53 protein-coding genes and 1 tRNA gene are annotated in these 57,671 nt (G+C 54.6%); 18 read left to right on the top strand and 36 right to left on the bottom strand.

Going from position 1 to position 57,671, the window contains the following annotated elements; translation table 11 throughout:
- Positions 1–138 precede the first annotated feature (138 nt).
- A complete protein-coding gene (locus JX360_RS09975; RefSeq protein ID WP_244350515.1) occupies positions 139–360 on the top strand; it encodes a hypothetical protein in 222 nt (73 codons plus the stop codon).
- 72 nt (positions 361–432) lie between these two features.
- Here JX360_RS09975 and JX360_RS09970 read toward each other — a convergent pair whose 3' ends face one another.
- From JX360_RS09970 to JX360_RS09925, 10 genes are all read right to left on the bottom strand, one after another.
- Positions 433–1,488 carry a hypothetical protein gene (locus tag JX360_RS09970; protein ID WP_244350514.1) on the bottom strand — a complete coding sequence of 352 codons (1,056 nt, stop codon included), beginning with the start codon at positions 1,486–1,488 and terminating at the stop codon, positions 433–435.
- A gap of 289 nt (positions 1,489–1,777) precedes the next feature.
- The gene (locus tag JX360_RS09965) at positions 1,778–2,227 is read right to left on the bottom strand and encodes a hypothetical protein (protein WP_244350513.1); all 450 of its coding nucleotides are present in this window, start codon (positions 2,225–2,227) and stop codon (positions 1,778–1,780) included.
- Positions 2,228–2,844: 617 nt separating this feature from the next.
- Complete coding sequence (locus JX360_RS09960) at positions 2,845–3,129, bottom strand: hypothetical protein (RefSeq protein ID WP_244350512.1); 285 nt, start codon at positions 3,127–3,129, stop codon at positions 2,845–2,847.
- Between the two features lie 114 nt (positions 3,130–3,243).
- A complete protein-coding gene (locus tag JX360_RS09955) occupies positions 3,244–4,938 on the bottom strand; it encodes a PP2C family protein-serine/threonine phosphatase (RefSeq protein WP_244350511.1) in 1,695 nt (564 codons plus the stop codon).
- Between the two features lie 175 nt (positions 4,939–5,113).
- A complete protein-coding gene (locus tag JX360_RS09950) occupies positions 5,114–5,725 on the bottom strand; it encodes an ATP-dependent Clp protease proteolytic subunit (RefSeq protein ID WP_244350510.1) in 612 nt (203 codons plus the stop codon).
- Positions 5,726–5,790: 65 nt separating this feature from the next.
- A complete protein-coding gene (locus tag JX360_RS09945; protein ID WP_244350509.1) occupies positions 5,791–6,372 on the bottom strand; it encodes a Uma2 family endonuclease in 582 nt (193 codons plus the stop codon).
- A gap of 179 nt (positions 6,373–6,551) precedes the next feature.
- Positions 6,552–7,187 (bottom strand): ATP-dependent Clp protease proteolytic subunit, encoded by a 636-nt coding sequence (locus JX360_RS09940; protein ID WP_244350508.1) that lies wholly within the window; start codon positions 7,185–7,187, stop codon positions 6,552–6,554.
- A gap of 128 nt (positions 7,188–7,315) precedes the next feature.
- On the bottom strand, positions 7,316–9,790 hold the full coding sequence (locus JX360_RS09935) for an ATP-dependent Clp protease ATP-binding subunit (RefSeq protein ID WP_244350507.1): 2,475 nt from the start codon (positions 9,788–9,790) through the stop codon (positions 7,316–7,318).
- A 117-nt stretch (positions 9,791–9,907) separates the two neighbouring features.
- Positions 9,908–9,981: transfer RNA gene (locus JX360_RS09930), tRNA-Arg, on the bottom strand.
- 134 nt (positions 9,982–10,115) lie between these two features.
- Positions 10,116–11,270: a tocopherol cyclase family protein gene (locus JX360_RS09925; protein WP_244350506.1), complete on the bottom strand. Its 1,155-nt coding sequence runs from the start codon at positions 11,268–11,270 to the stop codon at positions 10,116–10,118.
- Positions 11,271–11,456: 186 nt separating this feature from the next.
- Between JX360_RS09925 and JX360_RS09920 the strand changes: the two genes are divergently transcribed.
- The 4 genes from JX360_RS09920 to JX360_RS09905 all read left to right on the top strand — a co-directional run bounded on the left by JX360_RS09920 (position 11,457) and on the right by JX360_RS09905 (position 17,042).
- On the top strand, positions 11,457–12,761 hold the full coding sequence (locus JX360_RS09920) for a CmpA/NrtA family ABC transporter substrate-binding protein (protein ID WP_244350505.1): 1,305 nt from the start codon (positions 11,457–11,459) through the stop codon (positions 12,759–12,761).
- Between the two features lie 482 nt (positions 12,762–13,243).
- A complete protein-coding gene (ntrB, locus tag JX360_RS09915; RefSeq protein ID WP_244350504.1) occupies positions 13,244–14,074 on the top strand; it encodes a nitrate ABC transporter permease in 831 nt (276 codons plus the stop codon).
- Positions 14,075–14,138: 64 nt separating this feature from the next.
- Positions 14,139–16,136, top strand: a complete 1,998-nt coding sequence (locus JX360_RS09910; protein WP_244350503.1) for an ABC transporter ATP-binding/substrate-binding protein — start codon at positions 14,139–14,141, stop codon at positions 16,134–16,136.
- 69 nt (positions 16,137–16,205) lie between these two features.
- Complete coding sequence (locus JX360_RS09905; RefSeq protein WP_244350502.1) at positions 16,206–17,042, top strand: nitrate ABC transporter ATP-binding protein; 837 nt, start codon at positions 16,206–16,208, stop codon at positions 17,040–17,042.
- Positions 17,043–17,172: 130 nt separating this feature from the next.
- Here JX360_RS09905 and JX360_RS09900 read toward each other — a convergent pair whose 3' ends face one another.
- The 5 genes from JX360_RS09900 to JX360_RS09880 form a co-directional block, all read right to left on the bottom strand.
- The gene (locus JX360_RS09900) at positions 17,173–17,511 is read right to left on the bottom strand and encodes a HepT-like ribonuclease domain-containing protein (protein ID WP_279611408.1); all 339 of its coding nucleotides are present in this window, start codon (positions 17,509–17,511) and stop codon (positions 17,173–17,175) included.
- Positions 17,483–17,875: a nucleotidyltransferase family protein gene (locus JX360_RS09895; RefSeq protein WP_244350500.1), complete on the bottom strand. Its 393-nt coding sequence runs from the start codon at positions 17,873–17,875 to the stop codon at positions 17,483–17,485. Before JX360_RS09895 ends, JX360_RS09900 begins: the two co-directional genes overlap by 29 nt.
- Before the next feature lie 396 nt (positions 17,876–18,271).
- Positions 18,272–19,990 (bottom strand): ABC transporter permease, encoded by a 1,719-nt coding sequence (locus tag JX360_RS09890; protein WP_425244384.1) that lies wholly within the window; start codon positions 19,988–19,990, stop codon positions 18,272–18,274.
- Positions 19,991–20,162: 172 nt separating this feature from the next.
- A complete protein-coding gene (locus tag JX360_RS09885; protein WP_279611407.1) occupies positions 20,163–21,209 on the bottom strand; it encodes a Fe(3+) ABC transporter substrate-binding protein in 1,047 nt (348 codons plus the stop codon).
- 307 nt (positions 21,210–21,516) lie between these two features.
- Complete coding sequence (locus JX360_RS09880; protein WP_244350497.1) at positions 21,517–22,146, bottom strand: hypothetical protein; 630 nt, start codon at positions 22,144–22,146, stop codon at positions 21,517–21,519.
- A 145-nt stretch (positions 22,147–22,291) separates the two neighbouring features.
- Between JX360_RS09880 and JX360_RS09875 the strand changes: the two genes are divergently transcribed.
- Positions 22,292–24,505 carry an NAD-binding protein gene (locus tag JX360_RS09875; RefSeq protein WP_244350496.1) on the top strand — a complete coding sequence of 738 codons (2,214 nt, stop codon included), beginning with the start codon at positions 22,292–22,294 and terminating at the stop codon, positions 24,503–24,505.
- 114 nt (positions 24,506–24,619) lie between these two features.
- On the opposite strand, the gene JX360_RS09870 is transcribed toward JX360_RS09875, so the two are convergent.
- From JX360_RS09870 to accD, 4 genes are all read right to left on the bottom strand, one after another.
- Positions 24,620–25,792 (bottom strand): RNA-guided endonuclease TnpB family protein, encoded by a 1,173-nt coding sequence (locus JX360_RS09870; protein WP_244350495.1) that lies wholly within the window; start codon positions 25,790–25,792, stop codon positions 24,620–24,622.
- A gap of 52 nt (positions 25,793–25,844) precedes the next feature.
- Positions 25,845–26,522, bottom strand: coding sequence for a class I SAM-dependent methyltransferase (locus tag JX360_RS09865; RefSeq protein ID WP_244350494.1), 678 nt, complete (start codon positions 26,520–26,522; stop codon positions 25,845–25,847).
- Positions 26,523–26,558: 36 nt separating this feature from the next.
- On the bottom strand, positions 26,559–26,933 hold the full coding sequence (locus JX360_RS09860) for an STAS domain-containing protein (RefSeq protein ID WP_244350493.1): 375 nt from the start codon (positions 26,931–26,933) through the stop codon (positions 26,559–26,561).
- Positions 26,934–27,028: 95 nt separating this feature from the next.
- Positions 27,029–27,973, bottom strand: a complete 945-nt coding sequence (gene accD, locus JX360_RS09855; protein ID WP_244350492.1) for an acetyl-CoA carboxylase, carboxyltransferase subunit beta — start codon at positions 27,971–27,973, stop codon at positions 27,029–27,031.
- A 146-nt stretch (positions 27,974–28,119) separates the two neighbouring features.
- On the opposite strand from accD, the gene JX360_RS09850 reads away from it, so the two are divergent.
- The 4 genes from JX360_RS09850 (at position 28,120) to JX360_RS09835 (ending at position 31,656) form a co-directional block, all read left to right on the top strand.
- Entirely contained in the window at positions 28,120–28,986 is an 867-nt protein-coding gene (locus JX360_RS09850) for a tRNA (5-methylaminomethyl-2-thiouridine)(34)-methyltransferase MnmD (RefSeq protein WP_425244386.1), read from the top strand.
- Positions 28,987–29,224: 238 nt separating this feature from the next.
- A complete protein-coding gene (locus tag JX360_RS09845) occupies positions 29,225–29,881 on the top strand; it encodes a hemerythrin domain-containing protein (protein WP_244350490.1) in 657 nt (218 codons plus the stop codon).
- Positions 29,882–30,025: 144 nt separating this feature from the next.
- Positions 30,026–30,238, top strand: a complete 213-nt coding sequence (locus JX360_RS09840; protein ID WP_244350489.1) for a DUF4089 domain-containing protein — start codon at positions 30,026–30,028, stop codon at positions 30,236–30,238.
- The gene (locus JX360_RS09835; RefSeq protein WP_244350488.1) at positions 30,235–31,656 is read left to right on the top strand and encodes an AtzE family amidohydrolase; all 1,422 of its coding nucleotides are present in this window, start codon (positions 30,235–30,237) and stop codon (positions 31,654–31,656) included. The genes JX360_RS09840 and JX360_RS09835 overlap by 4 nt, the downstream gene beginning before the upstream one ends.
- Here the strand turns inward: JX360_RS09835 and JX360_RS09830 are convergent.
- Positions 31,653–32,807, bottom strand: a complete 1,155-nt coding sequence (locus tag JX360_RS09830; protein ID WP_244350516.1) for a homocysteine biosynthesis protein — start codon at positions 32,805–32,807, stop codon at positions 31,653–31,655. The two genes, JX360_RS09835 and JX360_RS09830, sit on opposite strands and share 4 nt — an antisense overlap.
- Before the next feature lie 82 nt (positions 32,808–32,889).
- On the opposite strand from JX360_RS09830, the gene JX360_RS09825 reads away from it, so the two are divergent.
- Both JX360_RS09825 and JX360_RS09820 read left to right on the top strand, forming a co-directional pair.
- Positions 32,890–33,777, top strand: a complete 888-nt coding sequence (locus JX360_RS09825; RefSeq protein WP_244350487.1) for an ABC transporter permease — start codon at positions 32,890–32,892, stop codon at positions 33,775–33,777.
- Positions 33,774–34,616 (top strand): ABC transporter permease, encoded by an 843-nt coding sequence (locus JX360_RS09820; RefSeq protein ID WP_244350486.1) that lies wholly within the window; start codon positions 33,774–33,776, stop codon positions 34,614–34,616. The genes JX360_RS09825 and JX360_RS09820 overlap by 4 nt, the downstream gene beginning before the upstream one ends.
- On the opposite strand, the gene cpdA is transcribed toward JX360_RS09820, so the two are convergent.
- The 4 genes from cpdA to JX360_RS09800 all read right to left on the bottom strand — a co-directional run bounded on the left by cpdA (position 34,613) and on the right by JX360_RS09800 (position 39,011).
- On the bottom strand, positions 34,613–35,407 hold the full coding sequence (gene cpdA / locus JX360_RS09815; protein WP_244350485.1) for a 3',5'-cyclic-AMP phosphodiesterase: 795 nt from the start codon (positions 35,405–35,407) through the stop codon (positions 34,613–34,615). The genes JX360_RS09820 and cpdA overlap by 4 nt on opposite strands.
- A gap of 139 nt (positions 35,408–35,546) precedes the next feature.
- On the bottom strand, positions 35,547–36,128 hold the full coding sequence (psbP, locus tag JX360_RS09810) for a photosystem II reaction center PsbP (protein ID WP_244350484.1): 582 nt from the start codon (positions 36,126–36,128) through the stop codon (positions 35,547–35,549).
- 208 nt (positions 36,129–36,336) lie between these two features.
- On the bottom strand, positions 36,337–37,389 hold the full coding sequence (locus tag JX360_RS09805) for a hypothetical protein (RefSeq protein WP_244350483.1): 1,053 nt from the start codon (positions 37,387–37,389) through the stop codon (positions 36,337–36,339).
- Entirely contained in the window at positions 37,386–39,011 is a 1,626-nt protein-coding gene (locus JX360_RS09800) for a hypothetical protein (protein WP_244350482.1), read from the bottom strand. Before JX360_RS09800 ends, JX360_RS09805 begins: the two co-directional genes overlap by 4 nt.
- Positions 39,012–39,304: 293 nt before the next feature.
- Between JX360_RS09800 and JX360_RS09795 the strand changes: the two genes are divergently transcribed.
- Genes JX360_RS09795 through JX360_RS09785 form a run of 3 tightly spaced genes read left to right on the top strand, consistent with a single transcriptional unit; the run spans position 39,305 to position 44,037 of the window.
- Entirely contained in the window at positions 39,305–39,709 is a 405-nt protein-coding gene (locus JX360_RS09795; RefSeq protein ID WP_244350481.1) for a cupin domain-containing protein, read from the top strand.
- A gap of 57 nt (positions 39,710–39,766) precedes the next feature.
- Positions 39,767–41,707, top strand: coding sequence for a cellulose biosynthesis cyclic di-GMP-binding regulatory protein BcsB (locus JX360_RS09790; RefSeq protein ID WP_244350480.1), 1,941 nt, complete (start codon positions 39,767–39,769; stop codon positions 41,705–41,707).
- 44 nt (positions 41,708–41,751) lie between these two features.
- On the top strand, positions 41,752–44,037 hold the full coding sequence (locus JX360_RS09785) for a glycosyltransferase (RefSeq protein WP_244350479.1): 2,286 nt from the start codon (positions 41,752–41,754) through the stop codon (positions 44,035–44,037).
- Between the two features lie 17 nt (positions 44,038–44,054).
- Here JX360_RS09785 and JX360_RS09780 read toward each other — a convergent pair whose 3' ends face one another.
- The 10 genes from JX360_RS09780 to glpX form a co-directional block, all read right to left on the bottom strand.
- On the bottom strand, positions 44,055–44,414 hold the full coding sequence (locus tag JX360_RS09780) for a hypothetical protein (protein ID WP_244350478.1): 360 nt from the start codon (positions 44,412–44,414) through the stop codon (positions 44,055–44,057).
- 378 nt (positions 44,415–44,792) lie between these two features.
- The gene (locus JX360_RS09775) at positions 44,793–46,523 is read right to left on the bottom strand and encodes an alkaline phosphatase D family protein (RefSeq protein ID WP_244350477.1); all 1,731 of its coding nucleotides are present in this window, start codon (positions 46,521–46,523) and stop codon (positions 44,793–44,795) included.
- Positions 46,524–46,659: 136 nt separating this feature from the next.
- Complete coding sequence (locus JX360_RS09770) at positions 46,660–47,745, bottom strand: mechanosensitive ion channel family protein (RefSeq protein ID WP_244350476.1); 1,086 nt, start codon at positions 47,743–47,745, stop codon at positions 46,660–46,662.
- 219 nt (positions 47,746–47,964) lie between these two features.
- A complete protein-coding gene (locus JX360_RS09765) occupies positions 47,965–48,798 on the bottom strand; it encodes an alpha/beta hydrolase (protein WP_244350475.1) in 834 nt (277 codons plus the stop codon).
- Between the two features lie 50 nt (positions 48,799–48,848).
- Positions 48,849–49,433: a CPBP family intramembrane glutamic endopeptidase gene (locus JX360_RS09760; protein ID WP_244350474.1), complete on the bottom strand. Its 585-nt coding sequence runs from the start codon at positions 49,431–49,433 to the stop codon at positions 48,849–48,851.
- 64 nt (positions 49,434–49,497) lie between these two features.
- Positions 49,498–50,583, bottom strand: a complete 1,086-nt coding sequence (csaB, locus tag JX360_RS09755) for a polysaccharide pyruvyl transferase CsaB (RefSeq protein WP_244350473.1) — start codon at positions 50,581–50,583, stop codon at positions 49,498–49,500.
- 69 nt (positions 50,584–50,652) lie between these two features.
- Complete coding sequence (locus JX360_RS17950) at positions 50,653–50,715, bottom strand: hypothetical protein (protein WP_425244385.1); 63 nt, start codon at positions 50,713–50,715, stop codon at positions 50,653–50,655.
- A gap of 316 nt (positions 50,716–51,031) precedes the next feature.
- A complete protein-coding gene (gene psb30 / locus JX360_RS09750) occupies positions 51,032–51,139 on the bottom strand; it encodes a photosystem II reaction center protein Ycf12/Psb30 (protein ID WP_244350472.1) in 108 nt (35 codons plus the stop codon).
- A gap of 112 nt (positions 51,140–51,251) precedes the next feature.
- The gene (locus JX360_RS09745) at positions 51,252–52,547 is read right to left on the bottom strand and encodes a glutamyl-tRNA reductase (RefSeq protein WP_244350471.1); all 1,296 of its coding nucleotides are present in this window, start codon (positions 52,545–52,547) and stop codon (positions 51,252–51,254) included.
- A gap of 328 nt (positions 52,548–52,875) precedes the next feature.
- Entirely contained in the window at positions 52,876–53,916 is a 1,041-nt protein-coding gene (glpX, locus tag JX360_RS09740; protein WP_244350470.1) for a class II fructose-bisphosphatase, read from the bottom strand.
- Between the two features lie 259 nt (positions 53,917–54,175).
- Between glpX and JX360_RS09735 the strand changes: the two genes are divergently transcribed.
- On the top strand, positions 54,176–54,457 hold the full coding sequence (locus tag JX360_RS09735) for a DUF1830 domain-containing protein (RefSeq protein ID WP_244350469.1): 282 nt from the start codon (positions 54,176–54,178) through the stop codon (positions 54,455–54,457).
- Between the two features lie 94 nt (positions 54,458–54,551).
- Here the strand turns inward: JX360_RS09735 and JX360_RS09730 are convergent, their stop codons facing one another.
- Entirely contained in the window at positions 54,552–54,779 is a 228-nt protein-coding gene (locus JX360_RS09730) for a hypothetical protein (protein WP_244350468.1), read from the bottom strand.
- Between the two features lie 466 nt (positions 54,780–55,245).
- Between JX360_RS09730 and JX360_RS09725 the strand changes: the two genes are divergently transcribed.
- The gene (locus JX360_RS09725) at positions 55,246–55,848 is read left to right on the top strand and encodes a peroxiredoxin (protein WP_244350467.1); all 603 of its coding nucleotides are present in this window, start codon (positions 55,246–55,248) and stop codon (positions 55,846–55,848) included.
- A 178-nt stretch (positions 55,849–56,026) separates the two neighbouring features.
- Here JX360_RS09725 and JX360_RS09720 read toward each other — a convergent pair whose 3' ends face one another.
- Positions 56,027–56,461: a photosystem I reaction center subunit II PsaD gene (locus JX360_RS09720; protein ID WP_244350466.1), complete on the bottom strand. Its 435-nt coding sequence runs from the start codon at positions 56,459–56,461 to the stop codon at positions 56,027–56,029.
- Positions 56,462–56,690: 229 nt separating this feature from the next.
- Between JX360_RS09720 and JX360_RS09715 the strand changes: the two genes are divergently transcribed.
- The gene (locus JX360_RS09715; protein WP_244350465.1) at positions 56,691–57,545 is read left to right on the top strand and encodes an arginase family protein; all 855 of its coding nucleotides are present in this window, start codon (positions 56,691–56,693) and stop codon (positions 57,543–57,545) included.
- Positions 57,546–57,671: the final 126 nt, after the last annotated feature.

The raw sequence follows: 57,671 nt of genomic DNA, 5'->3' as shown, positions 1-57,671 counted from the left end.
GGGACTATTGTATGTACTATTTCTGTTGCTGAATAAATTCAGCCTGTGCGCTCATATCCCCCGGTTGGAAACCGGGGGCTTTACGCTGCTTTTCGTAAGGCTATGAACCGAGGAACAGGTTGGTTTGGGTTGAAGTTAATGTTGGCTGCGGCAGGGATTAGCCTAGCGGTTAAATATGGTGGCCCTTACCTGGCCCTACCGGAAGAAATGCCGGTGGTGATCAGCATGATCATTCTCCCCACCCTAATCCTGTCTGGGATCCTGTGGCGCTGGCAACTGCAGTCCCCTTCTGCTCTAGAAAGACAGGCATCCGATGATACCACAGAGACAGAAAAAAGCCCCCAACCCGATTCCGATTGAGGACCTGATTTGAGTGGAACCAGAGTTCAGAACTCCCAGACTGTCAGAGTCATGGAAGGGAGCTGAGCCAACCTACTGTTGGGTGAGTCGTAAGGTTACCGTTGGGCTGGTTTGGCTGCCGGAGGTGGCTGAGAGGTTCACCTGATACACCGTGCCGGAAGCTGGAATAGGAGGTCGAACGGTGACCGTGAAACGACCTTGAGCATCTGCTTGTACGGTTTGGTTGGCCACGGTCTGTTGGGCACTGATGATGCCGCCCAAAGAGGTGGAAGCCGTCACATTGACCCGTACCGAAGCATTGGGAGCTGTAGTCCCTTGCAGGGTAAACGAAGACCCAGAAACCCGATCTCCATCCCGCACATTGGTAACCTGAGGCAAGAGGGGACTGCTGGCAGGGGTGCTCACTGTAGCTGAGACCTCTTGGGTGGTGAGACGCTGAACACCGCCGGTAGCTCCTTCGATCAATCGGGCCGGTTGCTCTGCCGTCATGAAGCGTACCTGACCGCTATTTTCCAAGCGAGCGACGACGATCCCCTCACGGGTGGTATCTTTCGCCTCGATCAACGCATTCACCACGTAGGTACCGCTAGAAACCTCTTGGGCTTGCAGGGTTTGCACTTGCCGACCATCCTGCACCAAGTAAACCGTGACGCGGCTGGAGGGAGTACCTTGTACCGTCACCAGAAGGATCTCACCAGCAGCCAAGGGGCGGTTGCCTGCGTTGTGATCTACCGAATCGATGGAGGCGCGAATCGGGCTACCGACATTAAAGCTCCAGGTGACGCGACGGGTTACCCCTTGGGTATTGGTGAACTCCAGCAGAACCTCCCGACGACCGGCAGGTAGGGGTTGAGCCGGACGGTAGGTGAAGAAATCCTTGGTGATCACGGATTGGGAGGTCACATCTTGACCATCGACAAAAACCCTCACCGTTTCCGGGCGTACACTAACACCGTCTTGGGTTCGAAAAGAAGCCGAAATGGGGGATCCCGGTTCTACATTGGTGGCTGCTTGAGCTGGGCTGGGATCCGTAATTTGCTGGGCCCTCACCGGGAGGCCCGACAACCCCACAACCGCAGCGCCAATCACCAAGGCACGGGGAAACCAGGAATGAGAGTTATCGCTCATGAGACCATCCAAAAGAAAAGATAAAGAACAGATAGACCACACAGATGACGGGCGCAGGGGCTGTTAGGACATCGACCTCGATCATCCTGTTCGCATCCTGTCATGGGAGCCTTCTCCTGTCGATACGCCTGATCCACGGATTGACCCTCCTATTGGCTCAACCTCAGCGTCAGACTTGAGCAAAGTCAGCTGCCATCTGCCGTGCGGGATCCCGCGTCCATCTTTGCAAAGTATAGAAAGCAGCCGTGAAAATGGTGTGAAGGGATCCGTTTTGACCGGCTCAACCCAATCAGTTCACAAAAATCGCCCCTGTGGCTTGCAAATCCAGGCAATGATCGCCGGAGACATCATTCACCAGACGCACTTCTACGGTGATCACATTCATGGGATCCACGCTCACCAGATATTGCACGGGAGCCAACATGGGAGTGTTGATGGCCATGCAGTTGGGGATCCGGTAGTTGCTCAGGCGCAAGGTTTCTTCTGGAGGAAATTCGAACACAGCCCGCCGCGGATCCGTAAAGCCATACTCCAAAGGCAATCCCGTCCGGTTGATAATCACCAGCTCAGAGGGCCGGTTGGGATCAAAGCGAGCTACCGGGCGATTAAACACCGCTTGATCCACACCCACGGGTAATTGGGGCAAGGCAACCGTCTCGAAAGCTGACTGAGCGGCAACAAAGTTGCCTTGATGCAAAAGTTGACCACTCATCCAGCCGCCCACCAGGACAGCCATCATTAAGCTGATTCCGTTGAAATGCTTCATGCTTCGCCTCAGAACGCGCCCTAAGAGCTGTGAACAGGAGTAACAAGGTTTGCGAGAGGGATCCACCCAGATTCATGGGTAAGGGGCTACCCACGGCTGTTTGTATTGTTGCCAAAAACCTCTGGATGGGCCAGCGTTCCTTACCGTAGGAGCGGCGGTAATTTTGCTAGCTGGGTTTCTCAACTGAGCATCTCAACTGAGCGGGTGCAGCTCTGCAATTGGCGTAGAGACTTCAGCACATCGGCGGAGGCAAGGGTTCCGTGTTCAAAGCGATAGTAAAGAAGTCCATGGTTTCAAGACATTTTTTCATGATTATCCCAGCTATTGTTGAAGACGCATTAAATTCAGGTACACTGTCACCGGAGCAAGAGGCTGTCATCTACAATCTTCTCCGTAATTACCCTTGTACAGAGTCAGATCTAAATGCTTTGGAGATTTTGCTGAACAAGTTGGTCAAACGAGAAGTTCGCTACTTATCACCTTGCGCTGAGCGAGACATCCATTTCTGCTTTTGCTAGCTAGGCTATTTCACTGTTTTGAGTGTTTTGAGATGCTGCAGGTGGCCACCCTCAGTGCTCATCTAGTGCTCATCAAAACAAAAAGGGAAACACATCTCGAAAGCCTTTGCGCAGCTTCAATAAAAAGATCAACTGTTCCACCTCTGGAGAGACCGCTCCCTCTGGATCTTGGGCGGCCAAAGCCTCTTGTAAAGCTAGGAGCTCCGTAGGCGACAGGGGTTGGTTATCAACGGGTGAACGAGCCCGTAAATCGGGTTGTGCCCGCAACACCTCTTCTGGGATTTCAGCAGCCGGAGGCAAAGCCAAAGCCACATCCCACTGACCACTGAGGAGAGCCAGTAAGCTTGTTGTTACCATCCAGCTTCGTTGGTTCATCCAGTCGGAGCTCGGTTGCTTGCTGTTTTGATCCTAACCGTTCACGCGGGAGGGGATCCCTTTTTCTCGCGCCAGAAGCGGGTTACTCGATTTCCTTTAGGCTTGACAGCGCAACACCAGCACTGTCAGGTCGTCCGTTTGATGATCAGCAAATTCCTGAAGTGCCAACTTGAGCGTATATTCCATCAGTTCTGTTGCAGAAGCATGATCTAATAAAGGCTTCAATAATGGTGAGCGATCCTTCGACAAATCAGGCCGGGCCTCTAACAATCCATCACTAAAAAGCAACAAGGCATCCCCTGGCTGAAAATAGATTACCCCCTGTTCGTAGGCATCCCCAAAAAAGGATCCCAGAGGCATTCCGCGAGGGTGCAGCTCCTCAATTTGACCCGTTTGGCGCAACATGAGGGCATGGCCATGACCCCCATCCACAAAGGTGAGTCGACGTTGCGGGATATACAATTGTGCATGAAATAGAGTAACGAAGCTTTCGGAGCGAATTAAATCCGACTCCAAAGCGTTGGCAGTATATTGAATGTTGATTAAGGGGGAAGTTTGTCGTGCTAAAGCTCGGATCGCAGCCCGCACCGTTGCCATCATCAAAGCAGCGGGTAACCCCTTACCCATAACATCTCCCAACACAAGGTTAAACAAATCGGGAGCCGGTACTTGCCAATCATAAAAATCTCCCCCAACCTCTCGGGCCGACAGGCAACGGGCCGCCAGATCAAACCCCGGCAATTCCGGTATGGTGCGGGGCAACAGTTCCTGCTGGATCTCAGCAGCGCGAGCCAATTCAATTTGCAGTTGTCTGCGTAGGGCGGCGTTTTGGCGGCGTAATTCCACGCGGGCGATGGTGCGTTGTAACACCGTCTGGAACTCTTGTGGATCGAAGGGTTTACGCAAATAGTCGTCTGCCCCCTGTCGCAAGGCATCGATAGCGACCTGCTCTGAGCCAAAGGCAGTAGTCATGATTACCGCCATATCCCACTGCTGCTGACGAATGTGTTGGAGTACCTGCAAGCCACTGATGCCGGGCATCAGCACATCCAAAAAGACCAAATCCGGCAGAAAAGAGGAGCGGTCATTTGCTGGGGGATTGGGTTGCAAGTAGGTCAACGCCACTTCACCACTGACAACCCCTTGTACCTGAAACCCTGCCGCCCCTAACCATTGGCAAAGCAACCGATTGATATCCTCATCGTCATCCACCACTAGGACTCGATTGACCGGGGTATCCGTTTGTTCACTTGTTGTGGGGAGGATCCCATCTATGGGGGATGAGTGGGCGGGGAGAGTGGGCAGTTGTGACTGCAACTCCGCCGGGGAAGAACAGACCATCACCTGATAGCCTTGGCGGGTCAGGGTATTGGCCAAGTCCAAGGGATCCTGTTCCGCCTGGATTATCCAATAGATGGGGGTTGGCTCGACCGTCCCTAATTCTAATTCTCTGGTAGGTTCTACAGGTTGATGTTGCAGGTGTTCCAAGCCCAGTTCAATCGCCTGTAGGGTATCGGGATCCGGCAGATTGGCAGCTTCTACCCAGGGCTTACAGAGGTGTTCCAGGTGGCGGGCGGCACGGCCAACATCATCATATCCATATATCCCACTCGAACCGGCCAAAGTATGTGCAGCACGGTAAAAGTCTCGGAATCGGGTCAAATCTGGAGCTCCCTGTTTGTACTGCTGCCAGAGATGTCCCAGTTGCTGGATTTTACCGGGCAATTGCTCTTGGTAAGCTACCTTTAATGCCTCAAGCTGGTGTTGAAACTGTTGGGTGGGATCCGTCATAAGGTGCCAAAGAGTGGGCTAAAAAATATTGTGTTTGCAATTGGGATCACCTCACGCCCAGGCTGTATACAAGACAGATACAAGACAGATACAAGACAGGGATCCAACTTCTGGATCCCTATCATACTCAGCCTATCTCTCTTCAGTTCAGTTAGCGGGGAGCTTCAACAATGCACTAGCTGGCTAATGCCTCAGAGCGATCCTCGATCACCCGATCTACCAAACCGTAGGCTTGTGCTTCTGTGGCTGAGAGGTAGAAGTCCCGCTCCACATCCCGCTCAATTTTCTCCAGGGGTTGGCCAGTGGTTTGGGCCAAGATCTCGTTCATACGTTTTTTCACCCGCAGGGTCTCACGGGCACGAATTTCGATGTCACTGGCCTGGCCTTGAATGGTACCAATCGAGGGCTGATGGATCATGATGCGGGAGTGGGGCAAAGCAAAGCGTTTCCCCTTCGTCCCTGCTGCCAGCAAAAAGGCTCCCATCGAGGCTGCCTGACCGACACAGACGGTAACAATATCCGGCTTGATATGGTTCATGGTGTCATAAATGGCCATGCCCGCCGTGACGGATCCCCCAGGAGAATTGATGTACATGACAATATCCTTTTGCTGATCTTGGGAGTTCAGGTACAGCATTACCCCTACAATTGTGTTGGCCAAATTATCATCAATTGCCTCACCCAAAAAGAGGATCCGTTCCTGATACAAGCGATCATCCAAATTGATCCACTGACTATAGGGTTCGCCCGGCAAACGGTATGGAACACGGGGTACTCCAATCGGCATAACCAACTCCTTGATACTGGGTAGAAAACTTGACGAATCTTTCTTTCGAAACCACAAAACTGCTCTTAGGGCTCAGCTTTGAGGATTTGCTCCGCCGTTAAATGTAGTTGCGGCAAAATGGTAGAAACAATAAGTTGGGATCCGGTTTTTTCCTCCTCTTGATATTGACCATCTGCCCACCTCAGCAATAAGATAGATTGCCTCTGTGGATCCACAATCCAATATTCTGGAATGCCACGGGCAGCATACTCTTTGCGCTTATCTTGATAATCTCGCTGTTCATTCTCCTTGCCGGGCGAAACAACCTCTACCACCAGTAACGGCGGCGGCATGTGTAACCGAATCGTTCCGCGGCCATCTCCCAGCAGGTGCACATGGGCCGGATCCAAAACCATGACATCTGGATTGCGAAATTGGGCTTTAGCTGACGGAATCTCAACTTCCACATGACCCACAGAGAGTTGAGCAGGAGGAAGGATTTGAGCCAAACGAAGGGAAAGGGCAAAAGCTATCCGAGTGTTAATTCGATCTTCTGTTGGCATTTCCCGAATGTATCCATCCTCCACCTCAACTCGCCCTTCATACGACCCATTTTGAATCGCTAAGTACTCCTCAACTGTTAGTGGCTGTGCTGGTGTTTGAACCATTGTCCTTTCCTCTCTAGGCTTGCAAAATCTGTTCAGCAATCAGAGCAAAGCCTGGAATAACCAAAGCCCTAACCCAATTCGTTCCCCCTTTTACTGATGTCTTGCTCTGAATCAGGCTCCAGAGACAGAATGGCTGTGAATCGCTGACCAAGCACCCGTATCATTTTTGGATCCCTCCCTTAACTTTTGGCTGATGCCAAAGCGGGTGCAGACTTGGCACTGACTAGTACCTGGTCGATCAAACCGTAGGCCTTGGCTTCTTCTGGGGTCATGAAGAACAGCCGCTCCGTATCCCGTTTGATCCGTTCCAGCGGTTGTCCCGTACTGCGGGCCAGTTGCTCCAGCATCATGTTGCGTATGGTCAACACTTCTTTGGTGCGGATTTCGATGTCGCTAGCTTGACCACGGGTGCCCCCATAGGGCTGGTGCAACACAATCGTGGCATTGGGCAAACTGGCCCGGAATCCTTTCGCACCTGCTGCCAGCAACATGGCCGACATCCCAATGGCATTGCCAATGCAAATCGTATGCACCGGGGGCTTGATATAATTCATCGTGTCCAAAATGGCAAAAGCCGCCGTGTCATAGCTGTAGGTGCCGGTGGAGTTGATGTACATCTTGATCGGTTTCTCCCGATCCTCATACTGCAAGTAGAGCAGTTGTTCGACAATCAACTTCGTGACATTGGCATTGGCCTCCTCAGCCAAGGGCAAGCCAAGATAAACAATCCGCTCCTGCAACAGCAACGAAGCCAAATCAGGGGGAGGGGTACGGACCGGGGCACCACCACTGTAGTAGTAGGTTGATTGCACCATACCAAAGTTCTCCTATGGGGGAATCAAAGACCAAAGACACAAATTGGGGACAAGAAAGGGATCCGCAGCAATACCGGCCAAACGGATCCCTGGGATTGGAGAGAGTAAGACCCAATACAGCTCAGGGGTTATTCTGCTCCTTGCGGCAACAGGACTCGCTCTGGCTCAGTGATCAGCACCTTCGGCTTGCGATCATCATCTACATCGATGATCGCCTCAGCGCCTTCCTTCACACGCCCGGTTAGGATCTCCTCCGCCAAGATATCCTCCAAGAGGCGTTGAATGGCGCGGCGCAAAGGACGTGCCCCGTAGCTGGGGTTGTACCCTTCATCCACCACCAACTCTTTGAAGCGATCGCTGACCGTGAGGCGGATCTTCTTCTCCGTCATGCGGTCGAATACTTCCTTGAGAAGGATATCGGCAATTTGCTTCACCTCATCTTTGTTCAGTTGCCGGAAGACGATGATCTCATCCAAACGGTTGAGGAACTCAGGGCGGAAATATTGCTTCAACTCCTCGTTTACCAAGTTGCGGATGCGGTTGTAGTTGGCATCTTCGTCGTTGCTGTTGAACTCGAAGCCCAAACTGCCCCCACCTTTCTCGATCACCTTAGAGCCAATGTTGGAGGTCATCACCAGCAAGGTGTTCTTAAAGTCCACCGTGCGGCCCTTGGCATCCGTCAGGCGGCCATCCTCCAGGATTTGCAACAACAAGTTGAACACATCCGGGTGGGCTTTTTCAATTTCGTCGAAGAGCACCACAGTGTAGGGACGACGGCGAACCGCCTCCGTTAGTTGACCGCCCTCGTTGTAGCCGACGTAGCCTGGCGGGGATCCGATCAATTTGCTAACGGTGTGCCGTTCCATGTATTCCGACATATCCAGCCGGATCATGGCCGACTCAGATCCGAAGAAATAGGCTGCCAAGGCTTTGGTGAGCTCGGTTTTACCCACCCCGGTGGGGCCCGAGAAGATGAAGCTGGCAATCGGACGGTTGGGGTTCTTCAGCCCAACACGGGCACGACGGATGGCCCGCGAAATGGCTCGTACCGCCTCCTCTTGGCCAATAATGCGCTGGTGTAGAGTATCTTCCATGTGTAGCAGCTTCACCGATTCCGTTTCGGTTAGCTTCGCCACTGGCACCCCTGTCCAGGCACTCACCACTTGGGCAATGTCCTCTTCCGTCACCTCCGGCATTTCGTCGCGGTTGTTTTCTTCCGCTTTTTTGGCAGCAGCAATGGCGCGGATCTGCTGTTTGATTTCCATTTCCCGATCCCGCAGTTCACCCGCTTTGTCGAAATCTTGGGCACGGACAGCCGCATCCTTATCTCGCAAAACTCGCCGCAGCTCTTGATCCAGTTCTCGGGCGGCTGGAGGCAATTGGGAATTGATCAAGCGCACCCGCGAGGCGGCCTCATCAATTAAATCGATGGCTTTATCGGGTAAGAAGCGATCCGAAATGTACTGATCGGCCAACTTAGCAGCAGCATCGAGGGCGATATCTGAGATCTTCAGTTTGTGGTGCTGCTCATAGCGCTCCCGCAATCCGAAGAGGATCTCGATGGTTTCTGAGACGGTGGGTTCGCCTACCATGATCGGCTGGAAACGGCGCTCTAGGGCAGCATCCCGCTCGATATGTTTGCGGTATTCATCGAGGGTGGTGGCTCCAATGCACTGCAGCTCACCCCGAGCCAAAGCGGGCTTCAGAATATTGGCAGCATCGATGGCCCCTTCGGCGGCTCCTGCCCCGATTAGGGTATGGACTTCGTCGATGACCAGGATGACATTGCCGGCCCCGCGAATCTCATCCATGATTTTCTTGAGGCGCTCTTCAAATTCACCCCGGTACTTGGTTCCGGCCACCAGCAGGCCAATATCCAGGCTGACCACCCGCTTTTCTGCCAGGATGTCCGGTACATCCCCTTGGACAATGCGCTGCGCCAAGCCCTCAGCAATTGCGGTTTTGCCAACCCCAGGCTCCCCGATGAGCACCGGGTTGTTTTTGGTGCGGCGACCAAGAATTTGAATCACCCGCTCGATCTCCCGCATCCGACCGACCACGGGATCCAACTTGCCCTCTTGAGCCAATTGGGTCAGATTCGAGCCGAATTCGTCCAGAGTCGGGGTTTTGGTACGACCTTGAGATCCGCCCCCAGTGGTGACTTCGGCGGTTTCCCCCAACATACGAATCACTTGGGTGCGCACCTTGGACAGATCCACCCCCAGATTTTCCAGGACACGGGCTGCCACCCCTTCTCCTTCCCGGATCAGGCCGAGGAGCAGGTGTTCGGTGCCGATGTAGTTATGGCCCAGCTGACGGGCCTCTTCTAGAGACAGCTCTAGTACTCGTTTGGCGCGGGGAGTGAAGGGGATCTCTACAGCCACAAAGCCGGATCCACGACCAATAATTTTCTCTACTTCAATACGGGCATCCTTCAAGTTCACTCCCATGGACTTGAGAACTTTGGCGGCGACCCCAGTGCCCTCGCCGATTAACCCCAATAGAATTTGCTCGGTGCCAACGAAATTGTGACCCAATCGTCTGGCTTCTTCTTGCGCCAGCATGATCACCTTGATGGCTTTTTCCGTAAAGCGTTCAAACATGATCTTAGGCTCCCTATGCCTGCATCAAGGCGGACTTGATAGGGCTAATCCTAACACAGGATCTGGGGAGACCAAGGGACGGTAAATACCCCAGACTGGAATTGTCTGGGGCTGAGACGCGCCTGGAGAGATTTGAACTCCCGACACCGTGGTCCGTAGCCACGTGCTCTAGTCCACTGAGCTACAGGCGCAATTTACCCAATGCGATGAAAATTGGGCAACCACGGTTGAATGTCTGTCCGCAGTGGACCTTAATATCAATGTGGCTCAGGTATTCTAGCACAAACGTGACGTTTGGGAAGTCTGGCGGAAGTGTAAATATCCGTCAGCATTGTCCATGCCAACTCTGGAGGAGATCTCCCCCCACTTCTAAGCCTGACTGGTGACTGGCGGTGGAGAGGACTTGTCTCCACACTTGGCCATCCCGTTGCCACAGTCTGATCCGCAGGTGGCCAGCTAAGGTGTCTCGACAGTTGCGCTGCATCCCTTGCGGGCCAGGGGTAAAAACCGTCTGCCCAGGTTCTTGAGTATCGCCCTGCAGTTGAATGGCCCAGGTGGAGCTTTGCCCCGCAACTTGCCAAGACCCCCAGGGATCCACTTGCCAAGTTAGCTGAGCTTGTCCAGGTCGCCATTCTAAAAAAGGCTGGGATCCCCAACCGTGCAGACTGATGAGGGCCACTTCTTCTGTGCGGGCGAGCACTTGCCGTTCGGCACCGGCACAGGTGAGGCTAAGACGGGGGTGATCTGGGAAGGCATTGCACTGGATCCAAAACCAGCGCCGGGGGAAGCTTTGTCCCCAGTTTTTTTCCGCGTAGACGGGAGCACGCTGAAACTCATAGCGCTTGCCACTCCATTCCACCCAGCCGCTGGCCAAACCGTGGGCCATCAAAATTTGCCAACCCGGTTCAAAAATGGGCAGATAAGACCCAATCCCCATCGTTGCTTGCGGTGGGATCCCGTAGGCATAATCGGGCTGAATGCGGTAAAGCCAACGAACTGGTTCGGGACAAAGGGGATCTGGCAAAACGCCTTGGTTGAGGTGGGCAGTGAACTGGTAGCCACTGGAGAGGGTCTGAAAGAAAGTAAGAGCCTCTTGAAGTCCGGTGGGGTTGGGATGATGGATCCCCTCCTGAAATGCACCCCAGTGGCCGAGGGCGAGGTGATCCCGCTCTGCCCAAAACCCTTTGGGATTCGGGAACGTGCGCCAACAAAGCTGATCCCGGGGCCCCAACACCTGCGCCATGCCCCCCTGCTGCGGATCGATGGCGTACATAAAGGAAAAACTGACGGGATCCGGATTGTCTAAATCCGAGGTACAGGGCAACGTGACGCGAGTATACCAGCCCTCGAAAAACGGCTTCGTCCAACCATCCCAGTGGTAGCCCGCATGGGGTAGGGATCCCTTCAAAGCAATGCCCAACCCAACTGATGGGTTTGGGCAGGTGGCAGAAAAACAGCGAGAGCTCAGCTTGTTGATCATAGGACTTTGACCATAAATTTTTATCTATGATAATCAAAGAAATAATTATGTTGCATCTATATCTCTCTACCTTTACGATGACAGCAAGCTAAGGGTTTAAGGATTTCTTGAGGTTTTGTGTCCGGTATCCGCCGTTAGCTTCTTTCAAGTTTGCACGACAATTCCAATCCTTTACACGAGGTGTGCATGAAATCACGTCGCAGTTTTCTGCTGTCTGCTGGTGCGGCTACAGCGGGCAGTCTCCTCAGCGGCAGCCTAGCACGGGCCAGTTCTGGCTACTGGATTGCCCAGGCAAGCGGCCCAGAAACCCCCAACATTAAGCTGGGTTTTCTTCCAATCGTTGAGGCAGCGCCGCTGATTATCGCCAAAGAAAAAGGCTTCTTTAGTAAGCATGGCATGACAGGTGCGGAAGTTCTCAAACAAGCCAATTGGCCCTCCGCCCGTGACAATGTGGTGATTGGTTCGGCAGGGGGAGGAATTGATGGAGCCAAATGGCAAATGCCGATGCCCCATTTGATTCACACGGGTGCCATTACCAATAACCAACCCGTGCGCATGGCAGTTTTGTGTCAGTTGGTTACCCAGGGAAATGGAATTGCCATTGCGGGTATGCACGCGGGTAAAGGCATAGGTTTGGACATTTCAGGAGCAGCAGACTACATCAAAAACTTTGCCTCCACCAACGGACGTAGATTCAAGGCGGCTTTTACATTTCCCAATGCCAATCAGGATTTTTGGATCCGCTATTGGCTAGCTGCTGGGGGTATCAATCCGGATCAAGATATTGATTTGTTGGCAGTTCCACCGGCTGAAACTGTGCAGGGCATGCGCAACGGCACCATGGATGCCTTCAGTACTGGGGATCCTTGGCCCTACCGAATTGTGGCCGATGATATTGGCTTTATGGCCGCTCTCACCCATCAAATTTGGCCCTTCCACCCAGAAGAATATCTGGCTGTTCGTGCCGACTGGGTAGAACAGAATCCCAAAGCGACGCAAGCCGTCTTGATGGCGGTAATGGAAGCACAGCAGTGGTGTGATGATCCTGCAAATCGAGAAGAGTTGGTGCAGATTTTGTCACGCCGTGACTATCTGAATGTGCCGGTCGATGTTCTCACCCCTCCCTATCAGGGCAACTACGAAATGGGAGATGGTAAGCCAGCCGTTCAAGATTTCAACGCTGGGCCGTTGTATTGGGAGGATGGTCGCGGCAGCGTCTCTTATCCCTACAAGAGCCATGATCTTTGGTTCCTCACTGAATCCTTGCGTTGGGGCTTCCATGCTCAATTCATTCCCGATTTGGATGTGGCTCGTCGCTTAGTGGATGAGGTGAACCGGGAAGATCTGTGGCGAGAGGCAGCCCAAGCGCTGGGGGTTAAGAATATTCCCAGTAGCACCTCGCGGGGTACAGAACGCTTTTTCGATGGCGTGGTGTTTGATCCACAGGATCCACAGGCCTATCTGAACAGCTTGAAGATTAAAAGAGCCTAAGCGTACTCTTGCTGTTTGTGATTTGTTTGAGATTGTTGTTGGGATCGTTATGTCCTACAGCGTCTTGTAATTGAAAACTCCAAATTTGTTTTTGTGGTAATGGGCTTATCTTGAACATCTTTGGGGTTTCACTCTGTTGAACTACAGGACGGACGCTGTGGGCCTAATCGATAGATTTTTATCATTTTTGGATTCGTCATGTTGGCTTTAATTCATGTCCCCCATGAATATTCTTATTCTAGGGATCCCTTCTTTGAAAAGTCGAGGAAGACTGACTTAGCTAAGCTAATCTTGTCCGTGGCGATTGGGTTGCTAGGCTTTTCGATTGCACTAAGAGTTTTGTTGAACTTGGAAACCCTGTGCATGCCCACTAAGGCAAGAACCAAAATGGACCAAAATCCGTGTCTTATTTCTCGAATCCTGTAAAATCCATTCGAGCTCTGAAAAGCTTCAAATAATTGTCCTCTATCTGCTGCTAACCCATGACCACAACACTTTCTGCTCCTGCTTCTAAGCCCAAGACTACAAAAGTTGATCTGGCAAAATATCGAGATCAAATTCTGCCGCCTATCGTTGGGGTAATCGGATTTTTGCTCATCTGGCAAGCCCTAGCCAGCTCTAATCTGATTCGGCTGCCGGGGCCGTGGGATGTGTGGATGGATGAGCGGAGTCGATATCTTATTCTCCACCCTTGGTATCGCAACAGTGATCTGGATCAGGGTTTACTCCGCCAAACTCTAGCTAGCTTACAGCGAGTGGCGATTGGTTACTGTAGTGCTGGATTGGTGGGTATCGCCCTAGGCATTTTGGTGGGGAGTAGCGTTTGGATCAATCGCGCTTTGGATCCCATTTTTCAGTTTCTGCGGATGGTGGCTCCTTTGGCATGGGTACCGATTGCCTTAGCTGCCCTTCAACGCAACGAGCCGGCTGCCCTTTTTGTGATTTTTATCACCTCAATTTGGCCGATTTTGATTAACACAGCCGTAGGGGTGCGACAGATCCCAGAAGACTACATCAATGTTTCGAAGGTGCTCAAGCTATCCAAGGTGGATTTCTTTTTTAAGGTTTTGTTGCCCTCAGCTCTGCCCTATATGTTCACTGGCCTACGCATTGGAATTGGCTTGTCTTGGTTGGCCATTATTGCGGCAGAAATTGTTATGTCTGGAGTGCCGGGGATTGGATTTTTCATCTGGGATGCCTATCAGCAAAATTATGTTACTGAGATCATTGTTGCTGTTGTCTATATCGGAGCAGTAGGGTTGCTTCTGGATCGTTTAATGTCTGTTTTGCAAAGCAAGATAGCGAGTCGATAACATTTCGAGCCCTCACTGAATTGGGTTCCTCAGATTAAATGAGCTGGTGAACTGGGAGGTTTTTGTGTCTGTACTGGTAAATGTGGAACAGGTGGAAAAGACTTTTGGGCTGCCTGGAGGTCAAGAATATCTCGCGCTTAAAGGGATTGATCTGCAAATTCATCGAGGTGAGTTTGTTTCTTTGATTGGACATTCCGGCTGTGGGAAATCCACCCTTTTGAACATGGTGGCGGGGTTGTCTTTGCCGACGGGTGGGATCGTGGCTTTGGATGGACACACCATTACAGCTCCTGGCCCGGATCGCATGGTGGTGTTTCAGCACTATTCTCTTTTGCCCTGGCTAACGGTGCGGCAAAATGTTGCCCTGGCAGTGAATGCAGTTTTGAAAAACTATTCTCAGGCAGAGCGTCAACAGATCATCGAAGAGCATATAGATTTGGTGGGTTTACGCCATGCTGCCGATAAACCTCCGGCCCAGCTATCAGGGGGCATGAAGCAGCGGGTGGCCATCGCCCGTGCCCTGGCTTTACGACCTAAGGTATTGTTACTTGATGAACCGTTTGGTGCTCTCGATGCCCTCACGCGAGGCAATTTACAAGAGCAATTGATGCGCATTTGTGAAGAACATCAAATGACCACTCTGATGGTCACCCATGATGTGGATGAAGCCGTGTTGTTATCGGATCGGGTGGTGATGCTCACCAATGGGCCGGGATCCCGAATTGGCAATATCTTAACCATCGATATTCCTCGCCCCCGCCGTCGTTTGGAGGTGGTTAATCATCCCAGTTACTACAGCTACCGCAGCGAAATTATCTACTTTTTGAATCAGCAAAAACGGATCAAACAGTGGCGTGCCCGCAAGGAGGCAGTGATTGCCCGGCATGGCTTGGAAAAGATCAATCTAGACATTGGCTTTGTGCCCCTGACCGCCTGTGCCCCGCTAGCAGTGGCTCAAGAGAAAGGCTTTTTTGCCAAGCATGGCCTGGAGGGAGTCAATCTGGTACGGGAAACCAGTTGGCGTGGGATCCAAGATGGTATCCATGGAGGCTATTTGGATGCTGCCCAAATGCCTGCGGGCATGCCGGTGTGGATGTCTCTGGGTGGAGGAGACAATCTGCCACAGCCGATGGTAACCGCCCTCACCCTGACTCGCAACGGCAACGCCATTACTCTACATAGGCGCTTCTATGAGCAAGGGATCCATACCCTTAGCCAATTGAAAGCCTACATTTTGGATAGCCCCAGCCGTCAACTCACCTTTGGAGTGGTGCATCCCAGTTCGATGCACAATTTGCTGTTGCGCTACTGGCTAGCAGCAGGCGGGATCCACCCCGACCGAGATGTGGTACTGAAAACCTTGCCCCCAGCTCAAATGGTGGCCAATCTAACGGCGGGCAACATTGATGGCTACTGCGTGGGGGAACCCTGGAACCTGCGGGCAGCTCTGGAGGGAAGCGGTTTTACAGTGGCTACTGATCTAGAGATTTGGCTGGGGCATCCCGGCAAGGTCTTGGGGGTGCGGGAGGATTGGGCTAGGGCCTACCCGAATACCCACATTGCTCTGGTGAAAGCACTTATGGAAGCCTGCCGCTATTGTGAGGATCCCGCCCATCACGAGGAAATTCGGGAGATCCTCAGCCGACGGGCCTACCTGAGCACCGACAAAAGCTACATCCATCTGGGGGATCCCCATCGCATCACCTGTGACCTGGATACCCCGATGCGGGAATATGCCCACCATCAGTTCTTCTTGGGAGCCGGCAACCGCCCGAGTCGAACGGAGCATCTGTGGATGATGACCCAAATGGCCCGCTGGGGGGATCTGCCCTTCCCTCGCAACTGGGTGGAGATCCTAGAGCGGGTCTGTCAAGTAGGAGTCTTCAGTACAGCAGCCCGTGAATTGGGCATTGATGTTTCCTACCAACGGCAGCCCATTCAATTGTTCGACGGGATCCCGTTCCAGGGTGAGGATCCGGTGGCTTACCTGAATAGCCTAGCGATCAAACACGACATCTACATGGCGGAGGTGGCTTTGGATCGGCGGCCTGTGTTGCTTTAGATATTCGCCTGCATGATACCCTTCATTTCACCAGCTCCTAATTAAAATCCCAAGTTGGAGTAATCGAAAATGACGACGCTCTTGACTGCTGCTGCCAAAATTCAAATCGATACAAAACCTTACTTGTGCATTGAGAATCTCAGTAAGACTTACTCTACCCCCAAAGGTGACTATCCAGTTCTGCGGGATATTAACCTGAACATTCAAGAGGGAGAGTTTGTCTGTTTGATCGGACATTCTGGCTGTGGTAAGACCACTTTACTCAATATGGTTTCTGGTTTTGCTCAGCCCACTAGTGGCTCTGTGCAACTGAAAGGGAAGCCCATTACAGCCCCCGGCCCGGATCGGATGGTGGTGTTTCAGGGCTATGCCCTATTGCCTTGGCTAACAGTTTTTGAGAATGTTTACTTGGCAGTCCAGTCGGTTTTTCCCCAGAAAAGCCAATCGGAAAAATATCAAATTGTCGAGGAACATCTGCAGTTAGTGGGGCTGGGGGAAGCAGCTCAGAAGTATCCCCCACAAATTTCGGGAGGGATGAAACAGCGGGTAGCCATTGCTCGTGCTCTAGCGATTCGCCCGGAGGTGTTGATTTTAGATGAACCCTTTGGGGCTTTGGATGCTATTACCAAGGAGGAACTTCAGGAGGAGCTATTACGCATTTGGGATGAACACCGCTGCACAGTTTTGATGATTACTCATGATATTGATGAGGCGCTATTTTTGGCTGACCGTTTGGTGTTGATGACCAACGGCCCTGCTGCTACTATCGGGCAAGTGGTAACTATTCCTTTTGCTCGTCCCCGTGACCGGGAACGGATCTTGGAGGATCCGCAATACTACCGCCTGCGCAATTCCATCCTCAGTTACCTCTATGGACATGAGGCCAACCCGGAAGCAGCCCACTAACGATACGGAACGTTTCACAAACGCCAACGCTTCTCGTCCTACGGACAAACTGGAGGGTCATCGCGGCCTGTATGGCACAACGCTAGTCAGCATGGCGGAGCACTTTTTTATATTTGTTTGTATTTGTAATCTAGTCCTTGCTGGGTAGAAGCGGTGTAATATACTCTAACAGTTCAGGAATGTTGGTTTTAACCACTTCCCAGACCAAATCGAGCGTGACTTCATTGTAATCGTGAACCAGTCGATCGCGCATTCCAGCAATCCTTCTCCACTCAATGGTTGGATGCTGAATACGAAACTCGGTTGAAAGTCGCTTGACCACTTCACCCAGAACTGTAATTTCGTAGAGGATGGCAAATTGAGTCCTTTCATCGTGCTGGAATTCAGCTTCAGTCATGTTGGCAGTTAGGCGGAGAATCGCTTGACAGAATTTGGCAATGTCAAGCAGATAAGACTGGTCTTGATGCATAGATTATCTGGGCAGTGTTCAAAATATTTTTGCGTCGAATCCAGTTATCGCTATCCACAATAGAACGCTTTTCGATCAGGTCAACTTCACGCCCAATCATATCCTCTAGTTGGTATTCCATGCCAACGAGATCCATGAGGCTTAGATGTGGATTAGCACTGCGGTCAAAAACCACCAGCATGTCGATGTCACTGTCAGGCTTGAAGTCGTCGCGCAGAATAGAGCCAAATAGTGATAGTTCAAGGATATGATGCTGTTTGCAGAAGTCAGTGAGTTTTTCTGGTGTAAGGTTAAGTCGTTCATAAATCATTTTTTGATCGATCATCTGATTCCTCCTTTTGCTTTTTTTATTTGCAATTGCCATCCTCACCCTATGTGCCACTAGATTTTGCCTTCATCCCCCAACCTCTTCGCCCAGGCAGGGTTTCGTCGTTTCTGTCGTGAGCCTCCCGCACTAAACGCAATCTTGAAATCTTATAGTCCTTTGCGCCAAGGGCACGCTAGCGCGACCGTTAGTCACCTAGTATGGGGTTAATCCCCCTCGGGATAGCGGTGCGGAGCACCCTAGCCCTTTTGAAATTCTGAAAGGGGTTAGGGACACAACCGTTGTTGTAGCAAACCTACCTTCACTTTTGGGGTGGCGCAGCCTGCCGTAGGCATTGTTGCTACGCAACGCTAATGCTACGCGACACGCGACTGCGGAGCATGAAAGGGCTGTATGTAGCCAGGTATGTGTGTTTAATCTCTCCCAGATGGCGCTTTAGGGATCCACCCGTGAGCTATGGCGTTGTTGCTGTCCTAACCGGGAATTGAGCAAGATCACTGGCAAAATCCCCACCAACACGATCGCCAGAGCTGGGGCCCCTGCTTCCGCTAGACGTTCATCAGCCGCCATCCGATAGGTTTGTACCGCCAAGGTGTCGAAGTTAAAGGGTCGCAACACCATTGTCGCTGGCAACTCTTTCATCACATCCACAAACACCAGGATCATCCCCCCCAGGATCCCTCCTGCCATCAATGGCAAATGCACCCGCCAGAGGGTACCCAGGGATCCCTGCCCCAGGCTGCGAGCCGCCTCATCCAGACTGGGGGGGATACGCATCAAAGTAGCTTCAAGGGTCGAAAGAGATACCGCCAAAAATCGCACCAAGTACCCAAAAATGAGGGCCGTGATCGTGCCGCTGAGTACCAAACCAGGCGGTTGTTGGAAAAGCACCTGCCGCAGATGACTCAAAACCTGATCCAGCCGCCCCAAGGGGAGCAGCACCCCTACCGCAATCACTACCCCCGGCAGAGCATAACCCAAAGAAGACAGCTGCACCGCCAGCCGCAGACCCCAGTGGGATCCTACCCGTTCCAATGCCTGCATACGCAGCCCATAGAGCACCAATACCGACACCAACACAGCAATAACCGCCGTAACCGTTGCCAGCGTCAAACTGTTTTGGGCATAGCTCCAGAAGCGACGCCCCAGTCCCCCCTGCCGCAGAGTCATATTGAGGAGGATCAAAGCCGGTACAGCAAAGCCCAATCCAATCGGGATCCCACAGGCTAGCCAAGCCCCCACCGCTCGGATCCCTCGCAACACATACCGACTGGCAGCGGGTTTGCAGCCCTGGCGATAGTAGCGTGCCCGCCGCCGCATCGCTTGTTCCCCGACAATGAGCAGCAGCACCAGCAGCAGTAAGAGTGCGGAAAGTTGGGCAGCCGCCACCGGGTTGCCTAAGGCTGTCCAGGTTCGGTAAATGCCCGTTGTAAAGGTGTCTACCCCGAAGTAGCTGACGGTGCCAAAATCGTTCAGGGTTTCCATCAACGCTAACAGGGTGCCAGCGACGATCCCTGGTCGGGCCAACGGCAGTGCCACCCGACGAAAACTGGCCCAAGGCCCATAACCCAGGGAGCGGCTCACCTCCAAGCAAGCCACTGATTGTTCTTGAAAGGCCAGTCGCGCCGACAGATAGACATAGGGGTACAGGGTGAGAATCAAAAGGAGTGTCGCTCCCCACAGAGAGCGGATGTTGGGGAACCAGTAGTCGCCAATGCCCCAGCCAGTGATCCGCCGCAACCAAATCTGAAATCCACCGGTCACTTGTAAAAAATCGGTATAGGCATAGGCCAAGACATAGGTGGGAGCGGCCAAAGGCAACACCAGCAACCATTCCAACCAAGCCCGTCCCCAAAACTGGCACATGGTCACCAGCCAAGCGGTGCCACTCCCCAGCAAAACCACACCCACAGCCACCCCCACCATCAGCAGCAGGGAATTGCGCACGTAGAGCCCCAAGACGGTTCCAGCCAGATGTTCCCAAACCTGCCGTTCATCCGCAAAAAGACTCAACAATACGGTCAAAGTTGGGATCAGAATCAGACCCGTCAGAGCCAAAGTCAGCAGTGCCCAGCCATTGAGCCAACGGAACCGAATCCTCCCAAGGGAGCTGCCAAGCTGTTTGCTTAAGGTTGGCCAAGCCAGTTTGCTCATCAACCGCAGGTGAAATCGACAAGATTGGGTGAAAACTCTTTTCTATTCTCAGGTAAAAATGAGGGATCCCGAAGATCAGAATCCCTCAGACAGCCCTGGAAATGCCTTCTACCCATTGAACTCAGACCCTAACAGGCAGGGAGATCCCCCAGGGATCCCCACACACCAAGCCCTACTTCCAGCCCGCCCGATCCATGACCATCAACGCATCTGGGGTAACTCGACCAATACTGGCGGCGTTGAGGGTATCTTCTTTAAAGCTGCCAAAGCTTGCCACCACTGAATCGATCTCCGCTCCTGGCAAAACTGGGTATTCATTATTGCTCTGGGCAAAAATGGCTTGGGCTTCTGGCCCAGAAAGGAACTCAAGGAACTGAATGGCTGCTTCTTTGTTGGGAGCAGTTTTCAAAATACCAGCCCCGCTAACATTGACATGGGTGCCGCGATCCTCCTGGTTGGGGAAAAACACACCGATCTTTTCGGCCACCGCTCGATCTTCGGGATTATCGGACTTGATCAGGCGGGGTAGGTAGTAGGTGTTGGCCAAGGCCACATCCCCAACACCGGCGGCAACGGCCTTGATTTGATCCGTATCTCCCCCTTCCGGCGGACGGGCAAAGTTGGCCACCAAGCCCCGCGCCCATTCCTCGGTTTCCGGGATCCCGTTGGCCAAAATGATCGAGGCGGTTAGGGATTGGCTGTACACATTGCTGGAGGAACGGGTGAGCACTTTCCCCCGCCACTTCGGATCGGCCAGATCCTCGTAGGTGGACAGTTCGCTGGGATCCACCCTGTCCTTGTTGTACATGATCACCCGCGCCCGTTTGGTCAGGCCAAACCAATGTCCTTCCGGATCCCGTAAAGACTCCGGGATATTGTTCGATAACACCTGGGATTCAATTGGTTGAAACAGCCCCTCATTTTGGGCGCGCCACAACCGGGCAATATCCACTGTCATGAAAATGTCGGCAGGACTGTTGGCCCCTTCACTGCGAATCCGCTGGGTGATTTCGTCGGCATTGCCTTGTACCCAGTTGACAGTAATGCCAGTTTTTTCCTTGAACAGGTCGTACAACTCTTCATCGGTGCCGTAGTGACGGGAAGTGTAGAGGTTCACCTCCTGGTTAGCACCGTGGGCCGGACGCAAGAAAGAGCCCGCCGCCAAGGCCACAGAGCCGAGAGAGGCTCCACTGACAAACTGCCGCCGCGATAAACGCATACACAACTCCTAAGCTCAAAAAATCACGAAAAAACCCATCACCGGCAAAGCCGACGATGCCTCTCTCTGGTGAGAGATCACACAAAAGCCACACCACCGAGGCGGAGGTGACTTGCCTGAACCTGGAGGAATCCAAAGAGATGGAAACCAAAACCGGCCACCTCAGGCCCAGCTTATTGAGACTTCTATTCAAGAATTTTTCTCTGGGCTTAATGATAGAGGATCCCAGGTGTCAGGTCAAGCTGTTAGTAGTTATTCTCATTTGCCGGCGCTTAGGGTTTGAGGGATCCAATTTGTCCGGGTGGAATTAAGGGCAATCGAGGCTGGCAAACACCTGTTCGGCTTGGAGTAAGGCGTTGTTACCGGTGGAGATGAGCAGAAACAGGAGCAGGTCTTCTTGGTGCAAGACTGCTGATTGATAGACGACACTGGGAACTGTTGTGGATCCCTCTTGCTCCTCTCCTTCTAGAATGAGCAGAGAGGCGGATTGGTCACAGAGGCGGCGGGACTCGTTGCGTTCAACTGTAATCACCTGCTTTCCGGCACGAGACTCACTCACCCATTCTCTCACCTGCTCCCGAAAGCTGGCCTCCAGCTCCTGCCGGTCATTCTCATTCAGTACCTCGGCGTCCACACGGCCCAGCATCAGGATTGTGCTTCCATCACGATTGGTTACCCCGGCAAACTCAATTGGCCCAAGGTGGAAACTGACCATTCCCTCTGCGCCACCGGGGAGTTGATGTTTGAAGATGGTTTGGGCTTTTGCTTCCACCGCTGTGGAGTCGAGGGTAAACCCGGTCACCTCCCGCAATACCCGCGACAGATAGTAGCCTGCCGCAACACAGGATCCCACCCCCAGCACCAGGAGCAGTCCGCAGCCGAGGGCTACTCCACGCCAGGGAAAGCCAGAACGGGGATCCGGTTGAGTGGAAGTCATAGCAAGGGCCTCAGCCCGCAACGTTGGGTGAATTGAGTGTAGCAAGGCGTGTTCACCTAAGTGGGATTCTCGAAGACTTGGAAGACAGGAACTCCCTTGAGTATCTTTTGGAGTGTCCCTTGGCAGGAGGAGGCCGTGGCAGGATATGGCTCGCTCCCTTTCTGACTTGCCCCAACTACAGCCACAAGACGACGGCAGGGATCCCGAGGCTGCCATTCTGGTGTGTGGCTATAACGATTTGGTGGAGCTGACTTTACAGGCTTTGGAGGCTTTTGGACAACGGGCCCTGGTGGTGGATCCGCAGCCGCTGCCCACCCCAATTCACCGCTGGCGGCAGTTGCGAGGGGATCCCCGCCAACGGGAGGTGCTGCAACGGGCCGGGATCGAGCGGGTCAAGGTGGTGTTGCTGCTGCAGGACGACGACCAAGCCAATTTCGAGCTGGCCTTGCTGATCCGCGATCTCAACCCCCAGGTGCGCATCATTTCTCGCCTGTTTAACCGCAGCATCGCCTCTTACCTCGACTCGGTGTTGCCACAACACTTTTCTTTGTCGGTGGCTGCCCTGGCTGCCCCGGCCTTTGCTCTAAAAGCCGTGTCCGATGAATTTGTCGGCTACTTCGAGTTGCCCCAGCTGGACTGGCAAAAGGCAATCCTGCCCTCGGAATTGGCGGATCCCTTGTCCCTTACCCCACCCCAGGAAACCACTCTTTGGAATGTGGTGGATCTCACTATTGAAGATAATTCCCGCCTGTTGCACATGCCGCTATCGGAATTGGAAGAAACCTTCGGAGCACGGGTGCTGTTTCATTACCCGGTGGATGGACTTTCCGACTTTTCCGAATACCGAGTTTTCGATGATTTCGATCACGAGGCGGAGCTGATCGAGGGGGATCGCATTCTGGTGATTTGTGATCCGAAAGCCTATTTGCAACTGTTGGAGCGCAACGGGCGGCGCGGATCTTCACGGGCGCAACGGTGGGCCAGCGGGCAGGTGGAGGATAAACGACAATGGCGACAAACCCCTTGGCAGTGGGGATCCCTGCTGGTCAAAACCCGACAAGCCCTGCTGTCTCGGTTGCGCACAGGGCTAAAGGGGCTCCTGCAGATCAAACCAATTGTGCGTACCCTCACCCTCACCTTGGGGGCGATGTTAGTGCTGGGGGTGATCAATTTCCAAGTTATCGGCAAATCCGTTATCGATGGATTGCTGCTGACGATTGTGGTGCTGACGGGCGGCTATGGGGACATTGACGATTTTCAGCAACCAGAAACGCCGCTGCCGGTGAAAGTGCTGGCGGTCTTCATGACCTTGGTGGGGGCCGCCTTGGTGGGTTTGGTTTACGGGTTGGTGACCGATAAGTTGGTGAGCAGTCGCTTTGGCTTAGGGCAGGCGGCACGGATGCCGAAGCAGGATCATGTGGTGATCGCAGGTTTGGGACGGCTGAGCTATTTGGTGCTACAACTGCTGCGGCAAATGGGCTACGAGGTGGTGGTGCTGGAGCCGGAGACCCAAAATCCGCTGCTAGAAGCGGCAAGGCGGGAGGGGGCTGTGGTGATTCAAGGGAATTATGCCCTAGCTGGAACCCTAAAACAGGCCCATATCGAGGGCAGCCGCTGTCTGATTTGTACCACCCCTAACGATCTCACCAATCTGGAAACAGCCCTCACAGCCCATACCCTTCACCCTGGCATCCGTACCATTTTGCGGGTGGCGGATCCGGAGTTGGCGGAGCGGATGCAGCGCCACATCCAAACCCTCGGGATCAGCTACAGTGCCACGGGGTTGGTTGCCCCGGCTTTTGCCACCGCTGCCCTGGTGGGATCCGTGTATGGCACGCTGGCTTGGGAAGGGGAAACCCTCCTGGTGACTTTGCTGGAGGTTTCCGCTCAGACCCACTACCTAGGGCTGTCGCTGCGACAGTTGGCCCACGATTACGATCTAGTCATCCTCTGGTATCAAGCGACGCGGGGTAAACCTGAGATTTTCCCAAAGCTCTGGCAGAAGGCAGGAGAACAGGTTCTGAAGGAGGGGGATCGACTGTACGTCATGGGAGCGGTGGGATCCCTGATTCGCTTGGCCCAGCAACGGCCTTTCCCGCCAGAGCTGTACCAGGTGCAGCTTTTGGAGTACCACAACCCTTACTTTGAAGATGAAATCCTTTCTGCCCTCTCTTTTTATGCCCAGGTGCCCAAGGCAGCCCTTAGGTCTCTGTTGCACCATCTTCCCATCCCAGTCAGTCCACCCCTGCCGCGGGATAAGGCCATTAAGCTGGCCCGACAATTACGCAAAATGAGTACGGAGGTGCAGATGCTTGCTCAGGTGCAAGAAATGGCGGATCCCGTCCCTAAGCCAGCCTAACTTAGTTAAGGGTTGGGTTTCTGCGCTACCAAGCGCACAAAGCGGTTCTGGTTGTAAAGCCGTTGGGCCACCACGTTGACACTCCCCCGGTTAGAAACCGGGGGATTCTCCCTTCTAGCTCCCCACAGCTTGAAGCTGTGAGGGATTCATGGAGTTCAGGGGATTGCCAAATACCCCATCCCCTGAGCCGACCCTACCTATTACGGGCAGGGCTTCTTTTAGACTCAAGGGACACGAAAACCCGTCCCACTGGGCTAGGTTCATTGCGGCATTCCAGTCTGCATCACAGCAATACCCGTCCTGCCCGGTGAACAGATACCCACTCCTTTTCCCAATCAATCCTGTCCTGTGGTCGGTTTTGGATGTGTAGGCAGCAGGACGTTTATGCAGCGTCCTACCCGCCATCTCCAGCTTGTAGGCAACCTTCCACTCCAGGTCGTAGTACGACCAGGTATGGCGCGATTTCCCGGCATCCGAACGCGCCTTCTGGCTCTGTCTGGATTGGCGAATACCCGAGAGGTCTTCCATCCACACATCCGCATTTACCGCCTTGGCAAACCGCACAATGCGGCGGCTCACGGTGTGGTTGACCGCCCTCATCCACCGGGCTTCTTTGCGCTCCAGTCGCTTAAGTGCTCGGTATTTACCCGCCTGTTGCAACTGGGCACGACGCTTCTGGAAACGACGACGACGATAGGCTATCTCTCCACCCCCAAAAAACACCGCTCGACCCCAACGGGTGGCCGCCACCGCCAAACGGTTCTGCCCCCGGTCAACACCCAGCCGCTCCGTACTCTTCACTTCGGGAACTTCCCAAGTGATAGATACAACCGCGTACCAACAGCCCCGTAGCTTCATGAGTTTCAAGGTTCCCCGTTCACAATCCTGCTCAGCCAAGATGCGCTCAAGACGCTCGGCATAGTAGGAACTGCTAACCTCAAGGGGAACCCGCTTGTCACCCTGAATCGTGGGAAAACTCACCGAGTAGGTGCTACCTACTTTGTGCAGCTTCCAGTTTTGGTTGTTGACCTCTGGCCAGAACACTTTGAAGTGTTTGACCCGCTGGCCGGCTTTCCCCTTCAGGACACGAATCACCTGGTTGGAGAGGGCCGACTTGAGTGGGGTTACCACTTTGGCGGTTGTTAATGCTTTTCGTTCCTTTGGACTGATGCGGAGCAGTTCGTTTGCCAGTTCGGTTGTCGCACAAACCGTCTGGTTAAACATCTCTGCTTTGACCGCATTGAGGTCAAGAAACTTGAGCTTGAGTGTGGTGGTGACCCGTTTCATGGGGACTATTGTATGTACTATTTCTGTTGCTGAATAAATTCAGCCTGTGCGCTCATATCCCCCGGTTAGAAACCGGGGGCTTTACGCTGCTTTTCGTAAAGCCCACCTTTTCCAACAGCCACACCAGATCTTCGGCGCTAAAGCGGTTGTGTTCATAGAAGTGGGTGAACTGATCCACCAAGGTTTCCAGGGGAGTATCCGGCTGAAACAGGTGTGCCTCCGTGGCGGGATCAAAGTAAAGACTCAAGGGGGCACGTACCCAGTCCACCACCAACAGTCGTCCACCGGGCTTAAGCAGGCGAAACACCTCTTGCAGCAGGCGCAGCGGCTGTACCATCTCGTGGAGTACCACCACCGTCTGGGCCACGTCGATGCTGGCGGGTTCCAGCGGCAAATGTGGGTCGTGGAGATCCGCCTGTAGCAGTTGGATGCTGGGGATCCCCTGCAGCTCGGCGGCTGCCCGTTCCAGCATGTAGGGCATCAGATCCACCCCAATAAAGAGTCCCTGGGGGTAGCGCTCCCACCACTGCCGCAAAATGAACCCTGGCCCTGTACCCAGATCTAGCAATTTCGGCGAGCTGGGCAGGTGGGGATCGATATGGGTCTGCCAAAAATGCCAGAATGCTTCATCAAAACGCCCTGGCGCTGTTGCCACCATGCGTTCTGCAAAGCTAGGGCCCCGATGGTGCTGATAGAGCAGTTGAACGGTATCAACACCCGTTTCCGGCATGGCTGTCTCTTACATGATTGGGTACAGAATTGGGATCTAGCGGGCGGAGGGGGCGGGAGAAAAATTGGCGATGCCCGTTTGCAGGTCGCTAAAACAAGTTAACACCTTTTCCATGGAGGTGAGGTTCAGCACCAACGCCACACTTTCGGGCACGCTACAGAGGCTGAGGTTGCCGCCGGCAGCACGACACTTGCGCAAGGCCGAGATCAGGACACCCAGCCCGGAGCTATCCATGAAGGTGACTCCTGACATATCAATCAGCAGGTTCGGGTAGCCAAAATCCAAGACCTGCTGCAGCAACTGCCGAGCGTCCGAAGCAGCTTTGGCATCGAAACGACCCTCCAGTGGCACTACCGCTAGCTTTTGGCCTTGGGGGGTTTCGGTAGTACGAATGCGCGGCTTGAAATCCATCGTTTCCAGACGAAAACTTTATGCCCCACCTTAGCACCGTCTGCTGTTCCTCACCAGCGAGATTTTTCTAGGGATCCGCAGAGGGAAGGGTTGGCTTAGAGCATCGGCTCTAGGGCGAGAACATCTGTGTTAAGAGTGGGGAGAGAAACGTGCAAACGAGGGCGGTGCATATAGAGCAACTGGGCCAACCGTTTGCGCAACTCCGTCCGAGGCACAATCGCGTCAATCAGGCCGTGGGCCAGCAGATACTCAGCGGTCTGAAACCCCTCCGGCAGCTTGCCTTTGCCGATGGTTTGCTCGATAACGTTCGGCCCGGCGAAACCCACCTGCGCCCCTGGCTCCGCCAAAATCAGATCCCCCAACATGGCAAAGCTAGCGGTCACTCCTCCGTAAGTGGGCTGGGTGAGTACGGAGATAAACAACTGTCCAGCATCGCGGTGTCGTTGTAGGGCAGCAGACGTTTTGGCCATTTGCATCAGGCTGAGGATCCCTTCCTGCATACGGGCGCCTCCGGAAGCCGAAAAGATCACCAAAGGCAGATGATCGCGGGTAGCTCGTTCGGTGAGGCGGGCAATTTTTTCCCCAACAACGGAACCCATGCTACCGCCCATAAAGCGGAAATCCATCACCCCAATCGCCAACGGGATCCCGTCCAGATTGCCCAGCCCTGTCAAAACGGCATCCTTGAGTTGGGTGCGCTCTTGGTAGCTGCTGATGCGCTCAGGGTAGGGTTTTTGGTCGAAAAAGTGCAGCGGATCCGCCGGGGCCAAGTGCTCGTCAAGGGGTTGCCAGGAGCCAGCATCGAGCAGTTGCTCCAGTCGTTCGGGAGCGGTGATGCGCTGGTGATGGCCACAGCTGGGGCAAACTTGCAGATTCTGACGCAAGTCTTTGGTGTAGGTAAGAGTGTCGCAGGCAGGACATTTTTGCCAGAGGCCATCGGCAATCTCCCGCACCTGACGCTCTTTGTCGAAGGGACTGCTGCCCGTCAGATTGAGAGAAGTCTCTTTGCGGCGCTCCGCAAACCAATCCAGTAAAGACATAGCTGCTGAAACATCTCCTCCCATGGGTAGGGATGGTGAGAGCCAGTTGAGAGGCCCCGCAGGTGATCTGCGAAACACATCTCAACGTTCTCAAGCTATCAAAGAATCGCCAAACTGAAAATAAGTGCAAACGAGGGGAACAGGTGGTGATCCATGCAGCCAAGTTGCCGTTGTTGACCACGGGGGATGGATCCCTGACTTTTTTCTCGGCGGAGTTTGGGCAGGCGTTTCACAACCTGAGCGGCGCGGCGCAAGAGGCCCGAGAAAAGTTTGTCCGTCCCTGCCGTCTGGATCGGTTGCCGCTGGAACGGGATCCCTCACAACCCATCCACATTCTCGATATTTGTTTTGGCTTGGGATACAACTCCGGCATTGCCTTGGAAACCATTTGGCAGGTTAGACCTGACTTTCCGGTGCAGGTGATGGGCTTGGAGCGTTCCCCGGAAGTGCCGCAGCAGGCGTGGCAAGCCGGTGTGGGATCCGGCTGGAGTTTCCACCGGGAGTGGCAAGAGTTTATCGAACGGGGATCCTGGCAGTCGGAGCGGTGGCAGGGGAGACTGTTCTGGGGGGATGCCCGACAAACCCTGCTGCAGGTGCCGTTGGCTTGGGCGGATGCCGTGTTTTTGGATCCCTTTTCCCCCTCTGCCTGTCCGGAACTGTGGACGGTGGAGTTTTTGCGGGCTGTGGCAGAACGGATGCGCCCGCAAGGGTATTTGGCCACCTATTCCTGTGCAGCGTCGGTACGAGCGGCATTGCAAGAGGCGGGCTTTCGGATTGGCTCCACACCTCCTCTGGGTCGCCCTTGGCCAGGAACGGTGGCCTCACCCCAGGGCCAGGATTTGCCGCCCCTATCAGAGATGGAGTGGGAACATCTGAAAACCCGCGCTGCTGTGCCCTATCGGGATCCAACCTTGCAAGGGGAACGATCCCAAATCCGGTTGCGCCGACAACAGGAACAACAGGGATCCCCCTTGGAACCCACTTCTATTTGGAAGCGCCGTTGGCAGCAGTAGGAGGCCGAAAACCCGAGCCTGGAGGATTCTTCTGGAGTACCGCGGCTACATGCTACACATTCAAGAATTCAAGTTCAAGAATTCAAGGAGGGCAGATGAGAAGTCCTTACATTTCCTAAGTTCAAATCCAGAGCAGGTGAAGGGTATCCAGAGCACCTTTTCCTTTCCCGTACCCTCACGCAGGTCATATTTTCTTCACAAATATAGGATGAAGTGAATGGTTTAAGTGATGTGCGCCATGTCTTCTGCCGCCCCTGACCGCCCTTTGGTTACCCTTTGTGCTGAGCAACATCGCGTCATCTTGCAACTTTTAGCCCAGCTGTCTCGGGCGACAGATTGGGATCTTGGCCAACGGCGAACAGCAGCTCAACGATTGCGGCAACGCCTGTCTCGGCATATTCAGCTGGAACGCCATGCTCTCTACCCTCTGCTTCGTTCGTCCCTGAATGGGGCTCCCAGTCTGCATTCTGATCCCGTCAGCGGGACGGAGTCCTTAGTCAATTCTCTGGAGCATCTGGAGCAACAGTTGCGGGATTTGCTTCCAGAGCTGACCCAGTTTTTGCATCAAGCGGAGCGTTCTCCTCAGCAACTGGATCCCGCTGCGGCGCTCCGGTTTCACCATCAGCTACGTGCCCAATTTGAGCAGGAAGAACAAATTCTGCATCCCCTGCTGACCCGTTGTGTCTCTGCCGAAGCGGAGCAACAACAACTGCGCCTGTTTCACCGGCGTCTGCAGGCCACTCTCTCCTCCCGTGCCTCGACCACCCGCCACCGTCGCCCCAGCCTAGAGGAGTTGGAACGGCAAGCGGTGACCCGACCTGTGTTGCCCAACGAGAAGCTCAGTAAGACGTTGTATCCGCTGCGGGAGAATGCGGTACAGCTTGTTAACCCCTAATCTACAACCTTTACAGCCCTTGCGCGGGTTTGGCTGCAGACTTGTCTTTTGATACCACCTCTGTTAAGTTCATGCTGGCTTTCATGAGCCAGTTTTTTGTCTCTACAGATTTGTGCCGACTCGCCCCTTCTGAGGCTTGGGTAGATGGAAGATTTAGATCCAGAAATCTACGTTGACCAGGTGGCAAAAGCGCTGCAACTCCCTTTGCAGCCTGACCATCGCCCAGGGGTGATTGAAAACTTTGCCCGCATCCTGCCCATTGCCAAGCTGGTGTTGGAGTTCCCTTTGCCCCAAACGGTTGAAGCTGCCCCCACTTTTGACCCCGCTCCCGGCAGCGGGACGGAGTCTTTACCATGACTTTGGATCCCTTTCTCGGCAATGCCAACTGCGTCAGCGGGGCGGAGTCCTCTGCCGTTGCCATTGCCTCTGCCGTTCAACAGCGAGCCATCAGCGCTCAGGAGGTGGTGGCTGCCAGCCTGGATCGGATCCAGCAACGGGATGGGGACTTCAATGCCTTCACGGAAGTGCTCAAGGACTCTGCCCTAGAAGCGGCAGAGCGGCTGGATCAGCAGGTGGCCCAAGGGATCCCGGTGGGGCCACTGGCAGGGGTTCCCTTTGCCGTGAAGAACCTGTTCGATGTAGCCGGTCTAACCACTCTAGCGGGTTCCAAAATTAACCGCGAGCATCCTCCCGCCCAAGCGGATGCAACGGTGGTAGCTCGGCTCAAGCAGGCCGGGGCCATCTTGGTGGGTACTCTGAACATGGACGAGTATGCCTACGGGTTCGTCACCGAAAACAGCCACTATGGCCCCACCCACAACCCCCACGATTTACAGCGGATAGCAGGCGGCTCCTCCGGCGGTTCGGCAGCAGCGGTGGCGGGTGGCTTGGTGCCGCTGTCCTTGGGCAGTGATACCAATGGATCCATTCGCGTGCCGGCTTCGTTGTGTGGCATCTACGGCCTCAAACCTACCTATGGTCGTCTGTCCCGGGCAGGGGTAGCCCTTTTTGCTGGCAGTTTTGACCATGTGGGGCCCTTTGCCCGTTCGGTGGCAGATATTGCCCTCAGCTTTGATGTCATGCAGGGGCCGGATCCCAGCGATCCCGTCTGTAGCCAACGTCCGCCGGATCCCACCTTTGGCCAACTGGGGCAAGGGATCGAGGGCTTACGCATTGCGGTGGCAGAGGACTACTTTGCCCGTGGTGCTGAGCCACAGATTTTGGCCGGGGTGGAAAAGCTCGCCCAAGCCCTGGGGGTCACTCGCACGGTACGCATCCCGGAAGCCCATCGTGCTCGAGCTGCTGCCTATCTGATCACTGCTGCCGAAGGGGCCAACCTCCACTTGCACAATCTGAAGACCCGACCCCAAGATTTTGACCCCGCCACTCGGGATCGCTTTTTGGCCGGGGCTCTGTTACCAGCAGACTGGATCCTGCAGGCGCAGCGGTTCCGCAGCTGGTATCGCCAACAGGTACTGATGGTCTTTCAAGAGATTGACCTGTTTATCACCCCCACAACCCCCTGCCCCGCCCCACTGATTGGCCAGGAGAAAATGGTCATTGATGGGGTGGAAGTGCTAACTCGGCCCAATCTCGGTCTGTATACCCAGCCGCTGTCGTTCATTGGCTTGCCTGTCCTGTCTGTGCCGCTGCGGGAAACGGGATCCCTGCCCTTTGGGGTACAGTTGGTGGCCGCTCCCTATCAAGAAGCCAAACTACTGCGGGTGGCAGCCCATTTAGAATCCCTCGGGATCCCTAATGCTCAACCCGTTTAGCCCAAGGGGTTTTGGGAAAGGAACTCGCGGTCGGTCGGTAGGGGGGCAACCGGCTGGGTAAGGGTAAATTGGCCCGATTGAATCCATGCTTTCAAAATCTCAGCCACTTGCATCGAACGGCGCAAACTCACCAAGGGGGCTGTCCTGACCTTGCGTCCATTTAGGGTGATGTGACCGGATTTGAGTTGGGCGTAGCTAACTAAGCCGAAGGTGGGTCGGACCCGGCGGGGAATGGAAAAGTCGATCACGGGTGCCACCAGCTCTTCGTCCCGAATGGCAATCGGTTCTAAGTCGGCAGGGGAAAGAATCGGGATCGGGATCCCGACACCCAACATCAACCCAGGGCCATAGTTGCGGAAGTAGCAGCCCCTGACCCACTCCGATTGCATGTGTTTGGCATCGCCGATGAGGGCAAGGGTAGCGGCGGGGCCGATGGGGGTTTGATTGGGCAAGCGCTTTTGCAAAGGAAAATGCTGGGTGCCTTCCCAGGCAATGTAGCCAATTCCTCCGCCCAGAAAGATGCGGCTGCCGATCCCGACGCGGCGCAGGAGGGGATCGTTAAATAAAGGGGAAAGCTCCCCTGGATTGGAATAAACAGCATTGCCTAAGTGGGGCTCTAAAAGGCCCAGGTAGGTGTAAAGGGGGCGATCGCCACCATTGACGCCAACGATGAAGTTTTGGTAAGCATTGCGGGGGTTAAACAGGTAAAACTGGTTCAGTTGATCGCGGCTGAGATGGGTTTCATAATCAGAGCGCGGATAGCAATCGGTCACTTGGCCTAGGGCTCGCAGATGCACCCGCTTGCCGGCGATCAGATCTGCGATCACATGGCCCCCCCCGTAAGCTGCATCGGATTGTTCGCTGGGCTGGGCTGCCCCCAAGTAGAGATCCACAGCTCCAAATCCGGCATAGGCCGGCACCCCATTCAACCAAGCTTGGCGAATTTTGATGGGTGGATCGGTGTGGCCTAGATTGAGAATGGCACCGGAAGATTCCATCGACTCGAAGGTGCCGGTGGTAATGACATCCACTTGTTCAAAAGTCGCCAGGATCCCGAGGGTAGCTAATTTCTCCTTCGCTTCCATGACTGTCCAAACCCGCACGTTGCCGGTTGCAATTCGCTGGTTAATCTGGTCAAGGGTTCTTTCCATGGGGCAAGGGGGCGACATGGCTCAAGCAATCCCCGTCGTGGAAGCGAAGTGGAGATCTTGTGGAGATCTGTGGAGATCTTAGATGAATAGCTTACGGGGTGCTCGGCTGTCGTTGCTCAACCGCTATGGCCCCCTTCTGCCTGCGCTTGCTTTGGTGGGACTGCTGTACGGGGGCGGTTTGCTGTTGGCACTGGCCCAAAGTGTCGGGTTGTACGGGTTGGGCGCTTCTGGGTTGACCCTACAGGGGTATGGGGAGCTGCTCCGGGATCCGGAGGTATGGGGATCCCTGGGCCTCAGTCTTGGGATTGCTCTGGTGGCAACGGGGTTAGCCATTCTGTTCGGGTTAGGGCTGGCTTTGGGGTTGCGGGGGATGGGGGGATGGGCCATCTGGCTTGGGCAGTTAACGCTGCCGATTCCCCATTTGGTGGGGGTGGCGGGAATGCTGTTGTTGCTGGCTCCTAGCGGTTGGCTGGCGCGGTTGGCCTTTCAGGTGGGGTGGATTGCCTCCGATCAAGACTTCCCTTTGTGGGTGAACGATCGCGGCTATGTGGGGGTATTGCTCTACTGGCTGTGGAAGGAGATCCCGTTTGCCGCTTTGGTCACGCTGACGTTGCTGCGCAGCATGGGGCGGGATCTGGAACAACAAGCCCGCCTGTTGGGAGCCTCTGGGTGGCAGTGCTTTTGGGCTGTGACCTTGCCCCTGTTGCGACCGGGTTTGCTGGCCACCGGCATTTTGATCTTCGGGTTTGTCTTTAGCTCCTTTGAAATTCCCTTCCTTTTGGGGCCGACTTACCCACGTACTTTACCCGTCTTGATTTACCAGCGCTTTACCCATATCAACCTGGAGCAGCGGCAGCAGGCAATTGCGCTCGGCCTGATTTTGCTGGGGGTGGCGGCGGCAGGGGTGAGTTTGGCAGCCGGGGTGCTGGGGGAAGTCGGATCCCGACTGGGGAGGGGCAAGCAACCATGAGAAAAGAGTCCGTTCCGTTCATGCGAGCCACGTTCTGGAAAGTCCTCCACAGAGTTGGGATCGTTGGACTGGCCTTGATTGGGTTCTTGCCGTTTGGGGTACTGGGGGTGTGGGCTTTTACACGGGCCTGGTATTTCCCTGATGGGCTACCACAGGAGTGGAGTTTTGCCGGTTGGCAGTGGGCCCTCCATCCGGGATCCCAAGTGAGGTCAGCCTTCGGCCAAAGCTTGTCTATCGCTCTGATCACGACCCTATTGGCATTGTTGCTGGGGATCCCGGCGGGGCGGGTTTTGGGGAGACAGGCCGTGCCCGCTTGGATCCGGCTGATTCTACTGCTGCCGATTATCACCTCTCCTCTGGCGGTGTTGATGGGAATGCAGGCGGTGCTGATCCGGCTGCGGCTGGAGGGTACGCTGCTGGGGGTGGTGCTGGTGCATCTGATCCCAGTGATTCCCTACATGGCGCTGGTGATGGGTAGTGTGTTTTCCCGCTTCGACCTAGGCTATGAGACCCAGGCTCGCAGTTTGGGGGCGGATCCCTGGCAAGTGTGGTGGCAGGTAACTTTGCCATTAATCGCGCCTGGGATGGCTATTGGGGCGGTGTTTGCCTTTTTGATCTCCTGGAACGAGTTTTTGCTTACCTTTTTCGTGGGTGGTGGGCGAGTCCTAACCCTGCCGATGCTGCTTTACAGCCTTCTACAAGGGGGGAACAACACGTTGGTAGCAACGGTGGCCCTCCTGTCGGTGCTGCCGGGGTGGCTGGCGCTTGGGGGGGTGAGCGTCTGTCTGGGGCAAACAGTGGGAGTATCCCCAACAGAAATCAGGGATGGAGAGCGTTAGTACCCCGCCAGGGCCAAATTGGGGCGTTGCAGAGCGGATCCCACCCGTTGCACTTGGGTACGGAAGCTACCGTCCTGTTCTAGCCACACTTGCCGCATAGCTGGCGGGATCACTTCCAGCCCAAACTCAGGGCTCTTGGGACGAAATTGGATACAAGTGGAGGGACAGGCGAAATACTCCACCCCTTTCCGTTGGCGGCGCAGATCCTGGTGAATGTGGCCAAACAGCACTAGGCGAATGTGGCTAAACTCGTCCAGCACCTGAAACAGGCGTTCTGGCTGCTGAAGAGTGCTTTGATCCAGCCAGGTGGAATCGACGGAAAAAGGAGGGTGATGCAGGGCGAGAAGGACGTGGTGTTGAGCGGCTTCGCTCCGTTCCAGCTCCTGCCTTAACCACAGCAAGGAGCGATCCGTCAGGTAACCACTGTCTTTACCGGGCACCAGCGAATTCATCAAAATAAAACTCCAGTTCTCTCGGCTGAAGCTTTTCTCCACAAACAAGCGCTTTGCCTGTAGCTCTAGGTTCATGTTGTGCAGACGATCATGGTTACCCGCCAACCAGTAGGTATCGATGGGCAGTGTTTGCAGGTGGGTTTTCAAACGGGCGTAGGAAGCGGCACTGCCATCTTGGGATAGATCTCCCGTCAACAACAGCAGATCCGGCAGGGGATCCAAGGCCAAAATCGCCTTCTGCACTTGCAAAAAAGAAGTTTCCGTGGTCACCCCCAACAGTTGGTGGTGCGGCTTGGCAAACAGATGAAGATCGCTAATCTGAACCAAGTAGACAGTCATAAAGGAGTTTGAAGGAGACTAGCGCACCATGTCTGCAGCTGCAAGGCACCACCGTTCTAGCATCAGGCGTTGCAGTTGGGATCCGCACACCCGTCAGTTCAGTTCTTTTCCAAGTTAGCCTTGAGAACCGGCAACAGCTTTAAGAAACATTCAAGGAGTGGCCGACATTCTTGAAAGTGGCTTCCACTTGTGGCCAACGGGATTCCTGCGTAGAAGCAGTCAGGGTGTAGAGACGATGGTGCCGCACCGTTACAGTCACCAGCTCATGGCGCAGTTGGGATCCCAGCTTGGTCTGATATTCCAGCACATAGTAGGGATGGGATTGCCGCTCAAAGGCTTCCGAGGCCAGTAACGTAGCAGAGCGCCCGGATCCCTCAGGAGCCAAAATTTTCTCCGCCACCAGTGCCCCCACCTCATCGGGACTGCCCAAATCGGCAATCGTCTCACCCTTATCAAAAGGAGCAATCATCAAGCTGATATTCTCGCTGTCGTAAACCAAATCGCGCAGGAGCACCGCCGGCCCTTTCCCGGGCCCCAAGTTCACTGCCACCATGCCGTTGGGGTAAGCAAAGGCAAAGGCCCCACTGGGATCGCTGTAGGCCCGCAGGTTGGATGCACCGGCACAGGCGCTCGTGAGCAGACTCAGACAGAGGCAGAGCAGCAACAGCATTCTTGGGATCCATCGGCTGAACCAGGCCAACTGCCCTTTTGTGACTGTCATCGCTGGGATCCTCCGCTCAGATTGGTTGCATAGCTTCACCATCCTAATATGGGTGCAGAAGCTCAAACCATCGGCAAGCCGTTCTGCCAGCCTTTTCAGGGGTACCCACCATAGCTTATGTGGGCGAATCCCTTGTTTGAGAAGGACTTTAGAGCGTTAGCAATTTGGGGATTTGGGCTGAACCTTCCTTTGACCATCCTGCCAACACCTATCCACCAGCTACCCGAGTGCGAAACTGACCGGCTGCCCTGAGTGCTCCAAAGGGATCCCCTTTGTAAAGGCCGTAATGCATCAGGGACATTCGCTTCAGCCCTAAGTGGGTCACCTCCATCAGCCAGTCGGATTGGCTCATGATCTGAAAATCTCCAGCTACTGTGTCGGCGCGCCCACCATGGGGGTGCATGTCCTTGATAGCCGGTTCGTAGTGGGCCAGCATGAGATTGCGGTGGATGGGTGAAAACAAGTGGCAGCAGAGGCGGATTTGCTCAGGGTTACCTGGATCTGGCCCGTTTAGCTCTGGGTTAAATTCCCCTGGTCGGCGTTCCCGCATAGCCTGAAAGGCAATGCCATCCATCTGGCTCATCATCTCCGCAAAAGGATCCACCATACTGCGCCCTGCCCCCCGCTTTGGATCGTCAAACGTAGCAATCCACCCTCCCCAGCAGAGGGCCACTTCAGCTTCTGGCAGTCGATCCTTAATCACTTGCCGGGCCCGCAGAAGGTTTTGCATCAGAGCTTGATAATAGGAGGCCGTGTCGGCATTGTAGGTATCGGCAGGCAAGCGCCAGTAGGAAAACTCGGTAGCCAAGCTCCAGTCGGTGCGGATCCCATGGGGGTTTGCCTGGGCGATATACCCCGCCAGTTCCCCCACATCCTCCAGGAATTGTTGGGAAAGGTGGTAGTCCCCTGTGGGAAGGATAGTGTCGTCTTCCCAGGTGATGATGTGGAGGCTGTAGCCCTGCTCAAACCACTGCGATAACTGGCCCTCCTGATGCCAATCTCGCCAAAAGGAGAGATCCCCAGTTTTATGATCAAAGCTATTTAACCAGCCACTCAAAAAGTGGGGATCCCATGCCTGAGCCACCGCTGCCACTTGCGGATCCGATTCTATTTCCCAGATAAATCGACCGGGATCCTCACCAATTCCCACTTCCCATTGTGGGGATCCCACCCTCTGCTCAACCCTCTGACAGCCCAATGCCAAAGTTGCACCTACCCAATTCACGCCGGCTTGCAAAAAGCGTCGCCGCCCTACCCTCATAACCCAACCTCCTGGGAACGAGCCAATAACCTCACCTGCGGTGATCCATACACCTCCACAAACCCCGGCAGCAATTCCCCAAAAGCCAGTCCTGACCAAAATTGCACCACAGAATCCGATGCCCTCACAGGATTCTGGGGCCCTGCCAGCAATAGGTAATCCACCCGTTCTTGGGGTTGTTGCAGAGCGATGGAAAAGTCGTACTGATGGGGTGTAACAAATGAGCGCGGATCCCCGGCCCAAAAGATCGCCTCGAAATGCAGGGCATCATCCGCAAGTACCCGCTGCCCAGGCAGCAGATGTTGAAGCAAATACTGCCCCACCTGCCGTTGCTCCTGGCGCTGGGTTTGCCACTGTTGCACCAGCTGGCTAGGTTGACGGGAACTGATTTGTAGCCGTTGCCACAGATCTTGTTCTTCCGCAACCCCAGTTCTTTGGGTAAGAACATAGCCGCTGGTGAGCAAGCTTAGAAGCAAGGCAGCCGTTATGCCCAATCGCCGCCCCAACCCCGCCTGCCCTACCCGCAGATAGGATCCCAAAAGCAGCGGCATCAGCACCCAAAACATCCCGAAGCGGCTTAGCTCCGGCAAAAAGAGCCCCTGCCCCAAAGAGGCCACCAGTAGTACGATTGGGCAAGCCCAGCCCATTGCCCAAACCCAGCGCCCAGAGCCCGAAGAAAAGAGGGTTCCTACCCCTACGATCAGATAGGCAGGCACCACTGCCAACAGCCAGAATCCAGCCTCTGCCAGACCATTCCACCCCTGCACTGCGATCAACTCCGCTTGCAGTTGGGGTAGCCGCAGACCACTGCCAAGTTGATAGGTGAAGGCCCAGGGATCTCCAGTCGCCAGCCAATTCATGTACAACCAGCCCAGGATCAACGTCAGGCTCATGAAGCTGGTCACCAACACCGCCGTACCCCGAAAGCCCCAAGACTCTCGCCAAAAGGCCAGCAGCACCAGCAAGGCTACCCAGAGCAACAGCCACCCACTTTCCCAACGCAACAGCATCAACGGCGCCAGACCCAGGCCCAAGAGCACCAAGCGTAAGGTAACGGGTAACGGTCGCTGACCTTGAACAATCATCTCGGGTGTGGACAAGATGGGGGAACCTGTTCCTGGATCCACTTCCGCTTGCAAGAGTGGAACAGAGTCCTTTGTCGCGTTACCCACTTGGCTCAAAGGCAGCAGCAAGGCCATATTGATCCCCAGCAACCCTGCCGCCGCTATCCAGCTAGGGCTACGCAACAGCATTAAGCCAAAACTGGGCTGCACCACCATCAACATCCCCCACAGCCAGCGCCACCCCACCCCTACCGGCAACTGCGCCAACTGTTGCCACATTCCCAGCAACGCTAGGGATCCCAGCAGACTCTGTAACAGCAACGGGGATCCCAACAGGGCCGTCCCAAAGACCAACACCGGTGGGAAACTGATCCCTACCGCCGATAAACGCGGATCTGGCCCCACCGCCGCCACGGATCCAGTGTAGCCGAGAAATTGTGCCTCCAAGCTCACCCAACCCCAGCCCCATTTTAGGCTCAGCAGAACCAGGGCAAGCGATAAAAAGGGGATCCCAACTGTTCCCAAAAAGGCAAAGAAACCCTTAAGCTTTAGCAACATGGTCTTGTCCAAAACCGGGAACATTCCAGCAGAAAATAAACCTGCTGAGAGCTTTTGCAAGCCAATTGAGTAGCGTAAAACACTTTTGGTGCTTCCCTATCTCCAGGGATTTTACGATTCTACAGAAATCAAGATAGTATCGTCCTTATACAAACTATTCTACGGGTTTTTGCTTAGGTGATTCAGCCGGATCTCCGATTGAAGTTCCTCAACTGCAGTGTGAAGATGACGAAGTGGGCCAAGATTGGGTTCACAAGCAAGTGACAGTAATTGAATTGAAAGGATACGACCCGATGCTGCAGGCCGTGAATGATCCCGAAGTCACCACTCCGATTTTGGAGCTGTTGCCCTCTACTTCTCCCAAGGCGGAAACCCGTCCTTGGGGAGCATTCTTGGTTCTGGAAGAGGGGCCAATGTATAAAATTAAGCGAATTGAAGTTAAGCCGGGCCATCGCCTCAGCTTACAGATGCACTATCACCGCAGTGAGCACTGGATTGTTGTCATGGGCACAGCCCGAGTCACCTGTGGCGATGAAGTGGTGTTGCTCACCTCTAACCAATCCACTTATATTCCCCCCTGCACCCAGCACCGTCTGGAAAACCCCGGCACCATTCCCTTGGTGTTGATCGAGGTACAAAACGGTCAATATCTAGGGGAAGACGACATTGTCCGGTTTCAGGATGACTATGCCCGCTAAGGGATCCCATCTGGGGCGAGATCAGCAGTGGGATTTTGCAAGAAGGATAGGTGCGCTGTGGCACATTGCTGGAAACACTGGGGGGGCCTGTTGGCGGCGGGGTTAACCTGTTGGGGAGCCTTGCCGGCCACAGCCCAGGGGGAAGAGACGATTTCTCTGCAAACGCTGGGGTACAGCCGCTCGGTGGTTTTGCAGGGATCCAACCCGGAACTCAACGTTGGGATCCCTGCGCCCAGTGGTGGGATCGACCCCTCTGCCAGTTTTGTGCAGTTGCGTCTAGAGCCTTCGCCAGTACTGGGGCCGGGATCCACTGTGCGGGTGTTGATCAACCAAGAGCCCATGGAGGTATTCTCGGTTGGGCAGTTGCAAGCTAACCCAGTAGTACAGGTGCCGATCCCAGAGTTACCTCCTGGGGAGCGCTTCATCAACCTGTCGGTGCAGCCCTTCTTGACCATCAGCGGCGATATCTGTCGGGATATTGGCACAGGCAATCTGTTTTTGACGGTAGGGCGGGAGAGCTTCTTTCAGGTAGTGCCCCGCATCCCCGACAGCACGGTGGCCGATTTTTTTCGTCCCCTCTACAGCCAGCTCAGTCTGGTAGTACCCGCCAATCTCAGCCCCGAATCTGCCGAAGCTGCCCTCTGGCTCTACAGCCTGTTGGCCCATCAGTTCCCCCGAACCCCAATCCTCTGGACAAGGGGTTCCGCCAGTGGCCCGCAGGTAGTCCTAGAATCACCGGATTTCTCCCCACAATTGCAGCGTCAGGGATCCACCTTGCGGGTAGCAGCTCGTGCGGAGGCGATTCAAGCCTTAGTTGCCGAGTGGGAGCGTCCTGGTCTCCTGAGTCGGTCTATTCAACTTAGCTCAGTGCCTGCTGTTGAGCCTGAATCTTTGGGTAACCGCCGCAGCCTGCGGCAATTGGGGTTTGGGGATCCCACCCTGCGCGGCATGGGCACCCAGTCCTTGTTTTTGAACTTCGATCTGGCCCAGTTGGGGGGGCGACCGCAGGATCTGGCCTTGCAACTGAACGCTGTCATGACCCCGGTGGATGGCCGCTTGGGGGATCGGCTGAATGGGCAGGTGTTTTTGAACGGGATCCTGTTAAAAACGTATGATTTGACGGGGCGTACCCAACTCAATGACTGGGTGGCGCTACCCTCGCAGCTCCTGCGTCGGGCCAATACCCTGGAGTTGCGCTTTGACCATGCCCCCAGCCAAGGAAGCTGTCAAGGAGCCGTGGCCCCCTTGACCTTACAACTCCAGGGAGATAGTTCTGCTTTCAGTTGGAGCGGGTATGAGGCCCCGGTTGGGGAGCTGCAGGAAATTCCGGCTCTTTTGCAGGGATCCGGCCAACTGGTTGTGGGGGATCCCGATCTGATGGCCAGTGCCGCCTATCTGTTGGGGGCCTTGAGTCGATTATCTCCTCAACCGCTGCTACCCCGGTTGCAACTGCTGTCTGAACCCATCTCCCGCTCGCCACTGGGGGATGCCAGCTGGGGATTGATCGTGGCAGGGCCGGAACAAGTGGAGCTCAACACGCCGATTCGTCTCGGATCTCGGTTTGAGATCCTGAACCCGCTCAACCAACGAGCTGTACTAGCTGTTCAACCGGAAGATGAGCTGGGTTTGTTGCAATACGTTTTGCTGGAGGGCAAACCCACCCTCTGGCTTTCCTGGTGGGGATCCGACCCAGCTATAGCCGAGCGATTAAGCCGATCCCTGGCGGATCCCCGCACCCTTCTGGCCAACCAAATGCAGGGGAATGTGGTGACGGGCTATGCTGCTGCCCCCAATCTAACCCAAGTGCAAAGCTGGGATTTGAGTGGTCAAACCTATCAAGTTCGTTACCCAGATCGGTTGGATTGGCGGCTACTCTTGTGGCGATACCGATTCTGGCTGGTGATTTTGGTGGCCCTCCTGGGAGCAGGGGTTGCTTGGAGCCTCTATCAACGGTTGGCACAAATGCCGCAAGTCCCTTCCCCCCCACCCCAACCCTAAGGCTGTATCGGTTGATGATCCGTTCTGTAACGCCGAGTTTTGCCATGCTGCTCGTAGAATCCTGGTTAATCCGTACTGGGTATCTCACGGCGGAGCAACTGGTGCAGGCCCGCGACTATCAACAACGGGCTTTTTGTTCTTTGCCCCGTGCCCTTTGGAGCTTGGGGTGGATGCACCCCTCAAAATTTGCCCGCTTGTGTGCTCGCATCACGGATCGGCCCACCTTGTGGGATTGGTTAAAACAGCATTCTCTTGATCCGGAGTTGCTCTGGTTGGTGGATTCGCTCGATCTGGTGCCGGTGCGTTTTTTGCTCTGTGGTTGGGCTGATGCCAATACCTTGGTGGTCGCCACCGAAGAACCAGGCCACCCAGCGGTGCGGCAAAGTGTGCGACGCCTCTGGCCCAATGCCCTGATTCTGGAGATCCCTGCCACCGAAAAGCAGATCCTCTCGGTGATTGTGGAGCGAAAACTGGTTGCGGACTTTTTGGGCAGCAAGCTGACTTGGGAGCAGTGGCAAGCGGTGCAAAATACCCGTCGGCGCACGGGATCCAGCCTGGGACAGGTGTTAACCCGCCTCAATTACCTGGATCCCAAAGACTATCTCGGCATGATTACCCAGTTGTTGGGTTACCCGGTACTGTCAGACTTGATCGGTACTGGCCTGCTTTATGTCGATCCAAACCTGAGTCAACGGTTTGATCCCAAGAGCATGATGCGCCATCTCTTCTATCCGCTTGCCTGGGTGGATACCGAGACCTTGATGGTGATGGTGCAGGATCCACTGGATATGGTGGTGGACGAAGCAATTTACGCCCTACGACCTGGGCTGCGCATCGAGAAAGTGTTGGGCACCGAAGCGGATCTCACTCAACTTTTGACCCAAAGCCACGGGGCCAACTTCAGCCAAGAGGCTGTATACCGGTTGCTGGGGCGACTCCCGGAAGAATCTGCCGCGCGGGTGTTTACTCTGCCGCAAATTTTGGTGGGCTATGGGCTGCTGTTGGCGTTGGTGTGGGGTTTAACGATGGCCCCCTGGAGCACCCTCACCCTGGTGATTTTGCTGATCAATTTCTTCTATATCGGCTCGATCCTCTATAAGCTCATTCTCAGCTTGGCTGGATCCGCCGATCAATTCCATCAAATTACCGATGCAGAGGTGGCCGCTATTGATGACCGCAGCCTACCCATCTATACCGTTTTGGTGCCGGTTTACAACGAACCGGAGGTCATGCCGATCTTGATCGGATCCCTGTCCAAACTGGATTACCCGCAGGAAAAATTGGATGTGTTGATCTTGCTGGAGGAAAAGGATCAGGTCACCATTGATGCTGCCCGCGCTGCTAATCCTCCTAACTTCATTCGTCTGATTCGTGTGCCGGAAAGTCACCCAAAAACTAAGCCCAAAGCCTGCAACTATGGCCTTGCTTTTGCGCGGGGGGAATACCTGACCATTTACGATGCCGAAGACATTCCGGATCCAGATCAACTGAAAAAAGCGGTGATTGCCTTTCGCAAAGGGGATCCCAGCTTGGTGTGTGTACAGGCGGCCCTCAACTATTTCAACCGCCAAGAGAACTTCCTCACCCGCATGTTCACCCTGGAATACTCTTATTGGTTTGACTATCTCTTGCCCGGCCTAGAAACCCTGAAAGTGCCCATTCCCTTGGGTGGTACGAGCAACCATTTCCGTACCGATCGCCTGCGGGAGCTGGAGGGTTGGGATCCCTTTAATGTTACGGAAGATGCCGACTTGGGCATTCGAGCCAGCCAGCATGGCTATACCGTGGGCGTGATTAACTCCACCACCTACGAAGAGGCTAACTGTGCTGTTAAAAATTGGATTCGGCAGCGTTCCCGTTGGATCAAAGGCTATATGCAAACGTGGCTGGTTCACAACCGCCACCCACTGCGATCGCTGCGCAAATTGGGCCTGAAAAACTGGCTCTCCTATCAGTTTTTTATCGGCGGGACTTTTCTCACCTTTCTCACCAGCCCGATCATGTGGCTGATGTTTTTGTTTTGGCTGGTCACCCGCGCCAGTTGGCTACAAAATCTTTTTCCCGGTTGGCTCATCTATATTGGCCTGTTTAATTTAATCCTGGGCAATGCCATCGGCATTTATTTAAGCTTGATTGCCGTCTTTCGCCGGGGATATTATGATCTGGCTCTGTACGCCCTCCTCAACCCCATCTATTGGCAACTGCACTCTATGGCCGCCTATATGGCTCTTTGGCAACTGTTCACCAAACCCTTCTATTGGGAAAAAACAGTGCATGGCCTGAGCAAATTCACCCAGGCCAAGGCTCATTCCGCCAGTCAGGCCGCTTAACCTGTTGGAATCAGGGGTTAGAATCCGTAGTCGGAATCCACACTGACAGCACAACCCGCCGGGTGCGTGCAGTTGTACATGATCACCTTGACGGAAAAGTTCCCTTCATAGGGGGCTTGCACGATCGGGTAATCATCCCGCAGCTCATCCGCATCTACCACCCGACCGTTGGCATCGTAGAGCACCAGATCCACGTCGTAGCAATCGACATCACACTTGGCCCAAATGTTCTCACCCCGATAAAAATAGCCTGAGGTTATTGTCGATTGCCCATTCAACAACCACAGGTTACGACTTTGCGCCCAAGCCTCAGCTCCACCCACGATAGAAGCTGCCGCCACTACACCTACCGCTATCCAGCTACCCAGAGAAACCATAAAACCACACTCCTTGAAGAAGACGAAAGAATTGAGTTGGCAACAGGAATCCCATTTTCAAATGGGTACATCACTCTTCAACAAGTCACCTGTTTCGGGAAAGGGTTGAGCTTAAACCCTATTTCAGAACTCTTGAAATTTCAACAGAAGCTGTCTCTCCCCTTTCTATGCCCAAAAAGCCCTTTCCCAGACCGCAGCCATCTAAATCAAGCAATTGGCTCTCTTTCTGATGACTTTTATACTTTAGCACTGAGGCATGGGATCCCTAAATGATCTAAATCACAAAAAACAGGAACCCCAAAGCACAATCGGGATCCCTGGATTTTGATCAGAATAGGCTGGCTAAAACTATAAATTTTCTATAAACTAGTCCAGCTTTTATTGAGGCAAAATCAACTCCCCCCGCCGCCCAAAGGGATCCGTCAATACACTGCCGGTCGGGCCTTTAATTTGAATGGTGCACTGGCTGCCGGAGACCTCAATGGTGTGGTAATTGGGCACCGCCAGTTCCAGAAAGCGCAGGTTGCTGGTGGTTACCCCAGGGATCCCGCTAATTTGCGGATTGCCAGGGTTCACCGGGGCCAAAAAGCCATTGACAATGCCGTAGTAGATGCGGCTGGCGTTGGGGATCCCCAGTTGGTTACCCAACTCATCAATGCTGAGGGCGGTGACACTGCGTCCGGTGGGGCCAGCCCACACTTCCCAAATTGGGTTATTGCTACCGGGGTTAACTTGCCCGATAAAGCCAGCATGGTTATTCCCGGTCAAGAACACCACATTGCGAATGTTGTTCGCTTCGATGAAGTCGATCACCTCCTGCCGTTCCAGCCAATAGCCTTCCCAGACATCGTTGGAGCGGAAATACGTCACCGTAATCGGGAACTGGCTGACGATGAATTTATAGGTGGCGGTAGAGTTGCGTAGACCATTGAGCAGCCATTGCTTCTGCGGGCCTCCCAACAGCGTCCGCGGGGTGCGGCGCAGCAAGTTAAAGAGCGCTTCTTCGGATCCCGGTGGGCCAAAAAACAGAGCCTCTTGCTCAGGGGTGAGACGAATACCAGAGAGAGCCAAAAATTGTTGCCGGGTCAGACCGGGGGGCAAAATGGGCAAAATCGGGGTCGCCACAGCCAGATCCCGGTATTGGCGCAAGTCAGGGATAAACACCTCCGCATTGGCCCCGTAGCGGAAGCTGCGAAACACCCGGTCACGGGCATCCACACCGCCCACATCCGTCAGGTTGGGCGTAATGGGGTTGTACTCAAAAAAAGCTTGGTAGCCTAATACTTTCAAATCTTCTACATCGCGGGTTTGCCCCGTTGTGTCATCCAACTGAACAGCAGGGCCACCCCGATCCTTCTGGCCGCTGTAGTTGTCGATCACCTCGTGATCATCCCAGTTGATCACAAAAGAAGTACGGCCAAACAATTGTGGAAACTCCGGTCCCGCATAGTTGGGATCCCGTTGATCCCGGTAAAGGCTGCGGTAAAAATCCAGATTCCCCGTCGGATCCAGACCCAGCCAGAAACGGTCGGCATAGACGGTATCCCCATTGAAGGAAATAAAGTCAATGTCCCCCCGGCTCACTTCCGCCAACATGGCGGCCCCAATCGGGAAGGGCGGCTCATTGGCACAACTGATGTGCATAAAGCGAATCGCTCGGCCATCCCCAGCATCCGGTAGCGTCCGAAACTGCCCCACCGGGCTAGTAAAGCCATCGGCACTGACAAAGCGGTAGTAAAACGTTTGGGCCGACGGCAACCCCTGCACCACAGCGCGAGCAATGTAATCTCCGGGTTCGTTGCGATAGTTACTCCCGGCGGTGCGGCGGGCACTCAGGGGAATCTGCTGCAAAATCGGGGTGAAGTCAGGGTTGTCGGCAATCTGCAATGTGACGGATACAGTCTCCACCGAACCCGATGGGATCACTCGCGTGGAGAGGACAGCTCCCTGCGCCGTCGGATCCCCGGCGAACACTCCCTGTGGAAACCCTGGCTCTCCCAATGGGGCAATTGAGGAACTAGAGCTACCTCCACAGGCAGCCAGAGCAGCTGCCCCGCCCCCAAACATCATCAGTTGCAAGAAAAAGCGGCGAGAATGCAGCGAACTCATGGAACAGACCTCACAGACCTAGGCGAGTGAACCGGCAGATGTAAAGGGATCCGCAACAAAAACCAATCGCCTTTAGTCAAGCATTTTTAGGTCTGTGCTGAGGTTGTGAGCAGATGAAGGCTTGGTTAGCGTTTGTTTAAGTAGCGTTAGAGAGGGCAGCCTGCTGCTGTGAGTTCAGGTAGAGCACCCGAGTTGGGTAAGCAAATTGAATGCCCCGTTCCTGGAAAGCTTGCTTCAGAGCAAGGTTAATCCGTTCCTGAACATCCATGTAGAGGTTAAAGTCGGGACTAAGGACAAAGTAGACCACCTCGAAGTTAAGGCTGAAATCCCCATAGGCAGCGAAGTGGGCCCGATCAAATTGGGCATTGGAATCCGCTTCGATGATCTGCTTCACCAGTTTCGGGATCTCTTGCAATTTATCAGGAGGGGTTTCGTAGGTCACCCCAAAGCCAAACACCACCCGCCGCCGTTGCATACGTTTGTAGTTGCGAATTCGAGATCCAGTCATGTCAGTATTGGCAATGACAATCTGTTCTCCGCTGAGGCTGCGCAGCCGCGTGGTTTTGATGCCGATGTATTCTACGGATCCCATGAAGTCGCCCAAAATCACAAAATCTCCAATCTCAAAGGGTCGATCCATCAAGATTGAAAAATAGCTAAACAAATCTTGCAAAACCCCTTGGGCAGCTAGCGCGATAGCTATCCCTCCAATGCCCAAGCTAGCTACTAAAGCGGCTATATCAAAGCCCAGATTATCCAGCAAAAACAGCACCCCGATCAGGAGAAATACCACTCGAATTAGAGGTGAGATCAGCAGGAAACTTTGCTCGGTCGTGGTATCTCCTTTTTTGCGAGTTAAATACAGCTGCAGCCCGTATTCCACGCTGGCGCTGAGGAGGTTAATCCCAAAATAGGTGGCAATAATAGTAGCCAAAATATCCAATGTCTGCCGCAGCACCGTAGCCAAATTAAGGCTGCTCAAGCAGACATAAACCAAGCCCAAATAAAGCAGGGGGATCAAGTAACGCTCCACCAAGCGAATCGGCGTATCAAGGGGAATCCCGCTGATTCTAGAAAGCCAACCCCCCAAGGTTTGTAAAATGAATCTCCGCAGCACAGCACGAATGATGAAGACCCCCACAGCAAAGATGAGAAAGACTAAGAGGTAGTCCCACAGGGGGTTGCCCAACAGCTCAATTGCAAGCACATCCTGCACAGTCATAGTTGCTCAAACCTCTTGGACAAATGACTAGAAATGTAAGCCTGAGAAACACTTAGTAATATTTCTTAGATAAGGCATTCCTCACCTAAGTTCCTTCTGTTTCCTAAGATGTGCCAACTCTATCACTATTCATTTCATAAGTGAAGCGTTATTTGTGGTTAATTCATAACCCCGTGAACACGGATGAGTGGACTGACTACAGAAGCGTTGAAAAGAGCCTCAGGGATCCACCAGCTCTTCTACGAATTGGTGCAGGATGCTGTAGTAGCGATCCCCGGCCACCTGCAGTAAATTGTTGTGGTTGGCGCCCTCAATCGGAACAAGGCGTTTTGGATCCCGTGCCGCTTTGTAAAGGGTTTGGGCATGCCAGAAGGGGATTAAACCATCATCAGTGCCATGCAAAATCAACAGGGGGCAATCGATGGTGGGGATCCGACTCAAGTTATCAAAGCGATCGAAGGGCAAAAGGGGGATCCGCGTTAACACCCGAAAGGCCGTCACAAAGGTGGACTCCAGGATTACCCCCCCCACCGGCTTTTGGGCAGCCAAATAAACCGATGGCCCACCTCCCACCGAGCGGCCATAAACCAAGATTTGGGCTGGTGGGATCCCTTGAGCTATCAAGTAGTCATAAGCGGCTTCGATATCTTTGTAGGCTCCGGCCTCTGAGGGCTCCCCTTGGCTGGTGCCGTAGCCGCGATAATCATAGGCCAAAATCGAAAATCCCTGCCGCTGCAGGCTGAACAGGCGGGGCAGGATATCTCCCAAATCTTCGGCATTGCCGTGGCTGTAGAGCAGGGTATAAGAGGCGGCGGGATTGGGCAGATAGATCGCAGAAATCAGCAGCCCATCGGACGTGGTTAACTTGAGAATCTGCTCCCCATCCTGATAGCTGGCGGGGCGGGGCAGAAAGATCATCCGTTCCGATTGGAACCAACCCAACCAAATCAGATACCCGTAAACAATCAACCCAATCAAGATCAGCGAGCGTCCAACCCTAACCCAGGAGAAGGATCCCCACACCAGTTGACGCAGCCAAGGACGGGACACCATGAACTCCATCACTCCTTCAAAGGGGTTGAGCAAAAGCGGTGGAAGGGAGCCTATTGTTCAGAGGTGCATTGACGATATTTCCACCACAGCGCGGCAAACCAGTTGATGAGGACATGGGCAACGATGGTGACCAGCAAGTTTCCTGACAGCCACAACCCTATCCCCAGCAGGATTCCGACCCCACTGGCCCAGAGGGCATAAGGCCACCCCCGCCATTCCAGCCAGTGCAATACCCCGAACAAAAGACTGCTGCAGAGGATCCCGCCCGCCCAACCCAAGGGACCAGCAACCCACACCGAAACCAACACGCCCCGAAACAACCATTCCTCGCTCCAGCCCGGCAACAGCCCCAGCCAAAACACATCCCCCCACTGCAAGGGATCCACAATCAACTGCAAATAGGTGCGGGCAGCACGGCGATAGTCAGGCCAAAGGCGGTAAACCAGTTCGCTCATCAGCACCACCCCAAAGCCCAACCCCACACCCCACAGCAGTGCCAGCGGATCCCAAGAAAACGGGACGGATAGGGATCCCAGCCAACTCCACAGACCGGCCAGGAGTGCCAAGCCGCCGCTGGTGGCGATCATCGCACTCAGAACTTGTTCGCGGGTGAGGGGGTGGGTTTGCAACGTCATGGGAGGGGATCCCTGCGGGTACTGGCTTGGCATAAGCACGGAGCAGGTTTTGGCTCCAGAGTGGCTACCCCCAGCTCAAATGCTGCCGGAGCAGTTCCCCATGGCGAGCCGAACGCTGGATCCAGTCCTGAATCTCCGCCGGGGTAAGGGCCAAACCTTGCTCGTAACAGGCTAACCAACTCCGGTGCAGGGTTTCCACATCGGTGGGAAGGGTCTCCAGATCCCAGCCGGGCATGTTTAGGTCTTGCAGCAGGGTTTTCACCTTGGGATCGTAGCTAAGGCCAAAGCAACGACAGCCCTCTGCCGCCGCCATCACCAGTCCGTGGTAGCGCATCGTGATCACCAGCCGCACCCCTTGAAAACTGCCCTTCAACAAACAGGGATCCCGAATTTCCAGAACCTGAGCGGGGCCGGGCATGCGCCGCTGCAGATTTTGAGCCAAGCGATAATCCGCCCCCAAATCTGGGGATCCCTGCCGAGCCAGTTGAAAAGGAATGAAGAGAAAATAAGCTCCGGTCGAGTCCTGCAGGCGTGCCAACCCTTGACTCAGAGATTCAATGCGAGCCGGGGTTAACTGAGGGTGCTGGCGCAGGACCACAGCAATGCGGGGCTGCGGCCACCCATCCCATTCCGGGAGCCTTTTAGCCACCAAACCCCACACCGGATCCGGAGCCACCTGGTGCGGGATCCCCCACTGTTCCAACCATTCTGAGGCAGCCCTATCCCGCACACTAATGGCCGTACAACCCGCCAAGGATCGCCGTGCCAAATGGCGCACCCACCCTCGCTCCAACGGGCCGATCCCTTGTGCCCAGGCGAAGGTCTTCAACCCCCATTGCTGAGCTAGGCCCATTACCCCCAAGTAATACAGAGGGCTACGCCAACTGGTGCGATCCTGTAACAGGCTACCCCCACCCCAAACAAAAGCCTCGGCCTCCCGCAAACAGCGCTGTAGAGCTAACCCATTAAAACGGGGGCAAGCCAATACCGGGTAGGTGGCTGCCGTTTGAGCCGGCTGATGGGAGAGAACCACCGGCTGCACAGGAACAGGCAACTGTTGGAGCTGCTGCAGGAGAGCCAACAACAACGCTTCATCGCCACCATTGCCGTAGCCATAGTAGCCACAGAGCAACACCCGTGGCAGTTTCATAGAGCCGATTCGGGTAGGTGAAGTCGCACGAGAATTCCGAGATGACAGGAGCTAAGGTTCAATCGAATGCTAACGGGATGAGGGATCCGTGAGCCAACCAGTCAAATCCTCCAGGGTTTGGAAATCCAGCAAAGCCTCTGCCAAAGCCTCCAACTGCTAGGTAGACAGAAGCCGGATGGTCTCAGCTGTCTCTTCCGGCAAAGGCCCTAGCTTGCGCCGCAGTTGATTCAGTTGATTCAGAGGTCCGTCGGCTCGCTTCTTGCTGTAAGCCCTGCTGTAAGCCCTCTTGCAGGCTCTCCTCTCTGGAAGGTGGTCTGGTACACCCATTCCGAATCGTCCTCCGGACGACCCGTAGGGTCATCGTAGGCCACGCTGCTTCCTCATCCTCTCCGGTGAGAAGCCAGCCTCAGTCAATATGTAGCCCCTGGCCCTGGCTCACGGGATCCCCTTACATATCGGCGCCGCGTAAGTAGAGCAAAAAGATCACGGCTGGGCCTGCTAAGACGATCAAGGCCAAGAGGGCCAATTGCACAAACACTTCGTACTGTCCGAACATAACCCCAACTCCCATGGCTTACGTTTTGTATCCTAAGGGCAGCTCCCCACCCAGGATGAGAGAGCTGTTACAATTCTTCAACTCTTGCCGATACTGCCCAGTCAAGGGATCCCTAGCGCTCCTGCTGGGCCTGAAACAGCATCGGATCCAGGTTAAACAGCTCCTGTAACGTGTGCATGGCGGCTCGCCGCGCCTCGATATCCCGCTTGGCCCGGAGTTGTACCATTGGGTCGTGCAGAATCTTGTTGACAATGCCCCGGGTCAGCGCGTCGATCACCTCCAGGTGCTTTTCGGCGAAGTCTTGACCCAGGCGCGAAAGGGCTTTTTCCATCTCCTGCTCACGAATCGATTCCACCTTGTGGCGCAGGCTAGAAATGGTAGGCACGGTCTCTAGGGAACGCCACCACTCCATAAATTGCTCCACCTCTTCTTCGATCAGCGCTTCTGCTGCTAAAGCTAGCTTTTGCCGTTGGGCGCGGTTTTCCTCCACAATGCGGGAGAGGTGATCCACATTGAACACCTGTGCCCCTTTGAGCTTTTCCACATCGGGGTCGATGTTGCGCGGCACCGAAATATCCACCAGCAGAATGGGTTGATCCGGCTGCAGCACCGCTTCCAGTTGCTGATAATTCAGGATTGGTTGGGTAGCGCCAGTGCTGGTGAACACCAGGTTAGATTCCGCCACACTGCTCAATAGGTCATCCCAGGGCAGCACCTGGATCGGTTGCTCAAATTGCTTGACCAGGTCTTGGGCCCGCTCTAAGGAACGGTTGACGACGGTAATATCGACGGCCCCCTTGGCCAACAGGTGCTGCACCAGCAGGCGAGACATTTTCCCCGCTCCGACAACTGTGATCTTGCCTTGAGAGAGGGATCCCTGTTCTTGTAGAGCCAACTCGACAGCGGCGGAGCTGATGGACATGGCCCCCGTGCCGATCTCCGTTTCAGTACGGATGCGCTTACCGGCAGTGATGGCAGCTTTGAAGAGACGATTGAGGATGCGATCCATGCCGTTGCAGGCTTGACCCAGTTGTTGGGCTTTCTTGACCTGGGAGAGGATCTGTCCTTCCCCCAGCACCAAGCTATCCAGACCAGCCGCGACCCGCATCAGATGCATGGCCGCATCTTGGTAGATGAGAGTGAATAGGTGGGGGCGCAGTTGGGCCAACGGGATCCCTTTGGATTCGGCCAAAAACTGCATCGTCTGCCGCACGCCACTCTCCATTTCTGGAGTGACGATATAAACTTCCAGGCGATTACAGGTGCTGAGGATAGCAGCTTCCTCAATGTGAGGATAGGCGCAAAGCTGCTGGATCGTCTCCCCCACCTCCATCTCAGGGATGCTGAGCTGCTCCCGAATTTCTACAGGAGCTGTGCGATGGCTAAGACCGACAACCGCGATAAACATGCCTCTCCGTCGTCTCTACAGCAAAAAGTTACTAAAAACAAAAACCCTGAACAAAAGCAAATCTTGTTTCAGAGGGAACCGAAAGGCTGTAACCGATGCGGAGGAACTCCCTTCGCTCGAGTCCAGCAAGGTTAGGTAACTTTTCTCAGCCTACCTAAACCCTAGAACCAGTATCGAGCGGGTTTTGCAGGATTTTGCTGAAGAGTTATTACGTTTTTGCGGGAGCAAATTTGATAGCTTTCGTAATCTTGCCAATCAGACGCAGAAACACCAGCGACCTTCGCCGTGGGAAAGCCGCCGATGCCGTCTGTCTGGGCAAGGGGATCCCTTAACGCAGTTGCAAGCCGCGTGGCTGGCCATCTTTCATGTGGATGGTATCCACGAAGCGCACGGTGCGGGATTGGCTAGAGATAATCAAAGACTCCGTGCGAGCACCCCCACCGAAGAACCGCACCCCCTTCATCAGATCCCCGTCGGTGATTCCTGTGGCGGCGAAGAGAACTTCTTTGCCGCTAGCTAGCTCTTCACATTCCCAAACCTTGTCCGGATCCTCAATGCCCTTCTCTTTCAGCTCACGCCGCGTTTCCTCAATCGGGGGCAGGTAGGTACCCGCCTGCACCACCTCAGGGTCGTAGATCAGGCGCCCTTGGAAGTGGGCTCCCAAACAACGCAAAGCCGCTGCCGAAATTACCCCCTCCGGAGCGGCCCCGATCCCCATTAGGGCATGGATACCAGAGCCATTAAAGCCTGCTGACAAAGCCGCCGAAATATCCCCATCCGAAATCAGCTTTACCCGCGCGCCGGTACTGCGAATGGCTTGGATGAGATCCGTGTGGCGCTTCCGATCCATGACAATCACCGTCAGGTCAGAAACCTCCCGATCCAGGCATTCGGCGATGATTTGCAAGTTCTTCTCCGGGGGATAGTCGATGTGGACTTTGCCCTTGGCTTGCGGAGGAGCCGCCAACTTTTGCATGTAGATGTCAGGGGCATTGAGGAGGCCGCCTTTTTCGGAAATGGCCAGCACCGCCATGGAGCCGTTCTGCCCCTTAGCCACCAAGTTGGTGCCCTCGCAGGGATCCACCGCAATATCAATCTCCACCAACTCTTCGAGGCGGCAGAACTGGTCAGCATCCGGTCGGGTACAAATACCCACCTCCTCGCCGATGTAGAGCATGGGTGCTTCGTCGCGGGTACCCTCGCCAATCACGATCCGTCCGCGCATCAGGATCTGGTTCATCTTTTCCCGCATCGCTTCCACAGCGACCCGGTCGGCAGTCTTGTTGTCCCCTTTCCCCATCCAGCGGGCGGAGGCAATGGCGGCCTGTTCCACAACTTCGATAATTTCCAGCCCCAACTTATTGTCCACGGCGTGCTCCCTTGGTGATGTCGGAATGATTAAGACTAGCTTAAGGATGTCTTCAGATTGTTCTTCTTAGTTTACCAGGGCAGGCTTCCCCTCGGGATCCGATTTTCTTGGCGGGAATAATCTGAGAGAACAAATCGCCCAAAGTCAAGCAGCAAGAGCGATCCCCGTCTTGGTAGTTTGCTATTGTCGCTCGGGGATCGGGGGTGATACCCTGACTTAAAGGCAATAAGTTTTTCTTAACCCCATTAAAAAAAGCGCAATGAAAAGATACGCCTTCATCAATGGTTCCGGTCAGGTTCAGGTGATCCGAACCATTCCCGGTCATTGGGAGCGCACCCTCTTCCCTGGCCAGCATGCCATTTTTGAGGCGGATCCCGATGACTATCTGGAGATTTACAGCTGCTCATGTTCTACCACCCTTTTGGAGGAACGGCGGCCTTGCCGCTGCTTGTTGGATTCTACAGGGCCTGAGGTTGAACCCAATCGCTACCAATGGTTGCCTCCTGAGCTAGGGGTTCTGGCGGACGCGGTGAATGGGTGAAGGATGGATTTGAGAGCCTGAATTGAACGCCTGAAAACTGGGGATCGCTTGCCCTGAGATTGATCCCCGCCTTTTGGGTGCTGTTCACTGACATCTAGGCCCTCTGCTCACCAGATTCCACTGAAACGGCATCGGGTGGGCGGGTCAGGCAGCTCCCCCGCAGGGCATTGCGAAAGGTGTCAATGCGTTCAATGCGGTTCTGGAGGCCACAGTAGGGGCAATACAGGGGATCCCCTGGCTGTGGATCCACATCCGCCTGGCTCCACCAACGCTGACAGTGATCGCAACAGAAGTGATAAAGGAACTCTAGAGCCACCCTCATGGCGACGGGATCCCCGAGCTACAAACGGGAAAGAATCAACTGGGCGGGTTTTGCTCGAAACCGGATTTGGAGCATCTGCCCGGAAATCGCTTTACAGCCTTTTTGTGGGTTTCCTAAATGCTGGTGTCCCCGACAGCTCTTGGAAGAAGAATAGGGTTACATACCCTGTGCAGGGTGACTAGCATTCGCGCCAGCGCGCCCTTGGCGTAAAGGGCTGTAATCGGGATCCAACTCGGCCCATTCGGGCAGGTTTGAGGCGGGATCCCTAGCGGGCTATGCAATGAATTGGTCTAGGCCAGTTCGCCTGACTCTCATCTTGTCATTGATGCAGGGTCATTGACATCCTCTGAGGTTTCACCCCCTCAGGGATCCCATTGCATCCCCATTAAGACAAACTCGTTATGAGTATGGTATATTAAGTTTGGTTTACATTTCTCTGTCACTCTACTACAAGGAGCCTTGACTTATGTCTCAGGAAGGATGTCTGCGCGTCGGCCAGCCCGCCCCAGATTTCTCTGCCACTGCCGTCTACGACATGGAATTCAAGACGGTCAAGCTCTCGGACTACAAGGGCAAAAAGTATGTGGTGCTGTTCTTCTATCCTTTGGACTTCACCTTCGTCTGCCCCACTGAGATCACGGCCTTCAGCGATCGTTATGCCGACTTCGCCAACCTGAATACCGAAATCCTGGGTGTTTCAGTGGATAGCGAATACTCTCACTTGGCTTGGACTCAAACCGACCGCAAAGCCGGGGGTGTCGGTGAGCTGAAATATCCTTTGGTGTCTGACCTGAAAAAAGAGATCAGCGCTGCCTACAATGTCCTGGATCCGGAGGCTGGTGTAGCCCTGCGTGGCCTGTTCATCATTGATAAAGAAGGGATTATTCAGCACGCCACCATCAATAACCTTGCCTTTGGCCGGAGCGTGGATGAAACCTTGCGCACGTTGCAGGCCATCCAGTACGTGCAAACCCACCCGGATGAAGTGTGCCCCGCCAACTGGCAGCCTGGCCAAAAAACCATGAATCCTGACCCGGTGAAGTCCAAGGAGTTCTTCGCCGCCGTTTAACTCTGATGTGGGGATCCCTGCCACCTCACGCGGATCCCGACTGGCTTTGGGTTCAGCTCCAGCTCTGTTTGGGTTGGAGCTTTTTGTTTGCATCCCCTGTGGCCACGAAAAATCCCCCAGCTTTAGCCAGGGGATCCACAACAGCAGACGTAACCAAAGCCAAATTTAAGGTTGAGGACTAATCCCAAGGCTTCTTGTCGGTGAACTTGTAGCTGATCGGCTCTTTGTTTTTGCCGATGTTGTGATCGACCTTGCCGACAGTGTCCCGACCTTCGTTGGCCTTCTCAGGAAAAACACCATCCTTGGGATGCACCAGCACCGGATCCCCACCCGCCGGAATGCGGAAGATCTGGTAGTCCTTGATCTTGTAGTCGGAGATCAACTGGGCACCCAACGCCAAGCATTGTTCTTTGCGGGCGAAGGTGAGGAAATTTTTGCCCTCCACCATCTCGGCAGCGCCGCCTGTGGGCATTTCAAACACTTGCCCCGGCTTGCCTGTCCAAGTGATCACGTATTTTTCTTCGGTTTCGGCTGCGCTCAACAGCCCTCCGGTGGATCCCCCAAATAGGGGCAATGTCGCCCCCTGACGGGGATCGCCTTCCTTCACAGCCATAGCCTACCTTCTCGTTGTTGTTTGCGTTGTCCAGACCGCATTTGTGGTTGCGGCGCGGAGCACTTTGAATCTACCACCGACCCGATTTTGGACCCCAGACCCACCTGGGAACTGTAATCTTTCGTAGCAGATCCAGCCTGCTTCGAGAGGGATCCCGGCAGACCTAGTAAGTCACTATAGAAACAGGTGATAGAAAACAAGTAACACTCTGGAATAAGGATCAACGCCCATGGCCCGATGGTCGCTCCATCCCAGCTCCCAATCGAATGCCAGAGTTGTTCTGATCCCAACGGCTTTTGGCAATGACACCCAGGCACCAATGGCCATTCTCAATGCCGGTTCGGAGCTGTGTGCCTTTGAGCCCAAGTTGGGGATCGATGTGGACGGCTTGGCGGTGGCACAATTGCCGGGGCTGGTGGATGAACCTCCCTACGGCGTGTGTGAGGCAGCGGTGACTCAAGCTTGGCGACGGCAACAATGGCCAGTGCTTTTGCCTTCGGTACTCTCCGCCAGTTGGGGGGCGATTCGGGCCCTCTGGAAGCATTACCCCAACCTGAGTGTGGTGCACTGCAGTGCCCATGCCAACCTAATGCCCTCTCCAGAAATGACCCAGCCGGATCAAGATATGGGCTATGGCAGTGCGGCCTGGGTGGAGTTGCTTTACCAGCACAAGCTACCGGTGGTGCATGTGGGGCTGCGCAGTGGCAGTGCTCGCGCCTATGAATGGCTGAAGAATCAGCACAGTCCGGTATTCTGGGCGCAAGATGGCTGGGATCCACAACAGGTGGTAGAGGCATTGCCGGATCAGCCGGTTTTTCTGGTGCTGGACTGCAATGTGTTGGATCCCTCCCTGATGGAGGCGGTGCATCACCCGGAACCGGGGGGCTTGACTTGGTTTCAACTGTTGCAAACGTGTGAGGCCATCTTTGCCGCCCGCAATGTAGTGGGTCTTTCACTGGGGGGGGTTGCAGTGGGATCCTCAACACGACAGACTGCACGTGCTGTAGCCCGCCTGCTCAATTGGCTGCTGGCCTGCTACGGCTGCTATTCCCTTAGGGCGACAGCTCAACCTCAATCCGCTTAGCTTACGAAAAGCAGCGTAAAGCCCCCGGTTTCTAACCGGGGGATATAAGCGCACAGGCTGAATTTATTCAGCAACAGAAATAGTACATACAATAGTCCCCATGAAACGGGTCACCACCACACTCAA

Origin of the sequence: Thermostichus vulcanus str. 'Rupite' (genome assembly GCF_022848905.1) — a bacterium.
In the GTDB taxonomy this organism is placed as follows: Bacteria; Cyanobacteriota; Cyanobacteriia; order Thermostichales; family Thermostichaceae; genus Thermostichus; species Thermostichus vulcanus_A.
This window is presented reverse-complemented; position numbering and strand designations above follow the sequence as displayed.

Coding starts and splice junctions, on each gene's coding strand:
- JX360_RS09975 (WP_244350515.1), top strand. CDS start 139: ATGTTGGCTGCGGCAGGGATTAGCCTAGCGGTTAAATATGGTGGCCCT.
- JX360_RS09970 (WP_244350514.1), bottom strand. CDS start 1,488: ATGAGCGATAACTCTCATTCCTGGTTTCCCCGTGCCTTGGTGATTGGC.
- JX360_RS09965 (WP_244350513.1), bottom strand. CDS start 2,227: ATGATGGCTGTCCTGGTGGGCGGCTGGATGAGTGGTCAACTTTTGCAT.
- JX360_RS09960 (WP_244350512.1), bottom strand. CDS start 3,129: ATGGTAACAACAAGCTTACTGGCTCTCCTCAGTGGTCAGTGGGATGTG.
- JX360_RS09955 (WP_244350511.1), bottom strand. CDS start 4,938: ATGACGGATCCCACCCAACAGTTTCAACACCAGCTTGAGGCATTAAAG.
- JX360_RS09950 (WP_244350510.1), bottom strand. CDS start 5,725: ATGCCGATTGGAGTACCCCGTGTTCCATACCGTTTGCCGGGCGAACCC.
- JX360_RS09945 (WP_244350509.1), bottom strand. CDS start 6,372: ATGGTTCAAACACCAGCACAGCCACTAACAGTTGAGGAGTACTTAGCG.
- JX360_RS09940 (WP_244350508.1), bottom strand. CDS start 7,187: ATGGTGCAATCAACCTACTACTACAGTGGTGGTGCCCCGGTCCGTACC.
- JX360_RS09935 (WP_244350507.1), bottom strand. CDS start 9,790: ATGTTTGAACGCTTTACGGAAAAAGCCATCAAGGTGATCATGCTGGCG.
- JX360_RS09925 (WP_244350506.1), bottom strand. CDS start 11,270: ATGATCAACAAGCTGAGCTCTCGCTGTTTTTCTGCCACCTGCCCAAAC.
- JX360_RS09920 (WP_244350505.1), top strand. CDS start 11,457: ATGAAATCACGTCGCAGTTTTCTGCTGTCTGCTGGTGCGGCTACAGCG.
- ntrB (WP_244350504.1), top strand. CDS start 13,244: ATGACCACAACACTTTCTGCTCCTGCTTCTAAGCCCAAGACTACAAAA.
- JX360_RS09905 (WP_244350502.1), top strand. CDS start 16,206: ATGACGACGCTCTTGACTGCTGCTGCCAAAATTCAAATCGATACAAAA.
- JX360_RS09900 (WP_279611408.1), bottom strand. CDS start 17,511: ATGCATCAAGACCAGTCTTATCTGCTTGACATTGCCAAATTCTGTCAA.
- JX360_RS09895 (WP_244350500.1), bottom strand. CDS start 17,875: ATGGCAATTGCAAATAAAAAAAGCAAAAGGAGGAATCAGATGATCGAT.
- JX360_RS09890 (WP_425244384.1), bottom strand. CDS start 19,990: ATGAGCAAACTGGCTTGGCCAACCTTAAGCAAACAGCTTGGCAGCTCC.
- JX360_RS09885 (WP_279611407.1), bottom strand. CDS start 21,209: ATGCGTTTATCGCGGCGGCAGTTTGTCAGTGGAGCCTCTCTCGGCTCT.
- JX360_RS09880 (WP_244350497.1), bottom strand. CDS start 22,146: ATGACTTCCACTCAACCGGATCCCCGTTCTGGCTTTCCCTGGCGTGGA.
- JX360_RS09875 (WP_244350496.1), top strand. CDS start 22,292: ATGGCTCGCTCCCTTTCTGACTTGCCCCAACTACAGCCACAAGACGAC.
- JX360_RS09870 (WP_244350495.1), bottom strand. CDS start 25,792: ATGAAACGGGTCACCACCACACTCAAGCTCAAGTTTCTTGACCTCAAT.
- JX360_RS09865 (WP_244350494.1), bottom strand. CDS start 26,522: ATGCCGGAAACGGGTGTTGATACCGTTCAACTGCTCTATCAGCACCAT.
- JX360_RS09860 (WP_244350493.1), bottom strand. CDS start 26,933: ATGGATTTCAAGCCGCGCATTCGTACTACCGAAACCCCCCAAGGCCAA.
- accD (WP_244350492.1), bottom strand. CDS start 27,973: ATGTCTTTACTGGATTGGTTTGCGGAGCGCCGCAAAGAGACTTCTCTC.
- JX360_RS09845 (WP_244350490.1), top strand. CDS start 29,225: ATGTCTTCTGCCGCCCCTGACCGCCCTTTGGTTACCCTTTGTGCTGAG.
- JX360_RS09840 (WP_244350489.1), top strand. CDS start 30,026: ATGGAAGATTTAGATCCAGAAATCTACGTTGACCAGGTGGCAAAAGCG.
- JX360_RS09835 (WP_244350488.1), top strand. CDS start 30,235: ATGACTTTGGATCCCTTTCTCGGCAATGCCAACTGCGTCAGCGGGGCG.
- JX360_RS09830 (WP_244350516.1), bottom strand. CDS start 32,807: ATGGAAAGAACCCTTGACCAGATTAACCAGCGAATTGCAACCGGCAAC.
- JX360_RS09825 (WP_244350487.1), top strand. CDS start 32,890: ATGAATAGCTTACGGGGTGCTCGGCTGTCGTTGCTCAACCGCTATGGC.
- JX360_RS09820 (WP_244350486.1), top strand. CDS start 33,774: ATGAGAAAAGAGTCCGTTCCGTTCATGCGAGCCACGTTCTGGAAAGTC.
- cpdA (WP_244350485.1), bottom strand. CDS start 35,407: ATGACTGTCTACTTGGTTCAGATTAGCGATCTTCATCTGTTTGCCAAG.
- psbP (WP_244350484.1), bottom strand. CDS start 36,128: ATGACAGTCACAAAAGGGCAGTTGGCCTGGTTCAGCCGATGGATCCCA.
- JX360_RS09805 (WP_244350483.1), bottom strand. CDS start 37,389: ATGAGGGTAGGGCGGCGACGCTTTTTGCAAGCCGGCGTGAATTGGGTA.
- JX360_RS09800 (WP_244350482.1), bottom strand. CDS start 39,011: ATGTTGCTAAAGCTTAAGGGTTTCTTTGCCTTTTTGGGAACAGTTGGG.
- JX360_RS09795 (WP_244350481.1), top strand. CDS start 39,305: ATGCTGCAGGCCGTGAATGATCCCGAAGTCACCACTCCGATTTTGGAG.
- JX360_RS09785 (WP_244350479.1), top strand. CDS start 41,752: ATGCTGCTCGTAGAATCCTGGTTAATCCGTACTGGGTATCTCACGGCG.
- JX360_RS09780 (WP_244350478.1), bottom strand. CDS start 44,414: ATGGTTTCTCTGGGTAGCTGGATAGCGGTAGGTGTAGTGGCGGCAGCT.
- JX360_RS09775 (WP_244350477.1), bottom strand. CDS start 46,523: ATGAGTTCGCTGCATTCTCGCCGCTTTTTCTTGCAACTGATGATGTTT.
- JX360_RS09770 (WP_244350476.1), bottom strand. CDS start 47,745: ATGACTGTGCAGGATGTGCTTGCAATTGAGCTGTTGGGCAACCCCCTG.
- JX360_RS09765 (WP_244350475.1), bottom strand. CDS start 48,798: ATGGTGTCCCGTCCTTGGCTGCGTCAACTGGTGTGGGGATCCTTCTCC.
- JX360_RS09760 (WP_244350474.1), bottom strand. CDS start 49,433: ATGACGTTGCAAACCCACCCCCTCACCCGCGAACAAGTTCTGAGTGCG.
- csaB (WP_244350473.1), bottom strand. CDS start 50,583: ATGAAACTGCCACGGGTGTTGCTCTGTGGCTACTATGGCTACGGCAAT.
- psb30 (WP_244350472.1), bottom strand. CDS start 51,139: ATGTTCGGACAGTACGAAGTGTTTGTGCAATTGGCCCTCTTGGCCTTG.
- JX360_RS09745 (WP_244350471.1), bottom strand. CDS start 52,547: ATGTTTATCGCGGTTGTCGGTCTTAGCCATCGCACAGCTCCTGTAGAA.
- JX360_RS09735 (WP_244350469.1), top strand. CDS start 54,176: ATGAAAAGATACGCCTTCATCAATGGTTCCGGTCAGGTTCAGGTGATC.
- JX360_RS09730 (WP_244350468.1), bottom strand. CDS start 54,779: ATGAGGGTGGCTCTAGAGTTCCTTTATCACTTCTGTTGCGATCACTGT.
- JX360_RS09725 (WP_244350467.1), top strand. CDS start 55,246: ATGTCTCAGGAAGGATGTCTGCGCGTCGGCCAGCCCGCCCCAGATTTC.
- JX360_RS09720 (WP_244350466.1), bottom strand. CDS start 56,461: ATGGCTGTGAAGGAAGGCGATCCCCGTCAGGGGGCGACATTGCCCCTA.
- JX360_RS09715 (WP_244350465.1), top strand. CDS start 56,691: ATGGCCCGATGGTCGCTCCATCCCAGCTCCCAATCGAATGCCAGAGTT.